The organism is Halomonas sp. IOP_31 (genome assembly GCF_021151495.1).
GTDB classification, from domain to species: Bacteria; Pseudomonadota; Gammaproteobacteria; order Pseudomonadales; family Halomonadaceae; genus Modicisalibacter; species Modicisalibacter zincidurans.
In genome coordinates this window covers 1-57,671 of record NZ_JAIRBP010000021.1, presented here as the reverse complement: position 1 = coordinate 57,671, position 57,671 = coordinate 1, and the positions used below count along the sequence as shown (strand labels likewise).

Below are 57,671 nucleotides of genomic sequence, written 5' to 3'. Positions count from 1 at the left end.
GCCCTTCGTCAGTTGGGAGTGCCTGCCCGAGGCGTTGCTCGAGCAGGCGTTGGCCTGCCTGCCGGCCGCCCACTTGCGGCTGTGCTTCGAGCGGCTGTTGGCCGACATTCCCGCCAGCCGCGCCGGCCTGCCGGACCTGATCCAGCTGTGGCCGGGCGAGCGCCGCTATCGGATGATCGAGGTCAAGGGCCCGGGCGATCGCCTGCAGGACAACCAGCGCCGCTGGCTTGCGTTCTTCGAGCGTCACGCCATGCCGGTCAGCGTCTGCCATGTACGCTGGGCGCCGAGCGAGCGCGCGGGCGATGTCGTGAGCGAGGCGGTACGCACTTGAGTTATCGCGTAGCGGTGCGGGCGCTGTGCGAGTTCACCGCGCGCGGCGGCGATCTCGACCTGCGCTTCACGCCGTCGCCGACCGCCCAGGAGGGCATCGCCGGCCATGCGCTGGTCGCCGCGCGGCGCGGCGCCGGCTACCAGCGCGAGATCGCGCTTGCCGGCGAGTATGGCGCGCTCGCGGTGCGCGGGCGCGCCGACGGCTACGACGCGGCCCGCAACCGGCTCGAGGAGATCAAGACCTTCCGCGGCGAGCTGGCGTCGATGCCCGACAACCATCGTCGTCTGCACTGGGCGCAGGTCAAGGTCTACGGCGCGTTGCTGTGCCGGGCGAGGGAACTCGCCGAGGTGCGCCTGGTGCTGGTCTATCTCGACGTGGTCAGCCAGCGCGAGACGCCGATCGAGGAGACCTTCGACGCCGCGACGCTCGAGGCGTTCTTCACGGAGCAGTGCCGGCGCTTTCTGGCCTGGGCCGAGCAGGAACTTGCCCACCGTCGGCGCCGCGACGCCGCCCTCGAGGCGCTGGGCTTTCCGCATGCCGGGTTCCGGCCCGCCCAGCGCGAACTGGCCGAGTCGGTCTACAAGGCGGCAGGTACCGGACGCTGCCTGATGCTGCAGGCGCCCACCGGCATCGGCAAGACGCTGGGCACGCTGTTCCCGATGCTCAAGGCGATGCCGCGTCAGCGCCTCGACCGGCTGTTCTTCCTGGCCGCCAAGACCCCGGGACGGCGGCTGGCGCTCGACGCATTGGCCACGCTCTCGCCCGCTTGGGAGCGGACGGAGGCCGCCCCGACGGCGCTGCGCGTGCTCGAGCTCACCGCCCGCGACAAGGCCTGCGAACACCCCGACAAGGCCTGTCACGGCGATTCCTGCCCGCTGGCCAGCGGTTTCTACGACCGTCTGCCCGAAGCCCGCGCGGCGGCGGTGCGCCACGGCCGGCTCGAGCGTGCGGCACTGCGCGAGATCGCGCTTGAGCACGGCGTCTGTCCGTATTACCTGGGCCAGGAGCTGGCGCGCTGGTGCGACGTGGTGGTCGGCGACTACAACTACTATTTCGACCTGCACGCCATGCTCTACGCGCTGACGGTCGAGAATCAGTGGCGCGTCGCGCTGCTGGTCGACGAGGCCCACAACCTGGTCGAGCGCGGGCGCGGCATGTACACCGCCGAGCTGGACCAGGGCGCGCTGCGGGCACTCAAGCGCAGCGCCCCGGCGGCGCTCAAGAAGCCGCTCGAACGCGTCGGGCGCCAGTGGCGTGCGCTCAACGGCGAGGCGGACGATGCGGACGATAGTACGGCCAATGACGACTATCAGGTGCTCGACGGGCCGCCGCAGCGCCTGCTGGGCGCGTTGCAAGGCCTGACCGCGGCGATCGGCGATTACCATAGCGAGCAGCCGTTCGCGCTGGACAGCGAGCTGCAGCGTTTCTATCTGGATGCCCTGCATCTGGCGCGGCTGAGCGAACTGTACGACGATCGGTCGCTGTACGACGTGACGCTGCGGGACGGGCGGCGCGGCGCGCGGCTCTCGCGGTTGTGCTGTCGCAACGTGGTGCCCGCCGGCTTTCTCGCCCCGCGCTTCGCCGCCGCGCACAGCGCGGTGCTGTTTTCGGCGACCCTCGGCCCGGCCGACTATTATCGCAACCTGCTCGGCCTGCCGGATGCCACGCCCTGGCTGGAATCCGCCTCGCCGTTCACGGCCGAGCAGTTGAGCGTGCAGCGGGTGCGCACGATCTCCACCCGCTACGCCGACCGGCCCGCGTCGCTTGAGCCGATCGCCGCGCTGATGGCCACGCAGTATCGCCGTCGCCCGGGCAATTACCTGGCGTTCTTCAGCAGTTACGCCTACCTCGATCAGGTCGCCGAGCGCTTCGCCGCCGAGTTTCCGGCGATTCCGCTGTGGCGACAGTCGCGGCGCATGGACGAGACCGAGCGTCAGGCGTTTGTCGAACGCTTCGCCGCGGACGGCCGAGGGATCGGCTTCGCGGTACTCGGCGGGGCGTTCGGCGAAGGCATCGACCTGGCCGGAGAGCGGCTTATCGGCGCTTTCGTCGCCACGCTGGGGCTGCCCCAGGTCAATCCGGTCACCGAGCAGTTTCGCCGACGCCTCGAGACTCGGTTCGGCCGCGGCTACGATTACGCCTACCTGTATCCCGGCGTGCAGAAGGTGGTCCAGGCCGCCGGGCGGGTGATTCGCGCGCCCGAGGATCGCGGCAGCGTGCACCTGATCGACGATCGCTTCGGCGAGCCGCGGGTGGCGCGGCTGCTGCCCGCCTGGTGGGCGCTCGACGGCGATCGCCGCTGAAATGCCATCCTCGAGCGCGGCGCCGCTTTATCCCGCGCCGGGCCTTCCCTACAATCATCCTCTCCTACCCTGGTTGGCGGAACCGCATCGTATGCTGGGATTTCTGCAAGGCTTGGCCTACGGGCTGTTCGTCACCTGCCTGCCGTGGTTTCTGATCGGCATGGCCAGCCCGCGGCTGGCGTTGGCGGAACTCGACCCCAACCGCATCCAGGTGATCGTGCGCTACTGGCTGCTGGTGCCGTTCGTGGCGTTCGTGTTCTGGCTGACCTCGTTGTGGGGCGGCTTCGATCCGTCGCTGGCCGGTTGGTTGGTGGGGCTGGTGGCGATCGCCGTCGAGCTGCCGCTGGAACGCCGCGCGCGCAACTGGTGGCAGCGCTGGCGGGCACGGCGCCGGGCCCGACGCCAGGCGGCCGAGGACTCGCGGCAGCGCGCCGAACGCCAGCGCGAGGCGCAGGAGCGCGGGGGGCTGAGTCTCGACCCGGAGCATCCGCCGGCCGACGCCGACGAGGTGGTGCGCGCGCTGTGCGCGGCCAAGGGCGAACTGCTTGCGCTCTCCCGCGAGGACGTGGCGGTGCAGGCCGACCGGCTGTACAGCCGCTACCGACATGTCGAGACGCTGCTCGCGGCGCGTTTCGAGCGCACCGAACTGGCCTATCAGCGCGCCCATGGGCTGGTCAACGAGGTCTGCCTGGGTGCGGTGGACAACCTTACCCGGATGGCCGCCCAGGCGCGCAGCGTGGCCGGCGTCGACGGTGACTTCGTCAGGCGCCGGCTGGATCGCGAACGCCAGACGTTGAGTGTGGCCGAACGCCTGGCATTGAAGCGCCGCCTGGAACTCGTCGCCGACACCGAGCGCCATCTGCGCGAACTGTCGGCGCGCAACGAGGCGGCATTGACGGCGCTGGACGATACCGCCGTGGCGCTGGCGCGGGTCGAGACCCAGCGTCCGCAGGCCTCGGTGGCCGCCGAGCGGGCGCTGGGCGATCTGCGCCGCTTCGCCGAGGGGGCGGCGCGCTACAGCCGCAGTCAGTAGGCGTCATTGGAGTGTGCCAATCGCGAGGAGCCAAGCGATGAGCGACGATCGAGACGAACAACACGACGACCGGCGGCTGGCGCTGCCGGCGGTGGAGGAGATCGCCGCGGGGCTGTCGGCCGACGACCGCCGCGACAGCGATCCCGAAAAGAGCGAGCTGGCGGCACTGGCCGACGACTTCGTCGACGGTCTGCTCCGACCGGGCGAAGGCGAGGAGCCGCGCCGCGCGGTCGACGAGATGGGCCTCGAGCTGCAACGCCAGGCCGCCCACCAGAGCGAGATGCTGCAGACGCCGCTGCGCCGCCTGGCGCGTCAGGGCGACGAGGGCGGGCCGGTCGCCGAGTCGCTCGCCCAGCTGCGCGCGCGGATGCAGGATCTCGATCCGCAGCAGCACGCGCTGGGCGGCGGCGTGCTCGATCGGGTGCTGTCACGCCTGCCGGGGGTGGGCAGCCGCCTGCAGCGCTACTTCCAGAAGTTCGAGAACGCCCAGCAGGCCCTCGATGCGATCATCCACGACCTGGAAGCCGGAGGCGAGATGCTGCGCCGCGACAACCTGACCCTGAGCGACGATCAGCAGGCGCTGCGCGACATGGCCGGCCAGTTGCAGCGCCAGGTGGCGCTGGGCCAGCTGATCGACCGGCGGCTGGTCGCCGCCGCCGAGGCGCGCACCGACGATCCGCAGCGGGAGACTCTCGACCAGCGCACGTTCATCGAGGAGGAACTGCTGTTTCCGCTGCGGCAGCGCATCGTCGATCTGCAGCAGCAGCTCGCGGTCAGCCAGCAGGGCGTGCTGGCGCTGGAGGTGGTGATTCGCAACAACCGCGAGCTGATGCGCGGCGTCGACCGGGCGATCAATGTCACCGTCTCGGCGCTCACCGTGGCGGTGACGGTGGCCATGGCGCTGGCCAATCAGCGGCTGGTGCTCGATCGCGTCGAAGCGCTCAACCAGTCGACCTCGGCGATGATCGCCGGCACCGCTCGCGCATTGCGCGAGCAGGGCGTGGAGATCCAGAGCCGTGCGGCCTCGGCGACGCTGGATCGCGAGACTCTCGAGGAGGCCTTTCGCGAAGTCATGGCGGCGCTGGACGACGTCTCGCACTATCGCCAGCAAGCCCTGCCGCGTCTCGACGAGCAGATCGAGCGGCTCGATGCGCTGTCGCGCCAGGGCAATGCGGCGATCGACCGGCTCGATCGCGGCAACCGTCGGCGCACCGACGACAACCTGTAGCGATGGACAGGCGGGTAGCGCCGTGAGTCAGCGGATGCGCTGGATGTCGACGCGAAACATTTCAGAACACTGTTTTCGATAAGCTGCGCGTTATGCCGGCGAGACTGGTCATAACGCCTAGCCAATACTTGGAAACGTTTTCAAACTAGCGCTTAAAAGCCTGCCAAGACAAATACTTGGCTCAAGTTGTTGGGCTGAGCTTTTTTCTATATTCTGGCTGGCATACCTCCCGACCGACCGGACCAAGCGCATGACAGACGCCAAGAAGCAGGCCGCCCTGGATTACCATTCGCAACCCTTTCCCGGAAAGCTGTCCGTCGAGATCACCAAGCCGACGAGTTCCGCCAAGCACCTGGCGCTGGCCTACAGCCCGGGCGTGGCCGAGCCTTGCCGCGAGATCGCCAGGGACCCCGAGAACGCCTACCTGTACACCGGCAAGGGCAACCTGGTCGCGGTGATCTCCGACGGCAGCGCGATTCTCGGGCTGGGCAATCTCGGTCCGCGGGCCAGCAAGCCGGTCATGGAGGGCAAGGGCGTACTGTTCAAGCGTTTCGCCGGGATCAATTCGGTGGATATCGAGGTCGACGCCGAAAGCCCGCAGGCGTTCATCGACACCGTCTCGCGTATCGCCGGCACCTGGGGCGGCATCAATCTCGAGGATATCAAGGCCCCCGAGTGCTTCGAGATCGAGCGCACGCTGATCGAGCAGTGTGACATTCCGGTCTTCCACGACGACCAGCACGGTACCGCCATCGTCACCGCCGCGGGCATGCTCAATGCGCTGGAGATCGCCGGCAAGCCCATCGATCAGGCGCGCATCGTCTGTCTGGGCGCCGGTTCGGCGGCGATCGCCTGCATGAAGCTGCTGGTCTCCTGCGGCGCGCGGACCGAGAACATCTACATGCTCGATCGCAAGGGGGTGATCCATAGCGGGCGCAGCGACCTCAACGAATACAAGGCGATGTTCGCCACCGAGACCGCGCTGCGGACCCTCGACGAGGCGATCGACGGCGCCGATGTGTTCGTGGGGCTCTCGGGGCCCAACCTGCTGAGCGCCGAGCAGCTCGGCAGGATGGCCGCCAGCCCGATCGTGTTCGCCTGCTCCAATCCCGACCCGGAGATCCACCCCGATCTCGCCCATGAGACCCGCGACGACGTGATCATGGCCACCGGCCGTTCCGACTTTCCCAACCAGGTCAACAACGTGCTGGGTTTCCCGTTCATCTTTCGCGGTGCGCTGGACGTGCGTGCCACGCGCATCAACGAAGAAATGAAGCTGGCCGCGGTCTATGCACTGCGCGACCTGGCGCGCGAGCCGGTGCCGCAGGCGGTGCTCGAGGCCTACGAGGTCGATGCGCTGGAATACGGTCGCGGCTACATCATTCCCACGCCGATGGACGCGCGATTGCTCGACCGGGTCGCCTCGGCGGTGGCGCGAGCGGCGGTCGATTCCGGCGTGGCGCGTCGGCCGTTTCCGCCGCACTATCCCTTGACCCGCGTCGAGGATGTCTACGGCGGCTGAGCCATGGCGTTGGCAAGGTTGACACGATAGCGCGAGCGCACAAGCAAGTCGGCCCCTTCTGGGCCGGCTTTTTCGTCAGGCTCTGATGCCTCAGGATTTGAACGATCGGCTACCAGCGATACAGCAGTGACGCCGCGGTGGTGCGATCGATATTGGAACTGGCGCCTTCGGGGGGCTGCGAGTTGCGCTCGATCTCGTGGGACAGGCGTAACGCGAGATGGGCGTTGAGCTGTGCGGTCACCGCCGAGAAGGCGCGAGTGGTGACATTCTGAGCGGTGCCTTCGACGGAGAGTTCCTGCTGGAAGCTGGAGCCTTCGCTGAAGTTCCACTGGTAATCCAGGGCGCCGTAGCCTACCGCCAGATCATCCCCTTCGCCGCTTTCCAGCTCGTCATGGCGATAGCCCGGGCCGGCTTCCAATGACAGCACATGATCGGGACCGGCGAGCAGTTGGCGGCCATAGCCGGCGATGGTCGTGAACTGATAGTCGTAACCGCTGAAGCGATCCTTTTCCCAGCGCGTGAAGCCGAACAGATAATGCGGCCCCTCGAGATCGTAGCGTTCGCGCCCGCCGAGCAGATACTGCTCGGCGCTGGTGTTGTCGTTTTCCTCGACCTTGCGCGTCTCGGCGCGCAGGGTCTGGGTCCAATGCCCGGTCAGCCAGGTCAGGCGGCCCTTGGCGAGCAGCGTCGAGCTATCGGTGTTGCCCGACAGGCTGGTGTAGCCGAGCTCGGCCTGACCGGTGAATTCCGGCGCGTCGTCTTCAGGCTCCGGGGGCGCGTAGAACAGCGAATCCTGCGCTGCTGTCAGGGGCGAACACAGCAGGCTCAACACGGCCGTCGCGGCGCTCAGGACCGGTGTCTGCGTTGCTGTGGCGATCAGCCGCGGCATGATGGGACTCCTGGTTCTCACGTCGTATCCGTGTCCACCGGCGCGTATGAGCCCGGCGGACACGGACAAGCTGGCGCCTGTGCTGGCGTGCTCAGAAAATGGCTTCGTAGGTGCCGGTCCCCTGCGAGCCGCTGCTGTCCTCCAGTTCGCTGTCGATGCGCTGCGGCTCGTAGTCGGGCAGGTTGCTTTCGCGGAAGATCTCCTCGATTCCACCTGGCTGGTCGTCTTGCAGGCGCCGCCCGGTATCCGGGTCGATGCGCGCCGTGACGATACCCGCGGGACGTTCTGGAACGATCTCGGGAGTGCCCTTCAGAGCCTGGCGCATGAACAGCTTCCAGATCGGCAAGGCCGCCTGTGAGCCGTATTCACCGGTACTCTCGTTGTTGTCCTTGCCGACCCACACGGTAGCGACCAGCTGGTTGTTGAAACCCGAGAACCAGGCGTCGCGCTGATCGTTGGTGGTGCCGGTCTTGCCGACGATGTCGCTGCGCTCGAGATCCAGCGCGCCGCGACCGGTACCGCGCTCGATGACGTCGCGCAGGATGTCGCGCAGGATGTACAGGGCCTGCGGATCGACCACCCGGGGGGCGAGCGGATAGCGCTTGCCGTCGATACCGACCTCGTCGGCCTCGGTGCTGCAATCGCGGCAGGCGACCTGAGGCGTATATTCGAGCAATGGCTGTTGCTCGCCGGTCTTTTCGACGCGCTGGATGTACCAGGGCGAGACCTTGAAGCCGCCGTTGGCAAGGATCGCGTAGGCATTGGCCATCTCCAGCGGGCTCAGCGAGGCGCTGCCCAGCGCCAGCGACAGGCCGTTGGGCAGGCGGTCCTCGGCGAAACCGAAACGCTCGAGAAAGCGCAGCGCCTTGTCCAGCCCGAGCGTCTGCAGCACCCGGATCGTCACCAGGTTGCGCGACTCGTAAAGCCCCACGCGTAACCGGGTCGGCCCTTGGAATTCGCCTTCGGCATTCTCGGGGCGCCAGGAGCCGCCCATGTCGCTCATTACCACCGGCGCGTCGTTGACCACCGTGGCGGCAGTCATGTTGCCTTCCTGTAACGCCGCCAGATAGATGAACGGCTTGAAGATCGAACCGGCCTGGCGCTGGGCCTGGGTGACGCGATTGAAGCTGCTGGCCGCGAAGCTGAAGCCGCCTTGCAGCGCGCGGATCGCGCCGTCCTGGGGGTCGAGAGCGACGATCGCGCCCTCGGTGCCGGGTTTCTGCGACAGACGCCAGCCGTCGTCGGTCTCGAGAATGCGTACCAGCGAGCCGCGCTTGGCGATCGCTGCGGCGTTGGCAGGCACCTCACCGCGCCATTTGGGGCTCTTGTAGTCGCGCGCCCACTTCAGGCCGTTCCAGTCGAGGGTCACCAGCTTGGCCTGCTGGGTCAGCACTTGCATCTGGCGCGCGTCGGTGGAGACCACGATGGCCGGCTGTAACGGGCCGAGATCGGGGGTGCGTTCGAGCACCTTGAGCCAATTGCTGACATCGCCGTCGATGCCGGCGACCTTGACCTCGCTGCTCTGTGCCGCCTGACGGGCAGTCTTGATGATCTCATCGGACTCGGCCAATTCTTCCTCGAGACCTTCCTGTTGGGTATTGTCCTGGGCCTCGACCAGGCTGGTCGGGATGTCGGTCTGCTCGGCGCCGCGCCAGCCGTGGCGCCGGTCGTAGTCGATCAGGCCCTGGATCAGTGCCTGGCGGGCGTCGGTCTGCAATTTGCTGTCCAGCGTGGTGGTGATCCGATAACCGCCGGTATAGGCCGTGTCGCCGAAGCGCTCGACGGCGAACTGGCGGGCCATTTCGGCAACGTAGGGCGCTTCGACCTCGACCCGGGTGGTTTGTTCGCGAGCGGTGATGGGCTGCTTGACGGCCCGCTGGTAGGCGCTCTGGTCGATATAGCCCAGTTCGCGCATGCGATAGAGGATCCAGTTGCGGCGGATCAACGAACGCTCGGGATTGCTCAGTGGGTTGAGGGCCGAAGGCGCCTTGGGCAGGCCGGCGATCATCGCCTTCTCGGCCAGGCTCAGCTCGGCCAACGGCTTGTCGTAGTAAGTGGTGGCGGCGGCGGCAATCCCGTAGGCGCCTTGGCCCAGGTAGATCTTGTTGACGTAGAGCTCGAAGATCTCCTGCTTGGACAGGATCTGCTCCATCTGCAGCGACAGCAGGATCTCGCGGATCTTGCGGGTAAAGGTTCTGTCCAGGGTCAGCAGGTAGTTGCGCGCCACCTGCATGGTGATGGTGCTGCCGCCGGACTGGATGTCGCCGCCGCTGAAGACGAGTTCGACGGCGGCCCGTGCCAGGCCCTTGGGGTCGACCCCGAAATGTTCAAAGAAGCGGGCATCCTCGGCGGCCAGGAATGCCTGGACCATGTCCTGAGGGACCGTCTCGAAATCGACCGGCTTGCGTCGCTGCTCGCCGAATTCGCCGATCAGCTTGTCGTCGCGGGTGTAGATGCGCAGCGGAGTCTGCAGTTCATAGCCCTGGAGTTGGCGTACATCGGGCAGGCCGGGGGCGAAATACAGCGCGGCGCCGATGACGGCCAGCACTCCCGCAGCGCTCAGGGATAGCAGTAGCCAAAGGGCCGAGATCAGCAGGCGTCTAAAGAGCTTCATGAAATGACAATGTCCGTGGTGTTCGGGTGGCGGTCGGGCTGCGAAGAGCGGAACTATCCATTGAACTGCGCATTATAGGAAGCTGCGCTGCCATGAACCAGCGTTGACGACAAAACGCCGGCTCTGATGTGTAAATGCGCTGTACATCAGGTAATCTCACCCGCAGGGGACTGAAGCTTTTGCTGCTTTCAGCCGATATAACGATAACGCAAATAACGCGAACTGATTGCGCAGGGGTACGCCATTGTTGGGTCTGGACAAGTCCGGCAAGGGACTGGTCGGCATCGATATCACGTCGGCTACCGTCAAGCTGATCGAACTCAAGCAGGCTGGCCGTCACTACCGGGTCGACAGCTACGCGGTGCGCCCGCTGCGCGAAGGCGTGGTCGTCGAACGCCGCATTCGCCAGATGAGCGAAGTCGTCGAGGCCATCCGCCGCGCCGTCGATCATGCGCGACCGCATTCCCGGCAGGTCGCCGTCGCCGTTCCCGCCAGCGCGGCGATCACCAAGACCCTGACCCTGCCGGGCTCGCTGAGCGAGGACGAGATCGAGGCGCGCATTCAACTTGATTCCGACAAGCACATTCCCTTTCCGTTCAACGAGGTCGCCTTCGATTTCCAGCGCCTGGGGTTGAACGCGCGGTTCGCCGATCAGCAGGACGTGCTGCTGGTGGCATGCCGCCAGCAGGACGTCAGCCAGTTGACCGAAGCGGTGATGCAGGCCGGCCTGGAGCCGGCCGCGGTCGATGTCGAGACCTTCGCCACCGAGCGGGCCTTCGGCGAACTGCGCCATCAATTCCCCCACGTCGGCGACGATCAATGCGTGGCGCTGGTCGACATCGGCGCCAACATGAACGCCTTCCACGTGCTGCGCGGCGGGCGCATCATCTATAGCCGCGACACGGTGTTCGGCGGCCGCCAGTTGACCGAGGAGATTCGCAGCCGCTACGGCTTGAGCTTCGAGGAGGCCGGGCTTGCCAAGAAGCGTGGCGGCCTGCCGGGCGACTATCAGCATGACGTGCTCAGTCCCTTTCTGGATACGCTGGCCCAGCAGATCGGGCGCTCGTTGCAGCTTTATTACACGGCGGGCCGCAATCCCGAGGTTACCCAGCTGATCCTGGCGGGGGGCTCGAGCGTGATTCCCGGGCTCAAGGAGCGGCTGAGCGAGGACAGCGGCCTGGCGATCGAGGTGGCCAATCCCTTCCTGCGCATGGCGATCAATTCGCGTATCGACATCCATACCCTGGCCAGCGACGCACCGGCAATGCTCACCGCCTGCGGGCTGGCGATGAGGGTGCGCTCATGACCATCGAAATCAATCTGCTGGCCTGGCGCGAGGCGCGTCGCGAACGGCGCAGCAAGCGCTTCCAGTTGATCCTCGGCCTTTCGGCGCTGGTGGGTGTCGGTGCCGGCTGGCTGGTGTCGAGCCTCTACCAGCAGCAACTCGACGTTCAACTGCAGCGTAACGGCTACGTCGAGTCGCAAAGCCAGCAGCTCGATCGCGACATCACTACGCTGCGCGAGTTTCGCGAGACTCGTGAACAGATGCTGACCCAGATCGCGCTGATTCGCGAGCTGCAGTTCAGCCGTCCGCAGACGGTGCGCGTGTTCAATCAACTGGCGACCAGCCTCGAGGACGGCGTCTACTACACGCGGGTGTCGCGGGAGGGCGAACGGTTGCGGCTCGCCGGGTTGGCCGAGACCAACCGTCAGGTCTCCGACCAGATGCGCGCACTGGCCACCCGCGAGGTGCTCGGCGTGCCGACGCTGGCGGCAGTCGAGGCCAACGACGCCGGACTGCGGCGCTTCGACATGACCGTCGCCGAGGTCCCCGGCGAGTCGACCCTGGTTCAGGAGGCGCAGCCATGAACGGCAACATGAAGGCCGAATGGCAACGTCTGCGCAACGTCGACTGGCGCGAGCTCGACCTGCGCGAGGCCGGGCGTTGGCCGCTGTCGCTGCAGGCGCTGTGTTGCGCGCTGACGCTGGCGTTGCTGTTCTGGGGCGTTTATCACTTTCTCGCCGCGCCCAAGTTGGCACGTTTCGAACAGGCGCGCGAGCAGGAGCGGGCGCTGCTTCAGCAATACGAGAGCAAGGCCTACCAGGCTGCCAACCTGCCGGCGATGCGCGCGCAGATGGCGACCCTGGAGTCGCGCATGGCCGAGCTGCTGGAGATGCTGCCGACCGGCGCCGAGGTGCCGTCGCTGCTCGACAGCATCAGCGACACCGCACTGGAAAACCAGCTGGCCATCGACTTTATCCGCCTGCGCAGCCCGGTGGTCCAGGAGTTCTACATCGAGCAGCCGTTCGATATCCAGGTGCAGGGCGACTATCACCGCATCGCCGCGTTCCTTTCGGGGGTCGCCGGGTTGCCGCGCATCGTCACCCTGCATGATTTCACGCTGGAGCCGGTCGAGGGCGAGGACACCCTGCGCCTGTCGATACTGGCCAAGACCTACAACCACCGCGCACCGGCGGCCGACGCGGCCGAGGAGAAGGTGCCATGACGCGCAGGTCCCGCTGTTTCGCGCTGCTCGTAGTGGCGCTGCTCGTAGTGGCGCTGCTGGCCGGGTGCAGCGACGCCCGGCTCGATGCGCTCGACCAGCGCCTGGCGAGCCTGCGTGCCAAGCCCAGCGGCGAGCTGCCGGCATTGCCCGAGACCCCCGTCTATCAGCCGGTCACCTACGATCAGGCAGGCTCGCGCAGCCCGTTCCAGCCGGAACGGCCGGCCGGCGACGATGCGGCGGCCAGCGGCAACGACTTGAAGCCGGACCTGAGCCGTCCCCGCGAGGCGCTCGAACGTTTCACGCTCGACTCGCTGACGCTGGTCGGCACGCTGGCGATCGACGGGCGCAATTCGGCACTGGTGCGTGATCCCGAGGGCAAGGTGCATCGCGTCTATGCCGGCATGTACATCGGCACCGACTACGGGCGCATCAGCACGATTACCGATCGCGACATTTATCTGGTGGAGATCGTCTCCAATGGCCAGGGCGGCTGGATAGAACGCCGCCGCACGCTTTCGCTCGATAACAACGCCGAATCACGGCAACGGGGTTGACCCGCCGCGAAGCCGGTTACAGGGGAACGACATGAGGGGATTGATTGGCACGCTGCTGACGGCAGGGCTGTGTGCGTTGGCGGGGCCGGCACTGGCCGCGTCGACGTTGACCGGCATGGATTTCGAGCAGCGTAGCGACGGTCAGCTCGACGTCATGCTGCGCTTCTCGGACGGGGTCCCCGAGGTTCGTGGCTATCGCATCGACTCACCGCCGCGCCTGGCCATCGACCTGATGGATACCGTCAATGAACTCGATCAGCGACGCTTCGAGCTGGGTCTCGCCGGGGTCGATAGTCTCGTGGCGTTGTCGGCGGGCGATCGTACCCGCTTGGTGCTGACGCTCAACCAGGCGCTTCCCTACGCCACTCGCGAGCAGGGCAACACCCTGATGCTGCGTCTGGGCGAGGGCATCGACGATTCGATGCCGAGCGCGCGCCGCGCCAGCGCCGACGAGCCCGCGACGCCCCGGGCGTCGCCTGGGGTATCAAACTCGCAGGTGTCGCGGATCACCGACATCGATTTCCGGCGCGGCGACGACGACGCCAGCCGATTGGTGGTGACGCTCGACCGCGAGGGCGTCGATACCCGGGTCAACGAGCGCGGCGGGCGGATCGTCGCGACCCTCGATGGCGTCGCGCTGCCGGCTGAGTGGAACCAGGTGCTCGACGTCAGCGATTTCGGCACGCCGATGCAGCGTATCGTGCCGCAGGGCGGCGCCCAGAACACGACCCTGGCAATCACCACCCGCGGCGAGTACACGCTGCTGTCGACCCAGAGCGGCCGGCAGCTGATCATCGAGGCCAAGCCGGTCAGCCGCGCCGAACAGCGCGAGCAGGAGCGCGAGCGTTTCCCGTTCACCGGCAAGCGCATCACGCTGAACTTCCAGGACATCCAGGTCCGCGAAGTGCTGTCGATCATCGGCGAGTTCACCGGGCTCAACGTGGTCGCCAGTGACAGCGTGCAAGGTAGCGTTACCCTCAACCTGCAGGACGTGCCCTGGGACCAGGCGCTCGATCTGGTGCTCAAGAGCCGCGGGCTGGCCAGTCGCCAGTCGGGCAACGTGCTGGTGGTCGCCCCCGCCAATGAACTGGCGGCGATGGAACGTCAGGAGCTCGAGGCCCAGGCCCAGCAGCAGGAACTCGCGCCGCTGACCACCCAGTACATCCAGGTGCGCTATGCCAAGGCCGAAGAACTGGCCAGCCTGCTGCGTGGCGCGGATGGCCTGGGGCTGCTTTCCGAGCGCGGCCGGGTGAGCGTCGATGCGCGCACCAATACGTTGCTGCTGCAGGAAACCCCCGAGCAGATCGAGGCGATCCGCCGGACGCTCGATCAGCTCGACATCCCGGTGCGCCAGGTGCAGATCGAGGCGCGTATCGTCATTGCCCGCGACAGCGCCGCTCAGGAACTGGGCGTCAACTGGGGGCTGTCGTCGCCCGCGGGCAGCCGGTTCGATCTCAGCGGGGCCGCGGACGGCAATGCCTCGACGGTACCCACCACCGGCAACGACCCGGCCTCCTACGGCGGCGGCCTGGCGGTCGATCTGGGCAACGACGTCAGTCCCGCCTCGGCGTTCAGCTTCGGCTATCTATCGGGGGATATCCTGCTCGATCTCGAGTTGCGCGCGCTGGAAAGCGAGGGCAAGAGTCAGACCATCTCGCAGCCCAAGGTGATCACCGCCAATCAGCAGACCGCGGTCATCAAGCAGGGTCAGGAAATCCCCTACCAGGAGGCGACCTCGAGCGGCGCGACCAACGTCGAGTTCAAGGAGGCGGTGCTGTCGCTGGAAGTCACCCCGCAGATCACGCCTGACGACCGCATCATCATGGACCTGATCGTCAAGAACGACGATGTCTCGGACACCAGCTTCGCCGGCGCGCCGGCCATCGACACCAACGAGATCCAGACCCAGGTGCTGGTCAACAACGGCGAAACGGTGGTGCTGGGCGGCATTCTGACCACCGAACAACTGCGCAACCTGTTCAAGACGCCCTTTCTCGGCGATCTTCCTGTGCTCGGACAGCTATTCCGCTATACCGAGGAGAGCAATGAGAAGGTAGAATTGTTAGTCTTCATCACCCCGAAGATCATCGAGGACAATCTGGCGATTCGCTGATGCAGGGTTTTCCCAATATTTTTCTGGTCGGCCCCATGGGGGCCGGCAAAAGCACCATCGGCCGCCTTCTGGCGGCCGAGTTGCAGCGCGATTTCCTGGATAGCGATCACGCCATCCAGGCGCGCTGCGGTGCGGACATTCCCTGGATCTTCGACATCGAGGGCGAGGCCGGCTTTCGCGAGCGCGAAGTGGCGATGGTCGACGAGCTGACCGGGTTGTCGGAAATCGTGCTGGCCACCGGCGGCGGGGCGGTGATGAACGAGGCCAATCGCCGCGCGCTGCGCGAACGCGGCACGGTGGTCTATCTCTACACCACCGTCGAGCAGCAGTTGCGCCGCACCGCCAAGGACCGCAACCGCCCGTTGCTGCGCAACAAGGACCCCGAAGCGGTATTGCGCGGGCTGTTCGAATTGCGCGACCCGCTGTACCGCGCCACTGCCGATCTGGTGGTGCGTACCGACCGACGCGGCCCGCGAACGGTCGTCAACGACATCCTCAAGCGTGTCGAGCGTCTCGTCGATCCGCTGCAAGCCAAGGTATAGATGCCATGTCCACGCTCGCCGCTCCTGCCATTCGCACCCTGACCGTCGAGCTCGGCGAGCGCAGCTATCCGATCCACGTCGGCCCGGATCTGCTCGGCAATCCCGCGCATCTGCGCCCTTACCTGGCCGGCAGTCAGGTGATGATCGTCACCAACGAAGCCGTCGCACCGTTATATCTGGATGCCCTCAAGCGCGGGCTCGGCGAGGATTTGACAGTGCGCCAGGTGATCCTGCCCGACGGCGAGCAGACCAAGACTCTGGCCTCGGTGGAGCGCATCTGGGACGCCCTGCTCGAGGCCGGCTTCAACCGCCGCTGCACGCTGATCGCGCTCGGCGGCGGCGTGATCGGCGACATGACCGGCTATGCCGCGGCCTGCTATCAGCGCGGCGTGGCCTTCATTCAGGCGCCCACCACGCTGCTTGCCCAGGTCGATTCCTCGGTGGGCGGCAAGACCGGCGTCAATCATCCGCGCGGCAAGAACATGATCGGCGCCTTCTGGCAGCCCCGCGCGGTGCTCGTCGACACCGCCACCCTGAAAAGCCTGCCGCCCCGCGAGCTGTCGGCGGGGCTGGCCGAGGTGATCAAGTACGGGTTGATTCGCGATATCGAGTTCCTGGGCTGGCTGGAAGCCAACGTGTCGGCGCTGCGCGAGCTGGATGACGCGCTGCTCATTGATGCGATCCTGCGCAGCTGCGCGACCAAGGCGGCGATCGTCGCCGAGGACGAGACCGAACAGGCGGTACGCGCGCTGCTCAACCTGGGGCATACCTTCGGCCATGCCATCGAGGCGCACCAGGGCTACGGCGTCTGGCTGCACGGCGAGGCCGTGGCCAGCGGCATGGCCATGGCCGCCGCGCTGTCGCAGCGGCTCGGCTGGCTGAGCGGCGACGATGTGGCGCGCAGCGAGGCACTGCTGCGTGCCGCCGGCCTGCCCACCGCCGCGCCGGCGGCGATGAGCGCCGACGACTTCATTGCGCGCATGCGCCTCGACAAGAAGAACCTCGATGCAAGGATTCGCCTGGTATTGCTGAGCGCGCTTGGCCAGGCGTGCATCCATGATCGCCTCCCGCCGGATGAGCTGCGGGCGTTCATCGAGAGCTATCCGCGCGCCTGAATCCGGCATCGCTTCGCCAAAACCCGCCTGGAAACCCGGCGGGTTTTTTTGTGTCGGGCGGCTGTCGGGTCGTGGATAATGCACCGGCTGGTTGCCTCTATTCGCATGACGTATGCTGAATTGGCATGAGGAAAGAGCGTTATTGTCGCTGAGCGTGCGACGCAGGCGTCGCGACAACGGCCGGTCTTGCGGTTGCCGGAATGACATTGCTAAGCCATTGAGTGGCTTGGTAATTATCGCTGGAATGACGCTAAGCACGCGTTTTTCGGGGAGTTTCTTTCGGCGGGCAATGCGTGCGGGAATTGCGCTCGGGGTCGAGACTGGCTATTCTGGTCGGCCTTTTGGCGCCCGAACGCGGTCGAATAAATGGCCGTAAAAATTATAAAAAACGAAAAAATATACCGCGCTTTCAATCTGGACACAAGTCCCCTGGATTTCTGTGAGGCACGCCCATGATGAGAGGTCTCCACCAGCCTGGCGAGTTCCGCGATAACTGTGGCTTCGGCCTGATCGCCCATATGCAAGGCCAGGCCAGCCACGACCTGCTGAAAACCGCCATCGAGTCGCTGACCTGCATGACTCACCGGGGCGGGATCGCCGCCGACGGCAAGACCGGCGACGGCTGCGGCCTGCTGTTCACCATGCCCATGGGTTTCATGCGTGCCCTGGCGCGCGATTCGCTGGGCGTCGAGCTGGGCGCGCGCTTTGCCGTGGGGTGCATCTTCCTGCCCGACGACGACGCTCGCGAGGCGCGCGCCCGCGAGGTGCTCGAGGCCGAACTGGCGGCCCGCCACGTCAGCGTGCGCGGCTGGCGCGACGTGCCGGTCGACCCGGAGGTGTGCGGGCCGATGGCGCTCGAGTGCCTGCCGCGGATTCGCCAGATCTTCGTCGAGCCCAGCGACGATCGTCTCGACCAGGCGTTCAACGTCGATCTGTTCATGGCGCGCCGCCAGGCCGAAGAGACGCTGCGCGACGACGAGGACTTCTACGTCTGCTCGCTGTCGACCAAGGTGGTGTCCTACAAGGGCCTGATGATGCCCGTGGACCTGCCGAACTTCTATCGCGACCTGGGCGATGCGCGTCTCGAGACCTCGATCTGCGTGTTCCACCAGCGCTTCTCGACCAATACCGCGCCGCGCTGGCCGCTGGCCCAGCCGTTCCGCTTCCTCGCCCACAACGGCGAGATCAACACCATCGAGGCCAATCGCGGCTGGGCCAACTCGCGCAAGGAAAACTTCGTCAACGCGCTGCTGCCCGACATCACCGAGCTCGACGAGATCGTCAACACCCGCGGTTCCGACTCCTCGAGCATGGACAACATGCTCGAGGTGCTGATGACCGGCGGCATGGACCTGTACAACGCCATTCGCATGATGGTCCCGCCGGCCTGGCAGAACGTCGAGACCATGGACGGCGAGCTGCGCGCCTTCTACGAATACAACTCCATGCACATGGAACCGTGGGACGGCCCCGCCGGCCTGGTGATGACCGACGGCCGCCACGCGGTGTGCATGCTCGACCGCAACGGCCTGCGCCCGGCGCGCTGGGTGATCACCGACAACGGCTACATCACGTTGTCCTCGGAGATCGGCGTGCACGACTACCAGCCCGAGCAGGTGGTCGCCAAGGGCCGGGTGGGGCCGGGCCAGATCCTGGGCATCGATACCGAGACCGGCCAGGTGCTGCACACCGCCGACGTCGACAACCGTCTCAAGTCGGCCTATCCGTACAAGCGCTGGCTCAAGGACCACGCCCACTATCTGGAGTCGGCGCTCACCGAGCTGGCGCGCTTCCAGCCGTTCGAGCCCGATGCGCTGAGCATCTACCAGAAGATGTTCCAGGTCACCAACGAGGAGCGCGAGCAGCTGCTGCGCCCGCTGGCCGAGAGCGGCCAGGAGGCGGTCGGCTCGATGGGCGACGATACGCCGATGGCGGTGCTGTCGCGCCAGAGCCGGCTATTGACCGACTATTTCCGCCAGAAGTTCGCCCAGGTCACCAATCCGCCGATCGATCCGCTGCGCGAAGCGATCGTGATGTCGCTGGAAACCTGCTGCGGCGCCGAGCTCAACGTCTTCGAGGCGACCCCCGAGCACGCCCACCGGCTGATCCTGACCACCCCGGTGCTCTCGCCGCGCAAGTTCACCGCGCTGGTCACCCAGGACGATCCGGCGTTTCGCAGCCAAACCCTGACGCTGAATTACGATCTCGGGCAGGCGGGTCTCAAGCAGGCGCTGCTGGCGCTGTGCGAACAGGCCGAGCAGGCAGCGCGCGATGGGTCAGTGATTCTGGTGCTGTCCGACGCCGAGCTCGAGAAAGGCAAGCTGCCGATCCACCCGGCGCTGGCCACCGGCGCGATCCATCATCATCTCGGCCGCCTGGCGCTGCGCCCGCGGGTCAATATCGTGGTCGAGACCGGCTACGCCCGCGACGCCCACCAGATGGCGGTGCTGTTCGGGGTCGGCGCGACGGCGGTCTACCCGTACCTGGCCTACCAGGTGATGGCCGACATGCATCGCCGCGGCGAACTCACCGGCAATCCGGCGGATACCCGCGAGAACTATCGCAAGGGGCTGCAGAAGGGGCTGTTCAAGATCCTTTCCAAGATGGGCATCTCGACGCTGGCCTCCTATCGCGGCTCGCAGCTGTTCGAGGCGGTGGGACTGTCGTCCGAGGTCATGGCGCTGTGCTTCGACGGCATGATGTCGCGCATCGAGGGCACCGGTTTCGCCGAACTCCAGCTTCAGCAGGAGCTGCTGGCGCGCGATGCCTGGATTCCGCGCAAGACCATCCGCCAGGGCGGGCAGCTCAAGTACGTTCACAATCACGAGTACCACGCCTACAACCCCGACATCGTCATGGCTCTGCAGGAGGCGGTGCAGCAGGGCGATTACGCCAAGTGGAAGAAGTTCGCCCAACTGGTCAACGAGCGCCCGGTGGCGACCATTCGCGATCTGCTCAAGCTCAAGCCGGCCCCCGAGCCTTTGGCGCTCGACGAGGTCGAGCCGGTCGAGGCGCTGTTGCCGCGCTTCGACAGCGCCGGGATGAGTCTCGGCGCGCTGTCGCCCGAGGCCCACGAGGCGCTGGCCCAGGCGATGAACGAGACCGGCGGGCGCTCCAATTCCGGCGAGGGTGGCGAGGATCCGGCGCGCTACGGCACCATCCGCTCGTCCAAGATCAAGCAGATCGCTTCCGGACGCTTCGGCGTCACCCCGGCCTATCTGGTCAACGCCGAGGTGCTGCAGATCAAGGTCGCCCAGGGCGCCAAGCCCGGCGAGGGCGGCCAGCTGCCGGGCAGCAAGGTCAACGAGATGATCGGACGGCTGCGCTACGCGGTACCCGGGGTGACGCTGATCTCGCCGCCGCCGCACCACGACATCTATTCCATCGAGGACCTGGCGCAGCTGATCTTCGATCTCAAGCAGGTCAACCCGAGCGCCCAGGTATCGGTCAAGCTGGTTTCCGAGCCGGGCATCGGCACCATCGCCACTGGCGTGGCCAAGGCCTATGCCGACCTGATTACCGTGTCGGGCTACGACGGCGGCACCGCGGCCAGCCCGCTGACCTCGATCAAGCACGCCGGCAGCCCCTGGGAGCTCGGCCTGCCCGAGGTCCATCAGGCGCTGCGCATCAACGGCCTGCGCGACAAGATCCGCCTGCAGACCGACGGCGGCCTGAAGACCGGGCTCGACGTGGTCAAGGCGGCGATCCTCGGCGCCGAGAGCTTCGGCTTCGGCACCGCGCCGATGGTCGCGCTGGGCTGCAAGTACCTGCGCATCTGCCACCTCAACAACTGCGCCACCGGCGTCGCCACCCAGCACCAGTACCTGCGCGACGAGCATTTCCGCGGCACCGTCGACATGGTCAAGCACTACTTTCGCTTCATCGCCGAGGAAGTGCGCGAACTGCTGGCGCTGCTCGGTGTGCGTGAGCTCACCGCGCTGATCGGGCGCACCGATCTGCTCGAGATACTCGAGGGCGAGACGCCCGCGCAGCGCAAGCTCGATCTGAGTCCGCTGCTGACCAACGACTTCGTGCCTGCCGAGGCGCCGCAGTTCTGCCAGGTCAGCCGCAACGTGCCCCACGACCCGGGTGCCAAGAACCAGGAGGTGCTCGATGCGCTGCTGCCGGCGATCGAGGCCCGTTCGGGCGGCGAGTTCGCGTTTGCCATCACCAACTGCGATCGCAGCGTCGGCGCGCGGGCCTCGGGCGAGATCGCCAAGCGTTATGGCGAGCAGGGCCTGGAGGATGCCCCGGTCGTCGCCCGCTTCGCCGGCGTGGCGGGGCAGAGCTTCGGGGTGTGGAACGCCCGCGGCCTGCATCTCTATCTCGAGGGCGATGCCAACGACTACGTCGGCAAGGGCATGAACGGCGGCAAGGTGGTGATCGTGCCGCCCAGGGCCAGCCGCTTCAAATCCCACCAGACGGCGATCGTCGGCAACACCTGCCTGTACGGTGCCACCGGCGGCAAGCTGTTCGCCGCCGGCACTGCCGGCGAGCGCTTCGCGGTGCGCAACTCCGGCGTGCATGCGGTGATAGAGGGGGCCGGCGATCACTGCTGCGAGTACATGACCGGCGGCCTGGTCGCGGTGCTTGGCGAGACCGGCGTCAACTTCGGTGCGGGAATGACCGGCGGCTTCGCCTATGTGCTCGACGAGGATCGTACCTTCGTCGACAAGTACAACCATGAGCTGGTGGAGATCCATCGCATCAACACCGAGACCATGGAAGCCTACCGGCGCTACCTGCGCGAGGTGATCGAGGAGTACGTTGCCGAGACCGACTCGGCCCGGGGCCACGAGATCCTCGACGATTTCTCCGAGTACATCCGGCATTTCTGGCTGGTCAAGCCCAAGGCGGCAAGCCTCGGCGGCCTGCTTGCCGAATCCCGCCGGCGGCCCGAGTAGCGCGTGCTGCTCGATGAATAACAGGAGATAGGATCATGGCTAACCGTTTGGACAACGATTTCCAGTTCATTGATGTCGGCCGCCAGGACCCGAGCAAGAAGGACGCGCGCAAGCGGGCCAAGCAGTTCACCGAGATCTACGACCCGTACAAGCCCAGCGAGGCGGCCAGCCAGGCGCACCGCTGCCTGCATTGCGGCAACCCGTACTGCGAATGGAAGTGCCCGGTGCACAACTACATTCCCAACTGGCTGAAACTGGTCAGCGAGGGCAATATCCTCGAGGCGGCGGAGATGTCGCACCGCACCAATACCCTGCCCGAGGTGTGCGGCCGGGTGTGTCCGCAGGATCGGCTGTGCGAGGGCGACTGCACCCTCAACGACGGCTTCGGCGCGGTGACCATCGGCTCGGTGGAAAAATATATCACCGACACCGCGTTCGCCATGGGCTGGCGGCCCGACCTGTCCAAGGTCGAGTGGACCGACAAGCGGGTGGCAGTGATCGGCGCCGGGCCGGCGGGGCTGGGCTGTGCCGATATCCTGGTGCGCAACGGCGTCAAGCCGGTGGTGTTCGATCGGCATCCCGAGATCGGCGGTCTGCTGACCTTCGGCATTCCCGAGTTCAAGCTCGAGAAGAACGTCATGGAGCGGCGTCGCGCGGTATTCGAGGAGATGGGCATGGAATTCCGTCTGAACGTCGAGATCGGTCGCGACGTCACCATCGACGAGCTGCTCGGCGAGTACGACGCGGTGTTCATGGGCATGGGTACCTACAAGTACATGCAGGGCGGCTTCCCTGGCGAGGATTTGCCCGGCGTGTACAAGGCGCTGGACTACCTGATCGCCAACGTCAACCACTGCCTGGGCTTCGAGAAGGACCCCGCCGACTACGTGTCGATGGAGGGCCGGCGCGTGGTGGTGCTGGGCGGCGGCGATACCGCGATGGACTGCAACCGCACGGCGATTCGCCAGGGCGCGACCGGCGTGACCTGCGCCTACCGACGCGACGAGGAGAACATGCCCGGCTCCAAGCGCGAGGTGGCCAACGCCCGCGAGGAGGGCGTCGAGTTTTTGTTCAATCGTCAGCCGGTGGCGATCGTCGGCGAGGACAGGGTCGAGGGCGTCAAGCTGGTGCGCACGCGCCTCGGCGAGCCCGACGAGCGAGGCCGGCGCAGCCCCGAGGTGGTGCCGGGCTCCGAGGAGGTGCTGGCGGCGGACGCGGTGGTCATCGCCTTCGGCTTCCAGCCCAGCGAGATCGCCTGGTTCGAGGCGCACAACATCGCCGTCGACGAGCGCGGACGGGTCGCCGCGCCGGAACACGGCGACTTCGCTTTCCAGACCAGCAACGAGAAGATCTTCGCCGGCGGCGACATGGTGCGCGGCTCCGACCTGGTGGTCACCGCCATCCACGAAGGTCGCCAGGCCGGCGAAGGCATCCTCGACTACCTCGGCGTCTGACGCGATTTAGGGAGATCGAAACCATCGGGAATAAATTCCCTCCCACCATGGACCTTGCCGCCTGGCCTGGTTTTCGTGGGAGTGAATTTATTCGCGACGGCGGTGGGCATTGTACCTGTCGGGTCATGCCGGGCGCCTGGCGGCGCCAATCGGGAACAAGTTCCCTCCCACCGAGCTAGGGGCTACGAGCAGGGCGGAGTCATCATCCTGCCCGTAGCCCGTAGCCCGTAGCCCGTAGCCCGTAGCCCGTAGCCCGTAGCCCGTAGCCCGTAGCCCGTAGCCCGTAGCCCGTAGCCCGTAGCCCGTAGCCCGTAGCCCGTAGCCCAAATTGAGCCGTTGACCGTATTCTGCTACTCTGTCGTCCCATCCGGGCCGCTCCCACCAGGCCTTCTGACCCACGATTCAACAGGTTCTCCATGACACGATATATCTTCGTGACCGGCGGCGTTGTGTCCTCTCTCGGCAAGGGCATCGCGTCGGCCTCGCTGGCGGCGATTCTCGAGGCGCGCGGCCTCAAGGTCACCATCCTCAAGCTGGACCCGTACATCAACGTCGATCCGGGCACCATGAGCCCGTTCCAGCACGGCGAGGTATTCGTCACCGAAGACGGCGCGGAGACCGATCTCGACCTGGGCCACTACGAGCGCTTCATCCGCACCAAGATGACCCAGGACAACAACTTCACCACCGGCCGCGTCTACGAGCACGTGCTGCGCCGCGAGCGCCGCGGCGACTACCTGGGCGGCACCGTGCAGGTGATCCCGCACATCACCGACGAGATCAAGCGCCGCGTCTACGAGGGCGGCAAGGACTGCGACGTGGCGCTGGTGGAGATCGGCGGCACGGTGGGCGACATCGAGTCGTTGCCGTTTCTCGAGTCGATCCGCCAGATCAGAAGCGAGAAGGGCGCCAGCCAGGCGATCTTCATGCACCTGACGCTGGTGCCCTACATCAAGACCGCCGGCGAGACCAAGACCAAGCCGACCCAGCACAGCGTCAAGGAGCTGCGCTCGATCGGCATCCAGCCGGACATCCTGATCTGTCGCAGCGAGGTCGAGCTCGAGGAGAGCGAACGGCGCAAGATCGCGCTGTTCACCAACGTCGAGGAGCGCGCCGTCGTCCCGCTGCAGGACGCCGACACCATCTATCGCATCCCGCTGATGCTCCACGAGCACGGCCTCGACGAGATCGTCTGCGACAAGCTGCGTATCGAGGCGCCGCCGGCCGATCTGGGCGAGTGGATTCACGTCTTAGACGCCAAGCTCAACCCGCTCAAGTCGATCAACATCGCCATGGTCGGCAAGTACATGGAGCTGCTCGACGCCTACAAGTCGCTCAACGAGGCGCTGATCCACGCCGGCATCCAGACCCGGGTCAAGATCAACATCGACTACATCGACGCCGAAGATATCGAGCGCCACGGCACCGAGCGCCTGGCCGGCAAGGACGCGATCCTGGTGCCCGGCGGCTTCGGCGAGCGCGGCGTGGAGGGCAAGATCGCCACTGCCCGCTATGCCCGCGAGAACGGCGTGCCGTATCTCGGCATCTGCTTAGGGATGCAGGTCGCGGTGATCGAATTCGCGCGTCATGTGGCCGGCTGGGACGACGCCGACTCCACCGAATTCACCCGCGACACCCAGCACCCGGTGGTCGGCCTGATCACCGAGTGGCTAAGCCCCGAAGGCAGGATCGAGCTGCGCGACGCGGCCTCCGACCTGGGGGGCACCATGCGTCTCGGCGGTCAGGTGTGTCAGCTCAAGCCGGGCTCGAGGGCGCGCGAGGTCTACGCTCTGGACGCCATCACCGAGCGCCATCGTCACCGCTTCGAGGTCAACAACCAGTTCGTCGAGGCGCTCGAGGCCGCCGGGCTGGTGGTCGCCGGCAAGAGCGTCGACAATTCACTGGTGGAGATGATCGAGCTGCCCGACCATCCGTGGTTCCTGGCCTGCCAGTTCCATCCCGAGTTCACCTCGACGCCGCGCGACGGCCATCCGCTGTTCACCGGTTTCGTCAACGCCGCGCTGGAACACAAGAGCGCCCGCCAGCGCACCCAGGTCCCGGGCTGAGGAGTCGCCGTCATGGCCGAGTCACAGAAGATCATCGAGTTTGCCGGCCTGCGTGCCGGCAATTCGTTGCCGCTGATGCTGTTCGGCGGCATGAACGTGCTGGAGTCCCGCGAGCTGGCCCTCGAGGTGGCCGAGCGCTATGTCGAGGTGTGCACCCGGCTGGGCATTCCCTACGTCTTCAAGGCCAGCTTCGACAAGGCCAATCGCAGCTCGATCCATTCGTTTCGCGGCCCCGGCGTCGACAAGGGCATCGAATGGCTGGCCGAGATCAAGTCGCGCTTCGACGTGCCGGTGATTACCGACGTCCACGAACCCTGGCAGGCCGCGCCGGTGGCCGAGGTCGCCGACATCATCCAGTTGCCGGCGTTCCTGGCGCGCCAGACCGACCTGGTGGTGGCGATGGCCGAAACCGGCGCGGTGATCAACCTCAAGAAGCCGCAGTTCCTCGCCCCCCACGAGATGCGCCACATCATCAACAAGTGCCGGGAAGCCGGCAACGACCGGCTGATCCTCTGCGAACGCGGGTCGAGCTTCGGCTACAACAACCTGGTGGTCGACATGCTCGGCTTCGGCGACATGCAGCAGACCGGTTACCCGGTGATCTTCGACGTCACCCACTCGCTGCAGCGTCCGGGCGGGCGCGCCGACAGCGCCGGCGGGCGCCGCCGGCAGGTCGCCGAACTGGCTCGCGCCGGGGTCGCCGTGGGCCTGGCCGGGCTGTTCCTCGAAGCCCATCCCGACCCCGACAATGCCAAGTGCGACGGGCCCTGCGCCTTGGCGCTGGACAAGCTGGAACCCTTCCTCGCCCAGCTCAAGGCGCTCGACGAGCTGGTCAAGGGGTTTCCGGCGCTGGAAATTTCCTGAGCGGAGCCGTGAACCTTCACTCAACGCTGACAAAGGACGACTGACGATGAGCAAGATTGTCGAAATCCGCGCCCTCGAGGTGCTCGATTCCCGCGGCAACCCGACCGTACAGGCCGAGGTGGTGCTCGACGACGGCGCCAGGGGCGTGGCCTGCGCGCCGAGCGGCGCCTCGACCGGTTCCCGCGAGGCGCTGGAGTTGCGCGACGGCGACAAGTCGCGTTATCTGGGCAAGGGCGTGCTCAAGGCTGTCGCGGCGGCCAACGGTCCGATTCGCGACAAGCTGCTGGGCCTGGATGCGCGCGACCAGCGTGCCCTGGACAACGCCATGCTCGCGCTCGACGGCACCGACAACAAGGCCCAGCTCGGTGCCAACGCGATCCTCGCCGTGTCGCTGGCGGCGGCCAAGGCCGCCGCGGTCAGCAAGCAGGTACCGCTCTACGCGCACATCGCCGAACTCTACGGTCAGCCGGGTCGTTACCTGATGCCGGTGCCAATGATGAACATTCTCAACGGCGGCGAGCATGCCGACAACAACGTCGACATCCAGGAATTCATGATCCAGCCGGTAGGCGCGGCGAACTTCCGCGAGGCGCTGCGGGTGGGCGCCGAGATCTTCCATGCGCTGAAAAAGGTACTCGCCGGGCGCGGGCTGTCGACCTCGGTGGGCGACGAGGGCGGCTTCGCGCCGGATCTCGCTTCCAACGCCGATGCCCTGGCGGCGATCAAGCAGGCGGTGTCCGACGCCGGCTACACGCTGGGCAAGGACGTTACCCTGGCGCTCGATTGCGCCGCCAGCGAGTTCTACCAGGACGGTCAGTACAACCTGGCGGGCGAGGGCAAGTCCTACGATGCCGCCGGCTTCGTCGACTACCTGGCCGGGCTGTGCGACGACTACCCGATCGTGTCGATCGAGGACGGCATGGACGAGTCCGACTGGGACGGCTGGAAGGCGCTGACCGACAAGCTCGGCGACAAGCTCCAGCTGGTCGGCGACGATCTGTTCGTGACCAATACGCGCATCCTCAAGCGCGGCATCATCGATCAGATCGGCAACTCGATCCTGATCAAGTTCAACCAGATCGGTTCGCTGTCCGAGACTCTGGACGCGATCAGGATGGCCCAGGATGCCGGCTTCACCGCGGTGATCTCGCATCGCTCGGGCGAAACCGAGGACACCACCATCGCCGATCTGGCCGTAGCGACCTGCGCCGGTCAGATCAAGACCGGCTCGCTGAGCCGTTCGGACCGCGTCGCCAAGTACAACCGCCTGCTGGTGATCGAACAGGAGCTCGGCGACAAGGCCGCCTACCCCGGGCTCAAGGCGATCAAGGGCCAGCAGTGAACTAACCCCGCCAGCCGCCGGGCCCCGTCCGGCGGCGCCGCATACGGCGCTCATGAGGTTGTGTGGCGCTTTTCGATTCCCGGCGTTGCCAGTGTCAGTCAAAGCGACTTCGCGTGTAGGAGATTCCTTACAAAATGGACTCGCTTGATGCCAGTGTATATTTCCAAGTTATTGTTTTTAAGTGATTTCGCTAAAAGATCCAGTGCTGGATGAGGCACGCTCAAAGAGAGGCCCATTGCCGACCCGCCGCGATCGGGCAAAATGGCTGCGGGATTTTTGGGAAGCGACTTGTCTAGCTCGACTCCATCGGCAGGATGCCACGGGATGCAGCAGGACGATCCATCCGGTGTCGCAGGACGCGGTTGCCGGATAAGGAAGCGGTCGAAGGAGTGGGCAAGGGATTGCCCATAAAACAGGGTGTAGAGCGGGCGGCCTTCGGGTCGCCTTTTTTATGGGCGGGGCTTTTTGGGTTTCTCGTCGGGCTTCTGGCGTGGGTTTCTTGTAAGGCTATAGGCAATGACGTGCCATGCTCGGAGCATGGCACGGGAATCGTTGCGTAGGCGATCAGCGTTCGAGCTGTTCCAGCTTGCCGGGCTTGCCGTCCCACTCCTCGGCGTCCGCCGGCGGGTCCTTGCGTTCGGTGATGTTGGGCCAGATCACGGCGAGCTCGGCGTTGAGCTCGATAAATTGCTTCTGATCGTCGGGTAGTTCGTCCTCGGAATAGATCGCCTCGGCCGGGCATTCCGGCTCGCACAGGGCGCAGTCGATGCATTCGTCGGGGTCGATCACCAGGAAGTTCGGCCCTTCATAGAAGCAGTCGACGGGGCAGACCTCGACGCAGTCGGTGTATTTGCAACGAATGCAATTTTCAGTGACGACGAATGTCATGGGAATTCCCTCGAGTCATGGTCGTGGCGCAGTACGCTCGATGTCCGGTTTCTTTGCATCGGCAGCCGTCGCGGCAAGGACGGCTGCACGTTTAGTGGTTATAAATGTGGGGTCCGTTATAAGACCCACTTCTAATTGGGCGCTAATTCTAGTGCCGGCGCCAGGTGCCGGCAAGCGGCGCTATGGAACGTTTGGCCATGGCGTCATGCCTACCTGGACCGATCGACAGGAACGCCAGCCTCACAGTCGCTCACGCCAGCGGTACAGCAAGTCGAGCGCCTGCCGCGGGCTGAGTTCGTCCAGCGCCAGGCCAGCGAGCTCCTCGACCAGCGGGTGCGGCGTGCTGGCGAACAGGTCGGGTTGCGCAGGCGCCGGTTGCGAGGCGCCTGCGCCGGCCGGCACGCTGCGCTGGCCCTGGTCGATCTCGTGCTGCTCGAGACTCGCCAGCTTGTCGCGGGCGCGCGCCACCACGGCCGGGGGGACGCCGGCGAGCTGGGCAACCTGCAGCCCGTAGCTCTGGCTGGCCGGGCCCTCCTCGACCCGATGCATGAACACGATGCCCTCGCGATGCTCGGTCGCGGTCAGATGCACGTTGGCGACCCCGTCGAGCTGCTCGGCGAGCGCGGTCATCTCGAAGTAGTGGGTGGCGAACAACGTCAGCGCACGCGTGGCGGCCAGATGCTCGGCGCTGGCCCAGGCCAGCGACAGCCCGTCGAAGGTGCTGGTGCCGCGGCCGATCTCGTCCATCAGCACCAGGCTCTCGGCGCTGGCGTTGTGCAGGATGTTGGCGGTCTCGGTCATCTCGACCATGAACGTCGAGCGCCCGCCGGCCAGATCGTCGCTCGAGCCGATACGCGTGAAGATGCGATCCAGCGGGCCGATCTCGGCGCTGTCGGCGGGCACGAAGCTGCCGCTGTGGGCGAGCAGCGCGATCAGCGCCGCCTGACGCATGTAGGTCGACTTGCCGCCCATGTTGGGGCCGGTGATCACCAGCATGTGGCGGCTGGGGTCGAGGCGCAGGTCGTTGGGCACGAACGGCGCGTCGCTGACATGCTCGACCACCGGGTGGCGGCCGCCGTGGATCGTCAGCCCCGGGCTATCGGTGAGGTGCGGGCGTACCAGTTCGAGCGCCAGCGCGCGTTCGGCGAAGGCCGCCAGCACGTCGAGCGCGGCGAGCGAGCGGGCGCTGGCCTGCAGCGCGTCGAGCTCGGCGCCCAGCGTGTCGATCAGGCGATCAAAGAGCAGCTTCTCGCGGGCCAGGGCGCGGGACTTGGCGGACAGCGCCTTGTCCTCGAACGCCTTGAGCTCGGGGATGATGAAGCGCTCGGCATTCTTGAGCGTCTGGCGACGAATGTAGTCGGCCGGCGCCTCGCGAGCCTGAGCGCGGGGAATCTCGATGAAATAGCCGTGCACCCGGTTGTAGCCGACCTTGAGCCCGACCAGCCCGGTGCGCTGACGCTCGCGGCTCTCGAGCTCGACCAGGTAGTCGCCGGCGTTCTCGGCCAGCCCGCGCACCTCGTCGAGCTCGGCATCGAAACCGTCGGCGATCACGCCGCCGTCGCGGATCACCACCGGCGGGCTTTCGACCAGCGCCCGGGTCAGGGTGTCGGCGAGCTCCGGGTAGGGGCGGATATGGCGCTTGAGCGCGTCGAGGGCGCTGCCTTCGTCCAGCGGGGCCAGCGTCGCCTGGAGCTCGGGCAGCGCCACCAGGGCGTCGCGCAGGCGCGCCAGGTCGCGGGGGCGGGCGCTGCGCAGGGCGACGCGGGCGAGGATCCGCTCGACGTCGCCGATCGGCTTGAGGTTGGCGCGCAGGGTCTCGAAGAGATCGTCATGCAGCAGCAGTTGCACCGCGCCCTGACGCCCGGCGACCTGCTCACGGTCGCGCAGCGGGCGGTTGAGCCAGCGTTTGAGCAGCCGCGAGCCCATCGCCGTGGCGGTGGTGTCGAGCACGCTGGCCAGGGTGTTTTCACTGCCGCCGCCGAGGTTCACGTCGATCTCCAGGTTGCGGCGGCTGGCGGCGTCGATCACCACCGCGTCGTCGCGATTCTCGATACCCAGTTGGGTGACGTGGGGCAGCCGCGAGCGCTGGGTGTCGCGGGCATAGTCGATCAGCACCCCGGCGGCGGTCAGCGCACACTCAAGGTGGGCACAGCCGAAGCCGCGCAGATCGGCGACAGCGAACTGATCGCACAGCAGCCGGGTGGCCGATTCCAGGTCGTAAAGCCAGCCGCTCTGGCGCTTGAGCCCGGCACGCTCGGCCAGCGCCGGCGGCAGGTCCTGGGCGTCGCCGACCAGCAGTTCGGCGGGTTGCAGGCGGTGCACCTCGGCCAGCATGTCGGCTTCGCCGTCGACTTCGAGCACGCTGAAGCGACCGCTTGAGAGCTCCAGCCAGGCCAGGCCCCAGCGCTCGCCCTGGCAGTGCAGGGCGAGCAGCAGGTTGTCGCGTCTGGCGTCGAGCAGCGCCTCGTCGTGCAACGTGCCGGGGGTGACGATGCGCACCACCTGACGATCCACCGGCCCCTTGCTGGTCGCCGGGTCGCCCATCTGTTCGCAGATCGCCACCGATTCGCCCGATTTGACCAGCCGCGCCAGGTAGCCCTCGGCGCTGTGATAGGGCACCCCGGCCATGGGGATCGGCTTGCCGCCCGACTGGCCGCGCGCGGTGAGCGTGATGTCGAGCAGTTGCGCGGCGCGCCTGGCGTCGTCGAAGAACAACTCGTAGAAATCCCCCATGCGATAGAACAGCAGCACGTCCGGATGCTCGCGCTTGATCTTCAGGTATTGGGCCATCATCGGCGTCTGTTGGGGTGTGTCGGCCTGTGCCATGGCGATCCTAGCTGCGTTACTGTCATCGATATCGAAAGCCAGTATTCTACGCTTACCAATCACCTGGCGTCAGGGATGTCGTGTGCGTCAGGCTGTTCGAGGAGTTTGCAATGCCCGATATTTCTGAGCAGGACGCCACTTGCCTGGCGCTCAGCGAGCGTCTCGGCGCACTGTGTCGGCAGCATGGCGTGACCCTGACCGCCGCCGAGTCCTGCACCGGTGGCGGCGTGGCCAGCGCGATTACCGACATTGCCGGGAGTTCCGCCTATTTCGAGACCGGCTACGTGACCTATTCCAACGCCGCCAAGACCCGCCTGCTGGGCGTGTCGGAGGCGACGCTCGAGACCCGCGGTGCGGTGAGCCGCGAGACGGTCGAGGCGATGGTCGCCGGGGCCTGTCGCGAGAGCGGGACCGATCTCGGCGTGGCGATCAGCGGCGTCGCCGGGCCCGGCGGCGGCAGTGCGGAAAAGCCGGTGGGGACGGTGTGGTTCGCCTGGGGAAGCAGGCTTGCGCAGCATGCCGAATGCCGGCGCTTCGACGGCGATCGCCGGGCGGTCCGCGAGCAGGCGGTACGCGTGGCCCTCGAAGGCTTGATCCGCTGGCTAGAGGCGGCGTGAGTGGCTCTCGCGAAGCGGGTTTTATCATCGACGGGAGTAGGCGAGTGACGAATTTTTCGTCATAATACTGTCTGGCCATACAGTGACTGGATAAGGTCAGCGGATGCTGGCGATGCGCGCCCAGAACCGGGTGTCGCGCCAACCTACACGTGCTATCAGGAGACATTCATGGCACAGGACGATAACCGTTCCAAGGCACTCAGCGCGGCGCTGTCGCAGATCGAGCGCCAATTCGGCAAGGGTACCGTGATGCGTCTGGGCGACACGCCACGGGTGACCATGCCGTCGGTGTCCACCGGCTCGCTGGGTCTGGACATCGCGCTGGGCATCGGTGGCTTGCCGCTGGGTCGTGTCGTCGAGATCTTCGGGCCCGAGTCGTCGGGCAAGACCACGCTGACGCTGTCGGTGATCGCCCAGGCGCAGAAGCAGGGCAAGACCTGCGCGTTCATCGATGCCGAGCATGCGCTGGACCCGAGCTATGCCGAGAAGCTCGGCGTCAATCTCGACGACCTGCTGGTCTCGCAGCCGGACACCGGCGAGCAGGCGCTGGAGATCTGCGACATGCTGGTGCGCTCCGGCGGGGTCGACGTGATCATCATCGACTCGGTGGCGGCATTGACGCCCCGCGCCGAGATCGAGGGCGAGATGGGCGATTCCCACGTCGGGCTGCAGGCGCGGTTGATGTCCCAGGCGTTGCGCAAGATCACCGGTAACATCAAGAATGCCAACTGCATGGTGGTGTTCATCAACCAGATCCGCATGAAGATCGGCGTGATGTTCGGCAGCCCCGAGACCACCACCGGCGGCAACGCGCTGAAGTTCTATTCCAGCGTGCGTCTGGACATTCGCCGCACCGGCTCGGTCAAGCAGGGCGACGAGGTGACCGGCAACGAGACCCGCGTCAAGGTGGTCAAGAACAAGGTGGCGCCGCCGTTCCGCCAGGCCGAGTTCCAGATCCTCTACGGCAAGGGCATCTACCATGCCGGCGAGGTGGTCGACCTGGGCGTGCAGTGCAAGCTGGTCGACAAGGCCGGCGCCTGGTACAGCTACCAGGGCAACAAGATCGGTCAGGGCAAGGCCAATGCCGCGCAGTATCTCGAGGACAATCCGGCGATCATGGAGGAGATCGAGAGCCAGATTCGCGGCCAATTGCTGAACATCACCGACGGCAAGGCCAAGGAAGAACCCGAGACGCCGCAGGTCGAGGCAGCGGCCGGCGAGGAGCGCGACGACCTGCTCTGAGCCAACCAGCGTGAAGCGAGGAGGGCCGCCGAATCATGTGTGCCGCGCCGGGTAATGCACTGAGTAATGAGCCCACACCCCGTGACGACGCCATTCGCCTGTTGGCGCGCCGCGACTACTCGCGGGCCGAACTGGCGGGGCGGCTTGCCCTCAAGCATCACGATGCCGAAAGCATCCGGCAGACGCTGGATGCGCTCGAGGCCGAAGGCCTGCAGTCCGACGCGCGCTTCGCCGAGAGCTTCGTGCGCTCGCGTCTGGCTCGCGGCCAAGGGCCGATGAAGGTGCGTGCCGGGCTCAATGAGCGAGGCGTCGAGCGAGAGCTTATCGGTACGGTGCTCGACGCGGCGCAGGCCGAGACGGACTGGCAGGCGCTGGCCTGCGAGGCGCTAGCCAAGCGCTTTGACGGTCCCGGCGCCACGCCGCGCGAGCGGGCCCGGCGCGAGCGCTTCCTGGCCGGGCGCGGCTTCGATTTCGAGCAGATGAAATACGCCCTGGCACATGCCTGGGATGCGCCGGAGTGAGTCGCCGGTGGCTTTTCCAGAATCCCTCCCTCAGATCCCCTCCCTTTAGTCCCACGCTGAACGCGTTATACTAGTGCGCTTGCGACGGCTCGGGACGTCACTTTCCGCCATTTTCGACACGCCGCCACGACGTCTTGCGAAGACCATGTTCCCAAGCCAGTTACACGAATGACGGTCGGTCGCGTCCCGCAGCGCCCCAATCACATTGCCACGGGTTTGCCATGAAAAGCGCAGATATCAGACAGGCCTTTCTGACCTTCTTCGAAGAGCAGGGGCACACCATCGTGCCGTCGAGCTCGCTGGTGCCGCACAACGATCCCACCCTGCTGTTCACCAACGCCGGCATGGTCCCGTTCAAGGATGTCTTCCTGGGACGCGATCCGCGGCCCTACGTGCGCGCGACCTCGGCCCAGCGCTGCGTGCGCGCCGGCGGCAAGCACAACGACCTGGACAACGTCGGCTACACCGCGCGCCATCACACCTTCTTCGAGATGCTCGGCAACTTCAGCTTCGGCGACTACTTCAAGCGCGATGCCATCCGCTTCGCCTGGGCGTTTCTGACCGAGCGGCTGGGGCTGCCCGCCGACAAGCTATGGGTCACCGTGCATGTCAGCGACGACGAGGCCGAACGCATCTGGAAGGACGAGATCGGCATCGATCCCGAGCGCTTCTCCAAGCTCGACGCGGACAACTTCTGGCAGATGGGCGATACCGGCCCCTGCGGCCCGTCCTCGGAGATCTTCTTCGACCATGGCCCCGAGGTGTGGGGGGGGCCGCCGGGCAGCGCCGAGGAAGACGGCGATCGCTACATCGAGATCTGGAACCTGGTGTTCATGCAGTTCGACCGCGACGCCGCCGGGACCCTGAATCCCTTGCCCAAGCCGTCGATCGATACCGGCATGGGGCTCGAGCGGGTCGCCGCGGTGCTGCAGGGCGTGCACTCCAATTACCAGATCGACCTGTTCGAGAACCTGCTCAAGGCCGCCGGCGAGATCATCGGCCACGTCGATCTCGAGGCGCCGTCGCTGCGGGTGATCGCCGATCATATCCGCTCCTGCGCCTTCTTGATCGTCGACGACGTGCTGCCCTCCAACGAGGGCCGCGGCTACGTGCTGCGGCGGATCATCCGCCGCGCAGTGCGCCACGGTCACAAGCTGGGCGCCCGCGAGGCGTTCTTCCACAAGCTGGTCGCCGCGCTGGACGCCGAGATGGGCGAGGCCTATCCGGAGCTGCGCGAGGCGCGGGAGCGGATCGAGAAGGTCCTGCTCAAGGAGGAGCAGCAGTTCGCGCGCACCCTGGACCATGGCATGGGCCTGCTCGAGGCGGCCCTCGGCGAACTGAGCGGCGACACGCTGCCCGGCGAGACGGTGTTCAAGCTCTACGACACCTACGGCTTCCCGTTCGATCTGACCGCCGACATCTGCCGCGAGCGCGGCGTGACCCTCGACGAGACCGGCTTTAAGCGCGAACTCGAGGCGCAACGCGAGCGCGCCCGGGCGGCCAGCCAGTTCGGCGCCGATTACAGCGCCTCGATCAATATCGAGGGCGAGACCGCCTTCACCGGCTACGAGCGGCTCGAGGACGAGTCGCGGGTCACCGCGCTGATCGACGAGGCGGGCAACGCATTGGCGGCACTCGAGGCGGGCCAGCGCGGGGTGGTGGTGCTCGATCGCACGCCGTTCTATGGCGAGTCCGGCGGTCAGATCGGCGACAGCGGCTATCTCGACGCCGACGGCACCCGCTTCGAAGTCGACGACACCCAGAAGCAGGCCGGCCATCATTTGCACCATGGGGTGCTGAGCGAAGGTCGCCTGACGGTCGGGGCGACGGTCACGCCCCGGGTCGACGCCTCGCTGCGCGCGGCGATCATGCGCAACCATTCGGCGACCCACCTGCTGCACAAGGCGCTCAGGCAGGTACTCGGCGAACACGTCCAGCAGAAGGGCTCGCTGGTCACCGCCGAGCGGCTGCGCTTCGACTTCAGCCACTTCGAGGCGATGAGCGCAGAGCAGCTCGCCGAGGTCGAGGCGATCGTCAACCGCCAGGTGCTGGCCAACGCCGACACGCGCATCCAGCAGATGACCCTCGACGAGGCCAAGGCCAAGGGCGCGGCGGCGCTGTTCGAGGCCAAGTACAGCGACAACGTGCGGGTGCTGACCATCGGCGCCGACGACTTCTCCATCGAGCTGTGCGGCGGCACCCACGTGGCCCGCAGCGGCGACATCGGCGCCTTCCACGTGCTCACGGAGACCGGCATCGCCGCCGGCGTGCGGCGCATCGAGGCGGTCACCGGCGAGGGCGCGCTGGGCTATTTCCGCGAGCAGGAAGCGCGCGTCACGCGGCTCGCCGAACGCGTCAAGGCCAAGCCGGAGCAGCTCGAGGAGCGCGTCGAGCTCCTTCTCGAGCGCAACCGCACGCTCGAGAAGGAGCTCGAGCGGCTCAAGGCCAAGCTGGCCAGCGCGGCGAGCAGCGACATGCTCGGCGAAGCGCGCGAAGTCGCCGGCGTGCGGGTGCTGGCCAGGCAGGTCGAGGGCGTCTCCGGCAAGGAGCTGCGCGGCCTGATGGACCAGCTCAAGAACAAGCTGGGTTCGGGCGTGCTGGTGCTGGGCGTCGCCGACGGCGGCAAGGTCAGCCTGATCGCCGGGGTCACCGACGATCTCACCGGCCGCGTGCGGGCCGGCGAGCTGGTCAACCATGTCGCCGCTCAGGTCGGCGGCAAGGGCGGTGGCCGCGCCGACATGGCCCAGGCCGGGGGCAGCGATGCCGCGGCGCTCCCGCAGGCACTCGCCAGCGTTCCGGATTGGCTGGCAGGCCAACTGGGCTAGAATCATCCATCGCTGGGCCGTACGAACATCGTCCGGCCCTTTCTATAGGTCCAGGACGTTTCACTTACTCACTTCACGGATAGACAACCTATGGCGCTATACGTACAGAAGTTCGGTGGCACCTCGGTGGGCTCGGTCGAGCGCATCAAGGCCGTCGCCGATAAAGTCAAACGCTACCGCGACGACGGCCATCAGGTCGTGGTGGTGGTCTCGGCGATGAGTGGCGAGACCAACCGGCTGATCGAACTCGCCGGCCAGATCAACGACGAGCCGACGCCGCGCGAGATGGACATGCTGGTGTCCACCGGCGAGCAGGTCACCAGCTCGCTGCTGGCCATGGCCCTGCACAAGCTGGGCGTGCCGGCGACTTCCTACACCGGCGGCCAGGTCGGCATCCAGACCGACAGCGCGCACACCAAGGCACGCATCCAGCGCATCGAAACCGATGAGCTGCGCCAGGATCTCGACGAAGGCCAGGTGGTGGTGGTTGCCGGTTTCCAGGGAATCGACGAAGAGGGCAACATCACCACCCTGGGGCGCGGTGGCTCGGACACCACCGGGGTCGCCCTGGCGGCGGCGCTCAAGGCCGATGAATGCCAGATCTACACCGACGTCGACGGCGTCTACACCACCGATCCGCGGGTCTGCTCCAAGGCGCGTCGCCTGGAGTCGATCACCGTCGAGGAGATGCTCGAGCTGGCCAGCCTGGGCTCCAAGGTCCTGCAGATTCGTGCCGTCGAGTTCGCCGGCAAGTACAACGTCCCGCTGCGCGTGCTCTCGAGTTTCGAGGAGGGCGCCGGCACCCTGATCGTCGCTGATTCAGATGAAGAAGAGGATTCCATGGAAGAGCCGCTGATCTCCGGTATCGCCTTTACCGCCAACGAAGCCAAGCTGACCCTGCTCAACACGCCGGACGTGCCGGGCGTCGCCTCGCGAATCCTGGGCCCGATCGCCGACGCCAACATCGAAGTCGACATGATCGTCCAGAACGTGGCGCCGGCCGGCGATTACACCGACTTCACCTTTACCGTGGCCAAGGGCGATTTCAAGCAGACCCAGCGCATTCTCCAGGACGAGGTGATTCCGGCGCTGGGCGGCGGCGAGCTGCGTGGCGACGACAACATCGCCAAGGTGTCGCTGGTCGGTGTCGGCATGCGCTCTCACGCCGGTGTTGCTTCAAAGATGTTCCGCACGCTGTCCGACGAGAACATCAATATCCGCATGGTTTCCACCTCCGAGATCAAGATCTCCGTGGTGATCGACGAAAAGCACATGGAACTCGCGGTGCGTGCCCTGCACAAGGCGTTCGGCCTGGACAAGGACGACATCGAAAGCGAGTGAATCGGGCATAACGTGCCATGCGTTCTACGCTAGTGGTTGTAAGGAAACGCGAGCGGGCCGCACGGCTTTCATTCAACGTGGCGATCGGGTTTCATGGCTCGCTGAATTTGGCTCAGGCAGGTGTATGGCGCATAATCGTGCGCCATGCCTTCTATTGGCTGTAAAAATGCGCGCATCCCGTTGGAAGAACGTCTGAAAGGAGATCAGTCATGCTCATCCTGACCCGCCGAGTCGGCGAGACCTTGATGATCGGCGATGAGGTTACCGTCACGGTTTTAGGTGTCAAAGGTAATCAGGTCCGTATCGGTGTCAACGCGCCCAGGGACGTCGCCGTCCATCGCGAAGAGATCTACCAGCGCATTCAGCGTGAACAGACCGGCAACGACAGCAGCGAATGAGGTCCAGGGGTGTCTGAGAACGCCTTCCGAAAAAAACCTGGCAAGGGTGGACAAGATTCAACAGAAACGGTAACATACGCGCCGTGTTGATGAGGGAGAGGTGGCCGAGTGGCTGAAGGCGCTCCCCTGCTAAGGGAGTATAGGGCTTATACCCCTATCGAGGGTTCGAATCCCTCCCTCTCCGCCATACAAGCGTATATGTGCCCTCGACACGATCGTGAAGATGCATCGAAGATGCGCCCGTAGCTCAGCTGGATAGAGTACCTGACTACGAATCAGGTGGTCGGAGGTTCGAATCCTCCCGGGCGCGCCATCTTCCTGCCGATGGGTGTTTTTATTCACGCCCATTCCGCGTTTGGCAGCGAGTCAACGGGTTCGATTCAGCCAGCGTCGTCGTACTGCAAGCGAGCATTGCAGGCGAGAAATTGTAAAGTTGTAGAGCAGTGCACCGTGTTTAGCGCCCGTAGCTCAGCTGGATAGAGTACCTGACTACGAATCAGGTGGTCGGAGGTTCGAATCCTCCCGGGCGCGCCAGATCCCGATCCGCTCTCGCCTTTATGGTGAGAGCGGATTTTCGTTGGTAGGCTGTTTTTGCGAGTCGTTTCAAGAGATTTTCTCGACGCTTGCTTTCATGAATTTCCTTGGCAGCTTCAAGGGCCGTCGGCGAACGTCGCGGCCCCGAGCGGTCGTTTCGAGGCGCGCTGCCTGGCAGTGCGCCTCTTTTTTTATTATGCGGCGCTCAGTCGGCGAGGGCTGTCTCGGAGACTTCGGGAGCGCCATGCAGGCCGGCGAGGAACGGCGCCAGGCGCGTCTCGCGGCGCAGCGCCTGGAAGCGGCGGGCAGCTTCGTCGTCGCGCCCGCGCATCTGGTTGAGCCACTGTTTCAGCAGCGCCACCACCACTTTCTCCGGTAACGTCTCACACTGGCGGCGGGCGTAGGCGTCGAGAATGTCCGCGCGGCGCTGCCAGCGCGTTTCCGGCAACCGCTCGCCGGTGCGTTGCCAGTGGCGGATACGTGCCGGCAACGCCGGGTCGGCAAGCACCGCGCGGCCCAGCATCACGTCCTCGCAGCCCGACAGGCTGCGCGCCTTCCAGTAGTCGGCGAGCGTCCAGATATCGCCGTTGGCGATCACCGGGATGGTCAGCCGCTGGCGAATGCGCGCGATCCATTCCCAGTGCGCCGGAGGCCGGTAGCCCTCGTTGCGGGTCCGCGCGTGGACCACCAGATGTCGGGCGCCGCCGTCCTCGGCGGCCTGGGCGCAGGCCAGCGCCAGACGCCGGTCGGCGAAGCCCAGGCGGATCTTGGCGGTCACCGGTATCCGCTCGCCGACCGCCTCGCTCACCGCCGACACCACCCGCTGGACCCGCTGCGGATCACGCAGCAGCGAGGCGCCGCCATCGTGACGGTTGACGGTCTTGGCCGGGCAGCCGAAATTCAGATCCAGGCCGGTGGCGCCCAGGCGCAGCGCCTGGCGGGCATTGGCCGCCAGCGCCGCGGGGTCGGAGCCCAGCAGCTGCAGATGCACCGGCACGCCGCTCGGCGTCGCCACCGCGTCCTGGCGGGCCTGACGTCGGTCCGGGTGAAGCTCCGGGCAGTGCTTGTAGAACACCCGCGGCGGCAGTCGCGCATCGACCACCCGCACGAATTCGGTCACCGTCCAGTCAAGGCCCTTGTCTCGCGTCAACAGATCGCGGGTCACGGCATCGATGACGCCTTCCATGGGCGCCAAGCCGATTCGGCCGGGATGAAGTAGCTTGGCCACGTGGCAACCTAACTCTGAGTATGTGAGACGCCGTGAACTCAGGCGGGACATTGTACCCGTCGCAGTGCGACGGCGAGACGCGGAACCGATAGCGCATCAGGCCGCGATACTGGGCTGACGCATCACGCCCATCACCAGGCCGAGCACCTGGACGTCATCGTTCTTCAGATAGATCGGCGGCATGCTGGCGTTGGCCGGCTGCAGGCGCACCCCCGACTTGTCGATGTAGAGCTTCTTCAGGGTGACTTCCTTATCGTTGATCATCACCACCGCGGTTTCGCCGTTCTCGGCGCTCTCCTGACGCTCGATGATGATCACGTCGCCGTCGAAGATGTTGCAGTCGATCATCGAGTTGCCGCGCACCCGCAGGGCATAGGTATTGCGACGCACCATGCGCGAGGGGATCGACACCGTGCTGGTGTCGGGACAGGCCTCGATCGGCAGGCCGGCGGCGACCTGGCCGAGCAGCGGGATCTCGACCAGATCGGTTGCGTCGATCGCCTCCCAGGCGCCGTCGTTGAGCGGCAGGTTGGGCTGGCGTTGCAGATAGTGCGGTGTGGCGTGCTGCATGACCCTCTCCCTCGAGTGCGAGGCCGTCGGAACGAAGCCAGAGCCCTGAAGGCAGGACCCGGCGCCCACGGCAATGCGCATCATAGCAAGCCCGGCGAGGCGGGCAAACGCACGCGACCAACATTCATCGCCGGCGGTCGCGGCGTCCGCCGACGGGCATAGAATCACCGCTTGGGCGCGGCCCGGCAGTTCGGTAGACTCACCGGTTGACCGTTGGCGTCGAGGAAACCCCACACCCGCATGCGTCTCAAATCGATCAAGCTGGCCGGCTTCAAGTCGTTCGTCGACCCCGTGAGCGTGCCGTTCGACAGCAGCATGACGGCGATCGTTGGACCCAACGGCTGCGGCAAGTCCAACGTCATCGACGCGGTGCGCTGGGTGATGGGCGAATCCTCGGCGAAGACGCTGCGCGGCGAGTCGATGACCGACGTGATCTTCAACGGCTCCACCGGGCGCAAGCCGGTGGGCCAGGCCTCGATCGAACTGTTGTTCGACAATCGCGACGGCAGCATGGGCGGGCCCTATGCCCAGTACGCCGAGATCGGCGTCAAGCGCGTGGTCACCCGCGACAGCCAGTCGAGCTACTTCTTCAACGGCCAGAAGTGCCGGCGCCGCGACATCGCCGATCTGTTCATGGGCACCGGGCTGGGGCCGCGCTCCTACGCGATCATCGGCCAGGGCATGATCTCGCGGCTGATCGAGGCGCGTCCCGAGGAGCTGCGCTCGACGCTGGAGGAGGCCGCCGGCATCTCCAAGTACAAGGAGCGGCGCCGCGAGACCGAAAACCGCATGCGCCGCACCCAGGAGAACCTCGAGCGCCTCGACGACATTCGCGAGGAGCTCGACAGGCAGCTCGAACGCTTGAAGCGCCAGGCCGAGGCAGCGCGACGCTACCAGACCCTCAAGCAGCAGGAACATCGCCTCAAGGGCGAGTTGGCGCTGTTGCGCGGCCGTGCGCTGCGCGCCCGGCAGGGCGAGCAGGAACATCGCGTGCGCGAGCTGGAGACCCAGGTCGAGCGCGAGATCCTCGGCCAGCGCCAGTGCGAGAGTCGGCTCGAACAGTCGCGCCAGGAACACGACCGCCTGGCCGAACAGCTCGAGGCCCATCAGGCGCGCTTCTACGAGACCGGCGCGGCGATCGCCCGGCTCGAGCAGCGCCTCGAACACGCCCGCCACCAGCAGCAGCAATTGGCCCGCGAGCTCGAATCCGCCCGCCGCGAACTCGGCGAACTCGACGAACTCGGCGAGGCCGACGCCGAACGCCTGGCGCGACTCGACGAGCGCCTGGAGACCCTGGGCCCCGAGCAGGAGGAGACCGCCGAGTCGCTGGCCGAGCTCGAGGCGAGCCTCGACGAGGCCGAGACAGCCTATCAGGACGCGCAGCAGCGCTGGGAGCATTTCAACGAGGCGGATCGTCAGGCCTCCCACGACGCCGAGCGTGCCCAGGATCGGGTGCGCAACCTGGAGCGGGGCCTGGAAGCGCTGGGCGGCGACCTCCAGCGGCGCCGCCAGCAGCGCGACGAGCTGCCTGATCAGCGCGAGCTGCGCGAGCGTCGCGAGACGCACAACGAACAGCTCGCCGAGATCGATCTCGGGCTCGAAGCGCTGGAGGCCCGCCGCGACACCACCCAGGCCGCCCGCGACGCCGATCGCGAGGCGCTGCGCGAGCTGGAGGCCGCCCGCGAGGCGGATCGCCAGCGGCGCAGCCAGCTACAAGGCGAGCTGGCCTCGCTGGAGGCACTGATCGCCGCCAGTCTCGACGATCAGCACGCCGCGCTGGATACCTGGCTCGCCGAGCGCGGCCTGGCCGACGCCCCGCGGTTGGCCGAGGGGCTGAATGTTGCGCCTGGCTGGGAGCGCGCGGTGTCCTGGGTGTTGGCGTCCTGGCTCAACGCGCGGCTGCTGCCGGAGTTGCCGCGCCGGGCACTGGATAGCGCCCCGCAAAGCGGCGAGCTGGCGCTGGTCGAAGGCGCCGCGGGCGGGCCGGCGGCGGCGGGAACGCTGGCCGAGCAGGTCGAGGGCGCCGGCGCCGCGACATCGATACTGGTGCGGATTCGCTGCGCCGATGACGCCGGCGAGGCCTGGGCGCGGCGTGACGCGCTGGCCCCCGGCGAGAGCGTGCTCAGCGCCGACGGACTGTGGCTGGGCGACGGCTGGGCGCGCTATCTGGGCCTCGCCGATGGCGCCGACAGCGTGCTCGCCCAGCAGCGCCGGCGCGATGCGGCCCGCCTCGAGCTGGAGCGGCTGGAAGCGCGGCTCGCCGAGTGCGAACAGCGGCTCGACGCGCTTCAGGATCGCGACAGCGAACACGAAAGGAGCCTCGAGGAGGTGCGCGTCGCCGAGCGCGATCTCGGCGAGCGGCGTCAGCAGGCAGCGCTCGCCGAAGGCAACCTCGCCTTGCGGCTTGAACACGTCGATGCCCGCGCGCGGGAACTCGACGCGGACATCGCCGATCTTCAGGCGCAGCGTGAGAGCCGGGCGCTCGAACTCGAACAGGCCCGCGAACGCTGGCAGGCGGCGATGGGCGAACTCGAGGACAGCAGTCAGCGCCGCGAAACCCTCGAGCGCCAGCGCCGCGTTGCCCAGGAAGCGCTCGCCGCTCAGCGTGCTCGGCTGCGGCCGTTGCAGGAGCGTTCGCAGCAACTGGCGCTGGAGCATCAGCGGCTGACCGCCGAGCATGCCGGGCTGGCCGAGCAGCGCACGCGCAGCGCCGAGACGCGCGCCCGGCTCGAGGACAAGTGCGGGGAACTCGAGGCAAGCCGCGAAACCCTGCGCGAGCCCGAGGCCGAGGAACGCGAGCAGCTCGACGAACTGCTCGATCGCCACGCCCGCGAGGAACAAGCCCTCAACGCCTGTCGCGACGAGGCACAGCAGCTCGGCGAGCGGCTGCGTGAAACCGAGGCGACGCGTCAGCAGCACGAGCGCAATCTCGAGGGCATCCGCCATCAGCTGGAAGAGGGGCGCATGCAGGTGCAGGCGCTCAAGCTCAAGGCCGACGCCCAGGACGAGGTGCTCGCCGAACTGGGCTACGGTGGTGCAAAGACGCATGCGCTGGCCGAGGCACTCGATCCCGAGGCTACCGAATCGGTCTGGCAGACGCGCCTCGAGGAGGCCGCCGACAAGGTGCGCCGGCTGGGGGCGATCAACCTGGCGGCGATCGAGGAATATGACCAGCAAGCGGAACGCAGGGACTATCTCGAGGGTCAACATGCCGAGTTGAGTGAAGCGCTCGAGACCCTTGACCGGGCGATTCGCAAGATCGATCAGGAAACCCGGACCCGCTTCAAGGAGACTTTCGAACGGGTCAATGAGGGGTTCGGAGCGCTTTTTCCGCGGGTTTTCGGCGGCGGCGCGGCCTGGCTGACGCTGACCGGCGAGGATCTGCTGGAAACCGGAGTCGCCATCATGGCGCGCCCGCCGGGCAAGAAGAACAGCACCATTCATCTGCTCTCGGGGGGCGAAAAGGCATTGACCGCCTTGTCGCTGGTGTTTGCCATCTTCCAGCTCAATCCGGCGCCTTTCTGTATGCTCGACGAAGTCGATGCTCCACTCGATGATGCTAACGTGGGGCGCTACGCGAAGCTGGTTAAGGACATGTCCGAATCGGTGCAATTCATCTACATTACCCACAACAAGATCGCCATGGAGGCCGCCGAGCGGTTAATGGGCGTGACCATGCAGGAGCCGGGCGTGTCGCGTCTGGTTTCGGTGGGTGTCGAGGAGGCCGCAGAGCTTGCCGATGCATGAAAACTTTGCAGTCAATGCTTGCAGCCAATGCCGCAATGCATTAACAACGCAAAAGACCAACGATAAACAGGCAGAATTGAAGGGCGGTTGCACTGGGCTGAGGAAAGAGTTGACTTTCTAAATAAAGTGGCCTTTTTTTTAGCAATCGCGCTATGCTAGTGACCAACTGGACATCAGGCATGGCGCCTTAGCAAACAGGCAAGACGACCCATGGAACTAAGAGAGTGGTTGATCATCCTCGGGCTGGTATTGGTGGCAATCATCGTCGTCGACGGTGTGCGTCGCCTGCAACGCCAGCGTAAAGTCCCTCGCCTCGACGAGGTGCCGAGCGGTGCGAGTAAAGCGGATGAGGATAATGGCGAGGCGCTCGACCCCGAAGAGGCGGCGCGCCGGGCCGAAATCAATTGGGAGTTGCCCAACGGCGGGGCAAGGGTCGTCAGGCCGGCTGCGCAGACCCCAGTCGAGCCGAAGCCCAAGTTACAGCGTCAGGAGCATCCTGGACCTTCCAAGGTCTTTGCGCGCATGAGCCGCTCCGGCGAGCCGGATGAACGCATGGCGCATCGAGAGAGCCCGCGAGAGAGCCCGCCGGCGCAAGCGGGCCGCTACGCAGACGAACCTGCGCCCGCTGCCGAGGCGGCACGCGAAGAGAGCGCATCGCCGACGCCACGCCGCGAACCGAGCATGAATGTGGACGCGACCGAGCGAGCCACCGACACCGCCCAGCCGCGTCGCAGCGTCGAGCCGCCGGCGGTGCGCGATGACGATGAAGTGCCGGCCACCGATACCGATGCCGGCCGTGCGCGCGGCAAATCGGCGATGGCCGCCGCGTTGCGCTCCGGCGGTCAGCGTGTCTCGCAATCGATGCAACGCATGACCTCGGCGTGGCAGCGTCACGAAGCCGCGCCCGCGCTGCATGACGAAGACCATGAGCCGAGCCTGGACGGCAACGGTGGACGTAGCGAAGAGTCGCGTGGCGACGCACGCCGCGAAGAGTCCTGTGGCTTGGTCTTCCCGCGTTTCGCCGACCAGCGCCTGGAGCCGGTGGGCTCGACGGTTACTCAGGGTGGCGATGATGACGCCTACGAGGCCGAACGCCAGGACATCGTCAGCCACATGCCCCGCGAGGAAGCGCCGCGTGAGGACGTGGTGACGGTGCATCCGGTGGTCGAGAAGGCACAGCGTCATCACGTCAGCGCGCAGCGTGCCCGCGAAACGCTGGCACATTCCGACGAGATCGTGGTGATCAGCGTCATGTCGCGTAACGAGGAGGGTTTTGCCGGCACCGACCTGCTCAATCTGATGCTCGCCTGCGGCCTGCGTTACAGCGAGATGGGCATCTTCCTGCGCTACGAGACCGAGGACAACGAGAGCGAGTTGCAGTTCGCGATGGTCGACGTGGTCAAGCCGGGCACCTTCGATCTCGACACCATGGACGACTTCAGCACCCCGGGCGTGACCTTCCTGATGCCGCTGCCCGGCGCGCGGGATTCGGCGGCCGCCTTCGAGGCGATGGTCGAGACCGCGATGGTGATCGTGCGCAACCTGGGCGGCGAGCTGAAGGACGAGAATCGCAGCGTGATGACCGCGCAGACCGTCGAGTTCGCCCGCCAGCGGGTTCAGGAATTCGAACGTCGCTACCGGTTGCATCGCTCTCATGCCAACTGAGGCCAATTGAGGGCAACGGAAAAAAGCCGTCTCTCCCTTCTGTGAGCCCCTGACGGGGCTCTTTTTTTTGCGCCGCCGTCTTGCCGCGCTTCCGCTGCCGGCTTTGCCGGGCTGGCTTTGCCCCAGGCCGCGCGCGTCTTACACTCTGTCTTTTGCCGCACCGAGACCGCGCCTGTCATGAGCCAGACCGATCCCCAACTGCTCGACGAGATCAATCGCCTGCGCAGTGAACTCGACGACGCCAACTACCGCTATTACGTCCTCGACGAGCCGGAGCTCACCGACACCGACTACGATCGGCGTTTGCGACGCCTGGAGGAGATCGAGCAGGCCCACCCCGAACTGGTGACGGTGGATTCGCCGACCCAGCGGGTCGGCGCCGCGCCGGCCGAAGGCTTCGCCGCGGTCGAGCACGCGGTGCCGATGCTGTCGCTGGACAACGCCTTCGACGAGGACGAGATCGTGGCCTTCGCCAAGCGCCTCAATGATCGCCTGGAGCGTAGCGACGACGATCTGGCATTCTGCTGCGAACCCAAGCTGGACGGCCTGGCGGTGTCGCTGGTCTACGAGCAGGGGCGGTTCGTCAGCGGCGCCACCCGCGGCGACGGACGCACCGGCGAGGGCATCACCAGCAACCTGCGTACGCTGCGCTCGATCCCTCTCAGGCTGCGGGGCAGAGAATTTCCCGATTTACTGGAAGTGCGTGGCGAGGTCTACATGAGCCATTCCGGCTTCGAGGCGCTCAATGCGCGGGCCCGCAAGGAGGGCAACAAGGTCTTCGCCAACCCGCGCAACGCCGCCGCCGGCAGCCTGCGCCAGCTGGACTCACGGATCACCGCCCGGCGCCCGCTGGAGTTCTGCGCCTATCAATTGGTCAGTCGGGAAGCTACCAGCCTTGCCAATATCGACGCTCCGCATAGCGAGCAAATGAAATGGCTACGATCCTGGGGCTTTCGCACCAGCCCGGAGCTTGCGGTCGTCAAGGGTAGTGCGGGCGTGCTCGACTACTGCCGGACCCTGGGCGAGAAGCGCGAGCGGCTCGATTACGATATCGACGGGGTGGTGCTCAAGGTCGACGACCTGCGAGCGCAGCGCGAACTGGGCTTCGTCGCCCGCGCGCCGCGCTGGGCCATCGCCTTCAAGTTTCCCGCCCAGGAACAGGCCACCCGGCTCAACGACGTCGAGTTCCAGGTCGGGCGTACCGGGGCGATCACGCCGGTGGCGCGGCTCGAGCCGGTCACCGTCGCCGGGGTCACGGTCGCCAACGCCTCGCTGCACAACGCCGACGAGATCGCCCGGCTGGGGGTGATGATCGGCGATAGCGTGGTGATCCGCCGCGCCGGCGACGTGATCCCCCAGGTGGTGCGGGTGGTCGCCGGCGAGCGCCCCGACGACGCTCGCGAGATCGTCTTTCCCGATCACTGCCCGGTATGCGGCTCCGCGATCGAGCGGATCGAGGGCGAGGTGGCGATCCGCTGTCCGGCCGGGCTTTATTGTGCGGCCCAGCGCAAGGAGGCGCTCAAGCACTTCGCCAGCCGACGGGCGCTGGATATCGACGGGCTCGGCGACAAGCTGATCGATGCGCTGGTCGAGCGCGGCTGGGTCAAGACGCCGGCCGAGCTGTTCGCGCTCGGCGCCGGCGATCTGGCCGAGCTGCCGCGGATGGGCGAGAAGTCCGCCGCCAACCTGGTCGGGGCCCTGGAGCGGGCCAAGCACACCACGCTGCCGCGCTTCATCTACGCGCTGGGCATCCGCGAGGTCGGCGAAGCCACCGCCAGCAACCTGGCGCGCCATTTCGGCACGCTTCAGGCGCTGATGGACGCCGACCAGCCGGCGCTGGAGGCGGTCGCGGATATCGGCCCGATCGTCGCCGCGCACATCCACGCCTTCTTCAGCGAGAGCCACAATCGCCAGACGGTGACCCAGCTGCTCGAAGCCGGGCTTAACTGGCATGAAGAGGCGGTAGACGAGCGTCCGCAGCCGCTGGCCGGCCAGAGCTGGGTGCTCACCGGCACGCTGGAGAGCCTGACCCGCGACGAGGGCAAGGCGCGGCTGCAGGCGCTGGGCGCCAAGGTCGCCGGCAGCGTTTCGAAGAAGACCGCCGCGGTGGTCGCCGGCGAGGCCGCCGGCAGCAAGCTGGCCAGGGCGGAGGAACTGGGCGTCGAGGTGCTCGACGAAGCGACCTTCCTGGCGCGCCTCGATGAATGGGAGCAAGGCTGATGAATGATCGCTTCATCGAAGTACCGTATCGCATGCTGCCAGGCGAGACGCTGGATGCGCTGCTCGAGAGCTACGTCACCCGCCAGGGCTACGACACCACCGATACCGGCGAGGGCATGCGCGGCTGGGTGGCCGAGCTCAAGCGCCAGCTCGAACGTGGCGAACTGCTGATCGCTCATGATCTCGAGACCGAAACCACCGAAGTGATGACGCTGGCCCAGTGGCGCGCCTTCGGCCGCGACCTGGCCGATGACGAGGAAGGCTAGATGGCTACGGGCTACGGGCTACGAGCTACGAGCTACGGGCTACGGGCTACGGGCTACGAGCTACGGGCTACGGGCTACGAGCTACGAGCTACGAGCTACGGGCTACGAGCTACGAGCTACGAGCTACGAGCTACGAGCTACGAGCTACGAGCTACGAGCTACGGGCTACGGGCTACGAGCTACGAGCTACGAGCTACGAGCTACGAGCTACGAGCTACGAGCTACGAGCTACGAGCTACGAGCTACGAGCTACGAGCTACGAGCATCGCGCCGCAAGACAGGAGGCGCTCCGCTGCGCCAAAGTCGCCAACTGCGCTGCCCTTATAGGGATCTCGCTGCATGTTGCGGTGCAACACTCTCTTTCCTAGAGTGAGAGGTCGAGTCGTCGCCATGACGGCACTTATCGCCAACGACGGGGTCGATTCGTTACCGTCTCGTCAGGGGGGGCAACATGTCACGAGCCATGAATATCCTGGTATTGCAGGGCGGTGGGGCGCTCGGCGCCTATCAGGCCGGCGTCTACCAGGCGCTTCACGAGGCGAGCATCGAACCGGACTGGGTGGTGGGTACCTCGGTGGGCGCGATCAATGGCGCGCTGATCGCCGGCAATCGCCGCGAGGACAGCCTTGCCCGGCTAACAGCGTTCTGGACGCGCATCGCGCAACCCGGCTATAGCCAAGGCGCCGTGCTGGAAAGCCATGAGGCGCGTACCGCCAAGTTCATGGCGTTAGTGTCCGGCGTGCCGGGTTTCTTTCGGCCGCGTCCGCCATGGCTGATCCCCTATACCCATAATCTCTGGGACGTTCCACCGAGCTTCTACGACACTGCACCGCTGCGCGAGACGCTGGAAGAGCTGGTCGACTTCGAGCGGCTGGGTACCCGCGATCTGCATGACGGCACCCGGCTGAGCGTCGGCACGGTGAATATCGCCAAGAGCGCGATGCGTTATTTCGACAGCCAGTACGATACCCTGCAAAGCGCGCATATTCTTGCCAGCGGCGCCCTGCCGCCGGGCTTTCCGCCGGTGTGGATCGACGGCGAGGCCTACTGGGACGGTGGGCTGTGCTCCAACACGCCGATGGACTATGTGGTGGAAAGCGAGCGTCCGGGCAGCGACATGCCGATCAATTGCTACGTCGTCGATCTGTGGAGCCCCGAAGGGCCGGTGCCCGAAACCATCGCCGATGCCATGCTGCGCGAGAAGGACATCCAGTATTCGACCCGCGCCGGTCATAACCTGCACTTTCTCAAGGAACTCAATCGCCAGCGTCAGGCGATCAAGACCCTGGGTCGGCACCTGACCGAGGAGGCGCGCCAGCGCCCCGAGATCCAGCAATTGCTGGAGCAGACGCAGCGCTCGCCGGTCAACATCGTACGACTGCTGGCGCCGGTTCGCGAGCGTGAAACCGCCCAGAAGGACATCGACTTTTCCTACGCCACGATCATGGAGCGCTGGCGGATGGGGCTCCGGGACATGACCCGCGCGCTTGAGATATGCCCCTGCCGGCGCGACCCGGTCAGCGACGACATCGGTGCCAATGTATGCAGTTACCGCAGTCGGCAGGACGGTGAGTTGGAAGACATGACCGATGCGTCTTACGTTTGAGCCGTTGCCAAGCGCTTTTTGATGAGGCTAGTTTTCTAGACTGAGCGACGCCGGTGGCGTCGCCCGCCAGCCTGGCACGCGTCAGGCGAATCGACCAAGGAGAGAGTGCAATGTCACAGCATCCGGCACAGGACCGCATCCAGGACAAGGTGGCGCTGATCACCGGCGCGGCCAGCGGGATCGGCAAGGAGATCGCGATTCTGTTTGCCCGCCAGGGGGCCAGGGTGGTGATTCTCGATCTCGATCGCGAGGCGGCCGAGGCGGCGGCCCGCGAGATCGCCGAGCAGGGCGGCACGGCGCTCGGCGTGGCCGCCGACGTGACCGACGAGGCCCAGGTCGAGGCCGCCTTCAAGCAGGTCGCGGATACCTACGGGCAACTCGACGTAATGATCGCCAACGCCGGTTCACAGCACGTCGAGCCGATTCACAAGCTCTCCTACGAGGCCTGGAAGAAGGTCACCAACATCCAGCTCGACGGCAGTTTCCTGACCACCCGCGCCGCCTTTCGCCAGATGATGCAGCAGGAAAGCGGCGGCTGTCTGCTCTACATGGGCTCGGTGCATTCCCACGAGGCTTCGGCGATGAAGTCGCCCTACGTCACCGCCAAGCACGGCCTGCTGGGGCTGTGCCGGACCATGGCCAAGGAGGGCGCGGCCTACGGCATCCGTGCCAACACCATCTGCCCAGGCTACGTGAAGACGCCGCTGGTCGAGAAGCAGATCCCCGATCAGGCCCGCGAGCACGGCATGAGCGAGGAGGAAGTGATCGAGAAGGTCTTCCTCAAGGACACCGTCGACAAGGAATTCACCACCGTCGCCGACGTCGCCGAGACCGCGCTGTATCTCGCCACCTTCCCCTCCAACGCGCTGACCGGCCAGTCGATCGTGGTCAGTCACGGCTGGTTCATGCAGTAATCCGCCAGCGGTGCCTTGCTGGTGTCCCGCTCACGCCACGGGCGGATTGTTGGCGCGCACCAGCTCGGCGATCAGGCGCCGGCCGGGATGCAGGTGATCGGCGAGCTCGCGTTCCATGGGCAACGGCTCGTTGCAGATCCGCGAGGCGATCAGTTCGGCGCATAGCGGCGCGCTGGCCAGCCCCCGCGAGCCATGCGCGGCGCTGATCCACAACCCCGGATGATGGACGCCGGGGGTTTGCGGCACGCGCCGGGCGTCCTTGGCCAGCGACGCGTAGTCGGCTCGCCAGCGGGGCGCATCCGGCACCGGCCCGGCGTAAGGCGTCTTGTCGGGGCTCGCCGCGCGCACCGCGGCGCGTCCGTCGAGTTCGCCCGGGGCCAGCCGCGCGCCGGCCTTCTCAAGCGCCTGCACGAAGCCCGGCAGTGCGCGCTTGAGTTCGGCCAGGTTCGCCGCATGATCGGCCTCGCGCAGCGCGGCGTCGTCATCGTTGGGCACGAAGCTGGCGCCGAAGCTCAGCACGCCGTCGCAGGCCGGCGCCACGTAACCGCCGGCGCAGACCACCCGCTCGAGCGTAGGGCTGCCCGGTGGCAACGCAACGCTCGACAGCTGGCCGCGGATCGGTTGCAACGGCAAATCGGCGTTCTGGGCGAAGCGGCTGGCCTGGGTCGCCGTGGCGATCACCACCTGATCGGCGACGAGCGTTTCGCCGCCCGCCAGTTCCAAGCGCCAGCCCGCTGCGTCGCGCCGCAGACTTTCGACCGCGGCGCGCCTGAACGTGACGCCCGGCGTGGCCGCCAATGCCCGGCAGAGTTCAGCGGGGCGCACCCAGCCGGCCTGTGGATACTCCAAGCCACCATGAGCGAGCGCCAACTTGCCGGTCAGCCCGGCGCGCTGGCTGGCCTGCTGCTCGTCGAGCCCCTCGACCACCGACGCCGGCAGGGCGTGATTGGCGAGAAAGCGCTGCTGACGGCGCGTCTCGCGCTCCCCCGTCGCCAGTTGCAGCACGCCGCAGTCCTGCCACAGCCGGCGCTGCGGATCGATCTCGGCGAGCCAGCGCCGGCTGTGCAGCAGCCCGGCCAGATAGACGCGGCTCTGACGATTGGTCTCGGCGGCCAGTTTGACGTAGAGCGCGCCCTGGCGATTGCCCGAGGCCCCGGCGCCGGGCGCCTGGCGATCGAGCAGGATGACCTGGACGCCGCGCCGCGCCAGGGCCTGGGCGACGCAGCCACCGGCCAGTCCGGCGCCGATCACCGCGACGTGCCGCGTTGGCTGGGGCGGCGGCGGAATGAACCAGGGCGTCCGCCGTCGCCGCTCGTCCTCGGCGGGCGTTGCCAACGTGGCGCACAGCATTTCGCGCTTGCGACCGAAGCCCGGCGCCTTGCGCCAGGCGAAGCCGGCGGCGGCGAGCCCGCGCTTGACGATCCCGGCGCAGGTGAAGGTGGCCACACTCGCCGCCGGCCGGCTGGCCAGGGCCATGGCCGCGAACAGTTCCGGGCGCCACATCTCGGGGTTCTTGCCGGGCGCGAAGCCGTCGAGAAACCAGGCGTCGACGTGGCCGTCCAACCGCGCCAGGCACTCGGCGCTGTCGCCGAAGTGCAAATCGAGGATCACGTTGTCGGCGAGCCATAGCCGGTGCACGCCACTGACCGGCTCGGGCCATTGCGCGAGCAGCCGACACGCCTTGGACGCCAGATCCGGCCAGGCGCTCAGCGCGCGCGCAAGGTCCGCGTGGGCGAGCGGGAAGCGCTCGGTGGAAACCAGGTGCAAGCGGGCTCCGCCCGGCGCATGAGTCTCGAAGCAGGCCCAGGCGCACAGCATGTTGAGCCCGGTGCCGAAACCGCTCTCGCCGATCACGAACGGGCGCGACGCTTGCCAGGCGGCGAAGCGCCGGGGCAGATCGTTGCCGGCGATGAACACGTGCTGGGTCTCGGCGCGACCATCGTGGCGCGAGAAATACACGTCGCCGAAGTGGCTGGAGTGTGGCGCCTCGCCGATCTCGTCCATCTGCCAGGTCAGTTCGGCCGGGGTCAGCGCGGTGAGCGGCGACTGCGGACGGGCAGGGTCATCGGCGCTTGGCAGCACGGCTACGCTCCTTAAAAAAACAACAGGCCTTGAACAAGCTGGCCTTGGATCAGCTGACCTCAAGCCAGTTGGTCATTATTTGATCGATCTTGGCGAGACGGCGTGGTCGTTGCCCAGGCGCGGGGTGTCCGCCGTCTCTTAACAGGGTTTTCCACAGCGACTGTGCAAAAAAGGGCTGTGGGAAACTTCACCGTGGATAACCTGGTGGCAAGTTTTTCTTTGCAAAGGCAAGAAGTTGGCGATGGCCTGTCAGCCTGTGTCAGGGCAGGACCTTCTTGAACGGCTTGACGGTGACCCTGGCGTAGACGCCGGCGATGGCGTACGGGTCGGCATCGGCCCAGGCCCGGGCGTCGTCGAGGCTGTCGAATTCGGCGATTACCAGGCTGCCGCTGAAGCCGGCGTCGCCGGGGTCGTCGGCATCGACCGCCGGATGCGGGCCGGCCAGCACCAGGCGCCCCTCTTCGCGCAGCTTCTCGAGCCGGGCCAGGTGATCGGGGCGCGCCGACTGGCGCTTGTCCAGGCTGTTCTTCACGTCTTCGCTGAGGATGGCGTAGAGCATTGAGTATCTCCTTGTTATCACGAACTGGCTTGTCATTGGGGACTGGTCAGATAGCGACGCAGATAGAAGCCCTGGGCGATGATGAACGCCAGGGTCAGGCCGAGCATGCCGAACAGCTTGAAATCCACCCAGGTGGCCTCGTCGAAGGTCTTGAAGACGTAGACGTTGAGCAACGCCATGGCGGCGAAGAACGCGACCCAGGCGAGATTGAGGCGCTTCCAGGCCGCTGCCGGCAGGCTCATGGCGTGGCCCATCATGCGTTCGATCAGCGTCTTGCCGCCGAACAGCGGCGCGGCCAGGAAGACCAGCGCGAACAGCGCATTGACCACGGTCGGCTTCCACTGGATGAACGCCGGGTTGCGAAATATCACCGTCGCCCCGCCCAGCACGACCACCAGTGCCAGGGTGACCAGCTGCATCTTCTCGACGCGCTTGTAGCGCCAGCGGACGAAGCCGACCTGAGCCAGCGTGGCGGGAATCAGTACCAGGGTGGCGAGCACGATGTCGTCGCTGAACTGGTAGACCGCAAAGAAGATCGCGATGGGCAGAAAGTCGATAAGCAGCTTCATGGCAGGAATCCCGTGTGGCGCAGGCCGAGTTGGCGTTGACCCGTTGCGAAGGGGCGCGCACCATAACCGGTCCTATTCTGACAAAGACGCCCGCCGGCGTCATGCCCATGATCGCACTCCCCGATTCGCTCGACGCCGTCGCCGGTGTCGATTTGCATATGCACTCCACCGCCTCCGACGGCGCATTGCTGCCCGCCGAGCTGATGGCGCTGTGCCACGGCCGCGGCCTGAGCCACGTGGCGCTGACCGATCACGATACCGTCGCGGGGATGGCCGAGGCCGCCGCGGCGGCCGATCGGCTGGGGCTCAAGCTGCTCGCGGGCAGCGAGCTGTCGGTGCAGTGGCGGGGCGTGAACATCCACGTGCTGGGCTATCTGCCCGCCGACGTGCAGGGTACGCTCATCGAGGGGTTGGCGGCGCAGGCCGAGGCCCGCGAGCGGCGCAGCGTCGAGATCGCCAAGCGGCTCGAGGCGATCGGCCTGGACGACGCGCTGGCCCGGGCGCGCGCCTGCGCCGGAAGTGCGCGCCCTCTGGGGCGGCCCGATTTCGCCCGGGCGCTGGTCGAGGCCGGCTTGGTGCCCGACATGGCCGCGGCGTTCAAGCGCTACCTGGGCGCCGGCAAGCGCGGCGACGTCAAGATGCACTGGCCGTACCTCAGCGCGGCGATCGGCTGGGTGCGCGACGCCGGCGGGGTGGCCTCGCTCGCCCACCCGCTGCGTTACGGGCTGACCCGACGCAAGCGCGGCCTGCTGCTCGACGACTTCGCCGCGGCCGGCGGCGAGTCGGTGGAATTGATCAGCGGCTTCCAGAATCCCGACCTGTCCAGCGATCTGGCGCGCCAGCTCAATGAGCGCGGCCTCTATGCCTCGCTGGGCAGCGATTTTCATTTTCCCGGCGGGCCGTTGGCGCCGGGCAGCATGAGCGCTGCGCCGCGTACCCCGGTCGCGCCGCTGTGGCGGCATCCGCGGTTGGCGGCATTCGCCGGTTGAGTCCGACCCCGGGCGAAGTCCTGCTAGCAGCCTGTCGGACTTAACGCTGATCTGCTGCGAAACCCGGGCTTTCGGCCAATTTCATTCGCTCTGATTCGTTAAATAGCGCGCTATTCGCCTCATCAGATCGATCAACTTGTCTCGAAATCCGCTTTTCTCGCGACGATCGGTCAAATCCGACAGACTGCTAGGCTGGCTTTAGAGTCCTAGCGCGATGCCAGCCACTCGCAGGCGCAGCCGCCCGTCAATTTCATCCCGTCATGTCCCAGGGAGGTGCCCATGACCCAATTCTTCCAGATTCACCCCGAGAACCCGCAGAAGCGGTTGATCGACCAGGCCGTCAAGATCATCAAGGAGGGTGGGGTGATCGCTTACCCCACCGATTCGGGCTACGCGCTGGGTTGCCACCTGGGCGACAAGAAGGCCATCGAGAAGATCAAGTGGCTGCGCTCGCTGGACGACAAGCACAACTTCACGCTGGTGTGTTCGGACCTGTCCGAGATCGGCACCTACGCCAAGGTCGACAACGCAGTGTTCCGCCTGCTCAAGAATCAGACGCCGGGCGCCTATACCTTCATTCTCAACGCCACCAGCGAGGTGCCGCGCCTGCTGCTGCATCCCAAGCGTCGCTCGATCGGCGTGCGGGTGCCCGACCATCGCATCACCCTCGCGCTGCTCGCGGCGCTCGGCGAGCCGCTGATGAGCGTGACGCTGATTCCGGTCGGCGAGGAGTTGCCGATGACCGACCCGGAGATGATTCGCGAACGCTTCGGCGCGCATCTCGACCTGGTCGTCGACGGCGGCGCCTGTCACCTGGAGCCAACCACGGTGATCGACCTGCGCGAACTGCCACCGACCATCGTCCGCGAAGGACGCGGCGATACCGCGCCGTTCACCGCCTAGGAAAAACCCAATTTTTCCTTAAAGGGAAAATCGATAAGCCGCTCGAGCAGCTCGACCACAAAATTGCCACCAACAGCGCCGCTGGGATTTGAAGATCGGGAGAAGGCGCTCTTCAAGTGATCTCGGCGCCAAGGGCCGGCAGCTCCAGCAGCAGTGGCTCGCCGGCGAGGGCTTGCTGCAGGCGGGTGGCGAGGATGTCCACGTTGTCCGCCAGCAGCTGCGCCAGGCGCAGGTCCACCGTCGCCTGGTGGTCGACCAGCGGCCGGGCCACCTTGATGCCGAGCCGCGGGTAGCTGGCCTGGACCTCGGCCAACCGCTCGGGCAGGTAGTCGGTCAACGCCTGGCTGGGGCCGAAGAAGAACGGCAGGATGATCAACTCGGTCACGCCCTGCGCGGCGGACCGCTCGGCCAGCGGCCCCAGCGTCACGGCCTTCTCGCCAGCGAGCTGCTCAGGGTCGATCTTGCAGGAATGCAACAGCGAGGTGGCCTCGACCGCCTCGCCTGTGGCCCGGCTCAGGGCCAGGGCGAGCCGGCGCAGGTTGAGTGTGGCCTGCGGACGCAGCGAGCCGTTGTCGACGAGCAGTATCTTCCGCATGGGATCTCACGGTTGGCGCTGGGCGGGATGCTGGCGCGCATGACGGTAGCGCTCATCACACTACCCAGCCGGAGCGCGAGTCAAGTCGCTATGTCGGTCGGCTCGCGAATCGCAACGAAAAACCCCTCCGTCGGGAGGGGTAAACGATCGAACGTGTGAAGCGGAATCAGTCTTCATTGATGACGATGTCACGAGCCTCGCCGGCACGTACTTCGTCCCAGGCCTGGTCGAGGGTGTAGTTCTGATGGGCATTGATCGTATCGAGCACTTCTACGGCATCCTGCAGGGACTCACCGCCGGCTTTCAGGGCGACCACCAGCTTGGCAAGGTCCTGCTTGCTGAAGGTGTTGGCGATGTCGTCGGCATGCTGGGTCAGTTGGCTGCAGTTCATGGTTCTATCCTCATGTAAGGTCATCATCCCCCGGGAAGTCCCGTCTTGGGGCGGCCATCTCCGATGGCGTTCTGGTGCCTTAGCTACTCATGCTGGGCCGGGTAAGTGCCCGATGCTGCAACAGCGATAGGGTCACAAGCGTTCAAGACCTTCGCTTCTGGCGCCTGGGTCGAATCAAGGCATGGCGCTCAGGTGTAGCCGGGGTCAGGTCGGTGAGTCGGGGGTAGCGACGCCCTGCCTGAACCGTGATTTCACTATGAGTTAGAACAAGACGCGCCACAAAGCGCCATTAGCTGCATAAGTCGTTGTAGCAAAACTACATAAGGTGGATTCGAGCCCGGGCCAGGTAGCGAGACTACCGGATGCGCTCTGTTTGACTGATGAGCCGAATATTTCGTCTATGCGGCTCATAGGGTGAGCCGGATTGATTCATTATCGGCTCACTGACCGAGCACTGACCCAGGCCGACCGGCAAGGCAATCGGCTTTATGCCACGTCGCGCCGGTCAATTCGCAGGAGACCTGCCACAGCCGCTCGGCGATGGCCCGGTCCCGGGCCGCCGGCGACATACGGGCACGCTTGGGCGCGCCACGCGTCTCGGCGATACCGGCGGGGCCGAGGTAATCGCCGGGGCGAACGTCGCTGGCGGTCGCTGCATGCAGGGTAGGGCGCGCACCCGCGGCGGCGGTCTGGCTGATCCACGGCATCAACACCTTGAAGAGACTACCCACCACCGCGCGGCTTTTGACGCCATGATCGAACAGCGCCGTACGCGCGAGACCGGGGTGAGCCGC

At 66.3% G+C, this 57,671-nt stretch carries 42 protein-coding genes, 3 tRNA genes and 1 pseudogene (1 of these 46 running past the window's edge); 34 read left to right on the top strand and 12 right to left on the bottom strand.

The annotated features are described in order from the left end of the window. The 5 genes from K7I12_RS11740 to K7I12_RS11720 form a co-directional block, all read left to right on the top strand. Window positions 1-331 carry the end of a VRR-NUC domain-containing protein gene (locus tag K7I12_RS11740; RefSeq protein WP_231664209.1) on the top strand. It extends 1,391 nt beyond the left edge of the window, so the window shows 331 of its 1,722 coding nt (coding positions 1,392-1,722); its start codon lies beyond the left edge, outside the window; the stop codon is at window positions 329-331. Then, a complete protein-coding gene (locus K7I12_RS11735) occupies window positions 328-2,634 on the top strand; it encodes an ATP-dependent DNA helicase (RefSeq protein WP_231664208.1) in 2,307 nt (768 codons plus the stop codon). The genes K7I12_RS11740 and K7I12_RS11735 overlap by 4 nt, the downstream gene beginning before the upstream one ends. Before the next feature lie 91 nt (window positions 2,635-2,725). Further along, entirely contained in the window at window positions 2,726-3,667 is a 942-nt protein-coding gene (locus tag K7I12_RS11730; protein WP_231664207.1) for a cobyrinic acid a,c-diamide synthase, read from the top strand. A gap of 37 nt (window positions 3,668-3,704) precedes the next feature. Continuing rightward, window positions 3,705-4,895, top strand: coding sequence for a toxic anion resistance protein (locus tag K7I12_RS11725; RefSeq protein ID WP_231664206.1), 1,191 nt, complete (start codon window positions 3,705-3,707; stop codon window positions 4,893-4,895). Between the two features lie 250 nt (window positions 4,896-5,145). After that, window positions 5,146-6,417, top strand: coding sequence for a malic enzyme-like NAD(P)-binding protein (locus K7I12_RS11720; RefSeq protein ID WP_031382516.1), 1,272 nt, complete (start codon window positions 5,146-5,148; stop codon window positions 6,415-6,417). A 109-nt stretch (window positions 6,418-6,526) separates the two neighbouring features. Here the strand turns inward: K7I12_RS11720 and K7I12_RS11715 are convergent, their stop codons facing one another. Together K7I12_RS11715 and K7I12_RS11710 are read right to left on the bottom strand one after the other, a co-directional pair. Further along, the gene (locus tag K7I12_RS11715) at window positions 6,527-7,306 is read right to left on the bottom strand and encodes a DUF481 domain-containing protein (protein ID WP_231664205.1); all 780 of its coding nucleotides are present in this window, start codon (window positions 7,304-7,306) and stop codon (window positions 6,527-6,529) included. A gap of 91 nt (window positions 7,307-7,397) precedes the next feature. Next, on the bottom strand, window positions 7,398-9,920 hold the full coding sequence (locus K7I12_RS11710) for a penicillin-binding protein 1A (RefSeq protein ID WP_231664204.1): 2,523 nt from the start codon (window positions 9,918-9,920) through the stop codon (window positions 7,398-7,400). 244 nt (window positions 9,921-10,164) lie between these two features. Between K7I12_RS11710 and pilM the strand changes: the two genes are divergently transcribed. The 12 genes from pilM to eno all read left to right on the top strand — a co-directional run bounded on the left by pilM (window position 10,165) and on the right by eno (window position 27,381). Next, window positions 10,165-11,226 (top strand): type IV pilus assembly protein PilM, encoded by a 1,062-nt coding sequence (gene pilM, locus K7I12_RS11705; protein ID WP_442908052.1) that lies wholly within the window; start codon window positions 10,165-10,167, stop codon window positions 11,224-11,226. After that, the gene (locus K7I12_RS11700; RefSeq protein ID WP_035575076.1) at window positions 11,223-11,789 is read left to right on the top strand and encodes a PilN domain-containing protein; all 567 of its coding nucleotides are present in this window, start codon (window positions 11,223-11,225) and stop codon (window positions 11,787-11,789) included. The genes pilM and K7I12_RS11700 overlap by 4 nt, the downstream gene beginning before the upstream one ends. Then, entirely contained in the window at window positions 11,786-12,427 is a 642-nt protein-coding gene (locus K7I12_RS11695; RefSeq protein ID WP_031382521.1) for a type 4a pilus biogenesis protein PilO, read from the top strand. Before K7I12_RS11700 ends, K7I12_RS11695 begins: the two co-directional genes overlap by 4 nt. Then, complete coding sequence (locus K7I12_RS11690; RefSeq protein WP_031382522.1) at window positions 12,424-12,981, top strand: pilus assembly protein PilP; 558 nt, start codon at window positions 12,424-12,426, stop codon at window positions 12,979-12,981. Before K7I12_RS11695 ends, K7I12_RS11690 begins: the two co-directional genes overlap by 4 nt. Before the next feature lie 31 nt (window positions 12,982-13,012). Further along, window positions 13,013-15,094, top strand: a complete 2,082-nt coding sequence (pilQ, locus tag K7I12_RS11685) for a type IV pilus secretin PilQ family protein (protein WP_231664203.1) — start codon at window positions 13,013-13,015, stop codon at window positions 15,092-15,094. Then, a complete protein-coding gene (gene aroK, locus K7I12_RS11680) occupies window positions 15,094-15,636 on the top strand; it encodes a shikimate kinase AroK (RefSeq protein ID WP_031382524.1) in 543 nt (180 codons plus the stop codon). Before pilQ ends, aroK begins: the two co-directional genes overlap by 1 nt. Window positions 15,637-15,641: 5 nt before the next feature. Then, entirely contained in the window at window positions 15,642-16,751 is a 1,110-nt protein-coding gene (aroB, locus tag K7I12_RS11675) for a 3-dehydroquinate synthase (protein ID WP_031382525.1), read from the top strand. 452 nt (window positions 16,752-17,203) lie between these two features. Then, on the top strand, window positions 17,204-21,655 hold the full coding sequence (gltB, locus tag K7I12_RS11670) for a glutamate synthase large subunit (RefSeq protein WP_231664201.1): 4,452 nt from the start codon (window positions 17,204-17,206) through the stop codon (window positions 21,653-21,655). 35 nt (window positions 21,656-21,690) lie between these two features. Continuing rightward, a complete protein-coding gene (locus K7I12_RS11665) occupies window positions 21,691-23,109 on the top strand; it encodes an FAD-dependent oxidoreductase (RefSeq protein ID WP_231664200.1) in 1,419 nt (472 codons plus the stop codon). A 416-nt stretch (window positions 23,110-23,525) separates the two neighbouring features. Beyond that, window positions 23,526-25,175, top strand: a complete 1,650-nt coding sequence (locus tag K7I12_RS11660) for a CTP synthase (protein ID WP_031382528.1) — start codon at window positions 23,526-23,528, stop codon at window positions 25,173-25,175. A gap of 12 nt (window positions 25,176-25,187) precedes the next feature. After that, window positions 25,188-26,039 carry a 3-deoxy-8-phosphooctulonate synthase gene (kdsA, locus tag K7I12_RS11655; protein WP_231664199.1) on the top strand — a complete coding sequence of 284 codons (852 nt, stop codon included), beginning with the start codon at window positions 25,188-25,190 and terminating at the stop codon, window positions 26,037-26,039. Between the two features lie 46 nt (window positions 26,040-26,085). Further along, window positions 26,086-27,381 (top strand): phosphopyruvate hydratase, encoded by a 1,296-nt coding sequence (eno, locus tag K7I12_RS11650; protein ID WP_031382530.1) that lies wholly within the window; start codon window positions 26,086-26,088, stop codon window positions 27,379-27,381. Window positions 27,382-27,945: 564 nt separating this feature from the next. On the opposite strand, the gene fdxA is transcribed toward eno, so the two are convergent. After that, a complete protein-coding gene (fdxA, locus tag K7I12_RS11645) occupies window positions 27,946-28,269 on the bottom strand; it encodes a ferredoxin FdxA (protein ID WP_031382531.1) in 324 nt (107 codons plus the stop codon). Window positions 28,270-28,509: 240 nt separating this feature from the next. After that, on the bottom strand, window positions 28,510-31,095 hold the full coding sequence (gene mutS / locus K7I12_RS11640; protein WP_031382532.1) for a DNA mismatch repair protein MutS: 2,586 nt from the start codon (window positions 31,093-31,095) through the stop codon (window positions 28,510-28,512). 110 nt (window positions 31,096-31,205) lie between these two features. Here mutS and K7I12_RS11635 point away from each other — a divergent pair, with 110 nt between their 5' ends. The 9 genes from K7I12_RS11635 to K7I12_RS11595 all read left to right on the top strand — a co-directional run bounded on the left by K7I12_RS11635 (window position 31,206) and on the right by K7I12_RS11595 (window position 38,573). Further along, window positions 31,206-31,712, top strand: a complete 507-nt coding sequence (locus K7I12_RS11635; protein ID WP_051907323.1) for a CinA family protein — start codon at window positions 31,206-31,208, stop codon at window positions 31,710-31,712. Window positions 31,713-31,880: 168 nt separating this feature from the next. Continuing rightward, the gene (gene recA / locus K7I12_RS11630; protein ID WP_031382534.1) at window positions 31,881-32,954 is read left to right on the top strand and encodes a recombinase RecA; all 1,074 of its coding nucleotides are present in this window, start codon (window positions 31,881-31,883) and stop codon (window positions 32,952-32,954) included. A 35-nt stretch (window positions 32,955-32,989) separates the two neighbouring features. After that, a complete protein-coding gene (locus tag K7I12_RS11625) occupies window positions 32,990-33,475 on the top strand; it encodes a regulatory protein RecX (RefSeq protein WP_031382535.1) in 486 nt (161 codons plus the stop codon). A 221-nt stretch (window positions 33,476-33,696) separates the two neighbouring features. Continuing rightward, the gene (gene alaS, locus K7I12_RS11620) at window positions 33,697-36,300 is read left to right on the top strand and encodes an alanine--tRNA ligase (RefSeq protein ID WP_231664198.1); all 2,604 of its coding nucleotides are present in this window, start codon (window positions 33,697-33,699) and stop codon (window positions 36,298-36,300) included. A 90-nt stretch (window positions 36,301-36,390) separates the two neighbouring features. Further along, window positions 36,391-37,641, top strand: coding sequence for an aspartate kinase (locus K7I12_RS11615; RefSeq protein WP_031382537.1), 1,251 nt, complete (start codon window positions 36,391-36,393; stop codon window positions 37,639-37,641). Window positions 37,642-37,850: 209 nt separating this feature from the next. Next, window positions 37,851-38,039, top strand: a complete 189-nt coding sequence (csrA, locus tag K7I12_RS11610) for a carbon storage regulator CsrA (RefSeq protein ID WP_031382538.1) — start codon at window positions 37,851-37,853, stop codon at window positions 38,037-38,039. 94 nt (window positions 38,040-38,133) lie between these two features. Beyond that, window positions 38,134-38,226, top strand: a tRNA-Ser gene (locus K7I12_RS11605). 49 nt (window positions 38,227-38,275) lie between these two features. Continuing rightward, window positions 38,276-38,352: transfer RNA gene (locus tag K7I12_RS11600), tRNA-Arg, on the top strand. Between the two features lie 144 nt (window positions 38,353-38,496). Continuing rightward, window positions 38,497-38,573, top strand: a tRNA-Arg gene (locus tag K7I12_RS11595). Between the two features lie 205 nt (window positions 38,574-38,778). On the opposite strand, the gene K7I12_RS11590 is transcribed toward K7I12_RS11595, so the two are convergent. Continuing rightward, window positions 38,779-39,759, bottom strand: a complete 981-nt coding sequence (locus K7I12_RS11590) for a tRNA dihydrouridine synthase (RefSeq protein ID WP_035575077.1) — start codon at window positions 39,757-39,759, stop codon at window positions 38,779-38,781. A 138-nt stretch (window positions 39,760-39,897) separates the two neighbouring features. Then, a complete protein-coding gene (gene lexA / locus K7I12_RS11585; protein WP_031382540.1) occupies window positions 39,898-40,371 on the bottom strand; it encodes a transcriptional repressor LexA in 474 nt (157 codons plus the stop codon). A 240-nt stretch (window positions 40,372-40,611) separates the two neighbouring features. On the opposite strand from lexA, the gene smc reads away from it, so the two are divergent. The 6 genes from smc to K7I12_RS11555 all read left to right on the top strand — a co-directional run bounded on the left by smc (window position 40,612) and on the right by K7I12_RS11555 (window position 50,789). Continuing rightward, window positions 40,612-44,118 carry a chromosome segregation protein SMC gene (gene smc, locus K7I12_RS11580; protein ID WP_231664197.1) on the top strand — a complete coding sequence of 1,169 codons (3,507 nt, stop codon included), beginning with the start codon at window positions 40,612-40,614 and terminating at the stop codon, window positions 44,116-44,118. 210 nt (window positions 44,119-44,328) lie between these two features. Continuing rightward, complete coding sequence (gene zipA / locus K7I12_RS11575) at window positions 44,329-45,783, top strand: cell division protein ZipA (RefSeq protein ID WP_031382542.1); 1,455 nt, start codon at window positions 44,329-44,331, stop codon at window positions 45,781-45,783. Window positions 45,784-45,960: 177 nt separating this feature from the next. Next, on the top strand, window positions 45,961-48,003 hold the full coding sequence (gene ligA, locus K7I12_RS11570) for an NAD-dependent DNA ligase LigA (RefSeq protein WP_231664196.1): 2,043 nt from the start codon (window positions 45,961-45,963) through the stop codon (window positions 48,001-48,003). Next, entirely contained in the window at window positions 48,003-48,269 is a 267-nt protein-coding gene (locus tag K7I12_RS11565) for a YheU family protein (RefSeq protein ID WP_231664195.1), read from the top strand. Before ligA ends, K7I12_RS11565 begins: the two co-directional genes overlap by 1 nt. Window positions 48,270-48,720: 451 nt before the next feature. Then, window positions 48,721-49,875 (top strand): patatin-like phospholipase family protein, encoded by a 1,155-nt coding sequence (locus K7I12_RS11560; protein ID WP_231664194.1) that lies wholly within the window; start codon window positions 48,721-48,723, stop codon window positions 49,873-49,875. Between the two features lie 110 nt (window positions 49,876-49,985). After that, complete coding sequence (locus K7I12_RS11555; protein ID WP_031382546.1) at window positions 49,986-50,789, top strand: 3-hydroxybutyrate dehydrogenase; 804 nt, start codon at window positions 49,986-49,988, stop codon at window positions 50,787-50,789. A 30-nt stretch (window positions 50,790-50,819) separates the two neighbouring features. Here the strand turns inward: K7I12_RS11555 and mnmC are convergent, their stop codons facing one another. The 3 genes from mnmC to K7I12_RS11540 all read right to left on the bottom strand — a co-directional run bounded on the left by mnmC (window position 50,820) and on the right by K7I12_RS11540 (window position 53,999). Next, the gene (gene mnmC, locus K7I12_RS11550) at window positions 50,820-52,868 is read right to left on the bottom strand and encodes a bifunctional tRNA (5-methylaminomethyl-2-thiouridine)(34)-methyltransferase MnmD/FAD-dependent 5-carboxymethylaminomethyl-2-thiouridine(34) oxidoreductase MnmC (RefSeq protein ID WP_031382547.1); all 2,049 of its coding nucleotides are present in this window, start codon (window positions 52,866-52,868) and stop codon (window positions 50,820-50,822) included. 262 nt (window positions 52,869-53,130) lie between these two features. Next, entirely contained in the window at window positions 53,131-53,430 is a 300-nt protein-coding gene (locus tag K7I12_RS11545) for a YciI family protein (RefSeq protein WP_031382548.1), read from the bottom strand. 32 nt (window positions 53,431-53,462) lie between these two features. Then, window positions 53,463-53,999, bottom strand: a complete 537-nt coding sequence (locus K7I12_RS11540; RefSeq protein WP_031382549.1) for a septation protein A — start codon at window positions 53,997-53,999, stop codon at window positions 53,463-53,465. A gap of 101 nt (window positions 54,000-54,100) precedes the next feature. On the opposite strand from K7I12_RS11540, the gene K7I12_RS11535 reads away from it, so the two are divergent. Both K7I12_RS11535 and K7I12_RS11530 read left to right on the top strand, forming a co-directional pair. Beyond that, window positions 54,101-54,988 (top strand): PHP domain-containing protein, encoded by an 888-nt coding sequence (locus tag K7I12_RS11535; protein WP_031382550.1) that lies wholly within the window; start codon window positions 54,101-54,103, stop codon window positions 54,986-54,988. A 279-nt stretch (window positions 54,989-55,267) separates the two neighbouring features. Then, the gene (locus K7I12_RS11530) at window positions 55,268-55,891 is read left to right on the top strand and encodes an L-threonylcarbamoyladenylate synthase (protein WP_031382551.1); all 624 of its coding nucleotides are present in this window, start codon (window positions 55,268-55,270) and stop codon (window positions 55,889-55,891) included. Window positions 55,892-56,003: 112 nt separating this feature from the next. Here the strand turns inward: K7I12_RS11530 and K7I12_RS11525 are convergent, their stop codons facing one another. From K7I12_RS11525 to K7I12_RS11515, 3 genes and pseudogenes are all read right to left on the bottom strand, one after another. After that, window positions 56,004-56,486, bottom strand: coding sequence for a sirohydrochlorin chelatase (locus tag K7I12_RS11525; RefSeq protein WP_051907325.1), 483 nt, complete (start codon window positions 56,484-56,486; stop codon window positions 56,004-56,006). Between the two features lie 166 nt (window positions 56,487-56,652). After that, the gene (locus tag K7I12_RS11520; RefSeq protein ID WP_031382553.1) at window positions 56,653-56,877 is read right to left on the bottom strand and encodes a hypothetical protein; all 225 of its coding nucleotides are present in this window, start codon (window positions 56,875-56,877) and stop codon (window positions 56,653-56,655) included. 440 nt (window positions 56,878-57,317) lie between these two features. Further along, window positions 57,318-57,671 (bottom strand): annotated as a pseudogene (locus K7I12_RS11515) (hypothetical protein); the annotation flags it as partial.

Excerpts from the sequence above, each read along its gene's own strand:
- K7I12_RS11730 (WP_231664207.1), top strand. The coding sequence starts at position 2,726 with ATGCTGGGATTTCTGCAAGGCTTGGCCTACGGGCTGTTCGTCACCTGC.
- K7I12_RS11725 (WP_231664206.1), top strand. The coding sequence starts at position 3,705 with ATGAGCGACGATCGAGACGAACAACACGACGACCGGCGGCTGGCGCTG.
- K7I12_RS11720 (WP_031382516.1), top strand. The coding sequence starts at position 5,146 with ATGACAGACGCCAAGAAGCAGGCCGCCCTGGATTACCATTCGCAACCC.
- K7I12_RS11715 (WP_231664205.1), bottom strand. The coding sequence starts at position 7,306 with ATGCCGCGGCTGATCGCCACAGCAACGCAGACACCGGTCCTGAGCGCC.
- K7I12_RS11710 (WP_231664204.1), bottom strand. The coding sequence starts at position 9,920 with ATGAAGCTCTTTAGACGCCTGCTGATCTCGGCCCTTTGGCTACTGCTA.
- K7I12_RS11700 (WP_035575076.1), top strand. The coding sequence starts at position 11,223 with ATGACCATCGAAATCAATCTGCTGGCCTGGCGCGAGGCGCGTCGCGAA.
- K7I12_RS11695 (WP_031382521.1), top strand. The coding sequence starts at position 11,786 with ATGAACGGCAACATGAAGGCCGAATGGCAACGTCTGCGCAACGTCGAC.
- K7I12_RS11690 (WP_031382522.1), top strand. The coding sequence starts at position 12,424 with ATGACGCGCAGGTCCCGCTGTTTCGCGCTGCTCGTAGTGGCGCTGCTC.
- pilQ (WP_231664203.1), top strand. The coding sequence starts at position 13,013 with ATGAGGGGATTGATTGGCACGCTGCTGACGGCAGGGCTGTGTGCGTTG.
- aroK (WP_031382524.1), top strand. The coding sequence starts at position 15,094 with ATGCAGGGTTTTCCCAATATTTTTCTGGTCGGCCCCATGGGGGCCGGC.
- aroB (WP_031382525.1), top strand. The coding sequence starts at position 15,642 with ATGTCCACGCTCGCCGCTCCTGCCATTCGCACCCTGACCGTCGAGCTC.
- gltB (WP_231664201.1), top strand. The coding sequence starts at position 17,204 with ATGATGAGAGGTCTCCACCAGCCTGGCGAGTTCCGCGATAACTGTGGC.
- K7I12_RS11665 (WP_231664200.1), top strand. The coding sequence starts at position 21,691 with ATGGCTAACCGTTTGGACAACGATTTCCAGTTCATTGATGTCGGCCGC.
- K7I12_RS11660 (WP_031382528.1), top strand. The coding sequence starts at position 23,526 with ATGACACGATATATCTTCGTGACCGGCGGCGTTGTGTCCTCTCTCGGC.
- kdsA (WP_231664199.1), top strand. The coding sequence starts at position 25,188 with ATGGCCGAGTCACAGAAGATCATCGAGTTTGCCGGCCTGCGTGCCGGC.
- eno (WP_031382530.1), top strand. The coding sequence starts at position 26,086 with ATGAGCAAGATTGTCGAAATCCGCGCCCTCGAGGTGCTCGATTCCCGC.
- fdxA (WP_031382531.1), bottom strand. The coding sequence starts at position 28,269 with ATGACATTCGTCGTCACTGAAAATTGCATTCGTTGCAAATACACCGAC.
- mutS (WP_031382532.1), bottom strand. The coding sequence starts at position 31,095 with ATGGCACAGGCCGACACACCCCAACAGACGCCGATGATGGCCCAATAC.
- K7I12_RS11635 (WP_051907323.1), top strand. The coding sequence starts at position 31,206 with ATGCCCGATATTTCTGAGCAGGACGCCACTTGCCTGGCGCTCAGCGAG.
- recA (WP_031382534.1), top strand. The coding sequence starts at position 31,881 with ATGGCACAGGACGATAACCGTTCCAAGGCACTCAGCGCGGCGCTGTCG.
- K7I12_RS11625 (WP_031382535.1), top strand. The coding sequence starts at position 32,990 with ATGTGTGCCGCGCCGGGTAATGCACTGAGTAATGAGCCCACACCCCGT.
- alaS (WP_231664198.1), top strand. The coding sequence starts at position 33,697 with ATGAAAAGCGCAGATATCAGACAGGCCTTTCTGACCTTCTTCGAAGAG.
- K7I12_RS11615 (WP_031382537.1), top strand. The coding sequence starts at position 36,391 with ATGGCGCTATACGTACAGAAGTTCGGTGGCACCTCGGTGGGCTCGGTC.
- csrA (WP_031382538.1), top strand. The coding sequence starts at position 37,851 with ATGCTCATCCTGACCCGCCGAGTCGGCGAGACCTTGATGATCGGCGAT.
- K7I12_RS11590 (WP_035575077.1), bottom strand. The coding sequence starts at position 39,759 with ATGGAAGGCGTCATCGATGCCGTGACCCGCGATCTGTTGACGCGAGAC.
- lexA (WP_031382540.1), bottom strand. The coding sequence starts at position 40,371 with ATGCAGCACGCCACACCGCACTATCTGCAACGCCAGCCCAACCTGCCG.
- smc (WP_231664197.1), top strand. The coding sequence starts at position 40,612 with ATGCGTCTCAAATCGATCAAGCTGGCCGGCTTCAAGTCGTTCGTCGAC.
- zipA (WP_031382542.1), top strand. The coding sequence starts at position 44,329 with ATGGAACTAAGAGAGTGGTTGATCATCCTCGGGCTGGTATTGGTGGCA.
- ligA (WP_231664196.1), top strand. The coding sequence starts at position 45,961 with ATGAGCCAGACCGATCCCCAACTGCTCGACGAGATCAATCGCCTGCGC.
- K7I12_RS11565 (WP_231664195.1), top strand. The coding sequence starts at position 48,003 with ATGAATGATCGCTTCATCGAAGTACCGTATCGCATGCTGCCAGGCGAG.
- K7I12_RS11560 (WP_231664194.1), top strand. The coding sequence starts at position 48,721 with ATGTCACGAGCCATGAATATCCTGGTATTGCAGGGCGGTGGGGCGCTC.
- K7I12_RS11555 (WP_031382546.1), top strand. The coding sequence starts at position 49,986 with ATGTCACAGCATCCGGCACAGGACCGCATCCAGGACAAGGTGGCGCTG.
- K7I12_RS11545 (WP_031382548.1), bottom strand. The coding sequence starts at position 53,430 with ATGCTCTACGCCATCCTCAGCGAAGACGTGAAGAACAGCCTGGACAAG.
- K7I12_RS11540 (WP_031382549.1), bottom strand. The coding sequence starts at position 53,999 with ATGAAGCTGCTTATCGACTTTCTGCCCATCGCGATCTTCTTTGCGGTC.
- K7I12_RS11535 (WP_031382550.1), top strand. The coding sequence starts at position 54,101 with ATGCCCATGATCGCACTCCCCGATTCGCTCGACGCCGTCGCCGGTGTC.
- K7I12_RS11530 (WP_031382551.1), top strand. The coding sequence starts at position 55,268 with ATGACCCAATTCTTCCAGATTCACCCCGAGAACCCGCAGAAGCGGTTG.
- K7I12_RS11525 (WP_051907325.1), bottom strand. The coding sequence starts at position 56,486 with ATGCGGAAGATACTGCTCGTCGACAACGGCTCGCTGCGTCCGCAGGCC.
- K7I12_RS11520 (WP_031382553.1), bottom strand. The coding sequence starts at position 56,877 with ATGAACTGCAGCCAACTGACCCAGCATGCCGACGACATCGCCAACACC.